Raw genomic sequence first — 43,548 nt, forward strand, 5'->3', positions numbered from 1 at the left:
GATGTAGGGGTGCGCGTTCATCTCCCTCTCCTTCACATTCCTTGCCTCACCCTCTTGACGAGAACACAGGATGCAGTGTGCTGTATACAGCATTACGCGATTCATGGGAGGAGGCAAGGCCGTGGCCACCGAAGCGATGGCCGTCGCGGGCGGGGCCGGCGCTGGTCGCATAGGGCGCAGGGACCGGCATGGCAAGGGCTGCGAGTCCGTCGGTCCCCATAAGGCGGGGCCGGGCAGGGTGGCCGACGGTGAGCGACAAGAGCGGCGGGGGCGCCCGCCGAAGTCACTGGCTGGTTGAAGTGGTGTGCGAGAGGGCTTCCCAACCCATCAAGACCGAACATGGAGTTTGACCATGATCGTCAGCACGCTCAGTGGCCGCAGGAAAGTCGGCCGATGCGTAGAGGATGGTGCCAGGCGGATGGCGGGCAGGCGGATGGCGGGCAGGAGGGCGGCCGTCCGGGGCGGTGCCATCGTGATCGCGGCCGTCCTGCTCGGCGGGTGCGCCGGGCTCGATGGCGGCTCGGGCAGCGGCGGAGACTCCGGTTACGGACTCGTCGGCGATGGGGAGTTCACGTTCGCCCTGAGCGGGCAGCTCGCCCCGTTCAGTTTCTACGAGAACGGCAAGCTCACCGGGTTCGACGTCGCCATCGGAACGGAGGTGGCGAAACGGCTCAAGCTCACGCCCAAGCCGTCCACCGGAGCGTTCAACAGCCTCCTCGCGGGTCTCCAGGCGGGCCGCTACGACGCGATCGTCGGCTCGATGACCAACACACCGGAGCGCGCGAAGGTGGTGGACTTCTCCTCCGACTACTACAAGTCCGGCGCGTTCCTGTGGGTGAAGTCGGGCTCCACCGCACGATCCATCGACGACCTGCGCGGAGCCGTGGTCGGGGTCCCACTGGGCAGCACCTTCGAAGCCGCGATGAAGAAGAGGTCCAATGTCGAGAAGGTGAAGACGTATGAGAGTGACGTCGACGCCCTCAAGGACGTTCCCACCGGACGCGCCGACGCCGCGATCGTCGACAAGCTCGTCGGTGCCTACGCCGCCAAGAAGGGCGGCATGCAGGTCAAGCCGGTGGGGCCCGCGCTGCTGGACAACTCGGCGGCCATCCCGGTCCGCAAGAAGCACCGCAGGCTGCTGACGGCCGTCAACAAGGCGCTCACCGACATGAAGGCCGACGGCACCTACACCAGAATCTTCCAGCAGTGGTTCGGCATCTCCCCCACCCAACCGTGAGAGCCGCCCTTCATGCATTGGCTCTCCGATTTCATCCAGACGGCGCCTACCTTCCTGCAGGCGCTGTGGCTCACGCTGCAGCTGGCGCTGTGGTCGATCGTGCTCGCCGCCGTACTCGGCGCCGCCCTGGCCTACTGCCGGCTGAGTCGGCTGAGGACAGTGCGAGCAGCGGCGACCGGCTACATCGCCCTCATCCGGGGGACGCCTCTGGTCACCCAGCTGTTCATCATCTACTTCGGCCTGGCCTCGGTCCTGACCATCGAGGCGTTCTGGGCCGGTGTGATAGGGCTGACGGCCCACAACGCGGCCTACGTGGCAGAGATCTACCGGTCCGGGATCCAGGCGGTGCCCACCGGGCAGGTCGAGGCGGGCCGCTCACTGGGCATGGGCTCCTGGAAGACGATGCGCCTGGTGGTCGCGCCGCAGGCACTGCGCACCGTCCTGCCCTCGCTGGGCAACCAGTTCATCATCGCGGTGAAGGACACCTCCGTCGCGGCGTTCATCACCGTCGCCGAACTGTTCCGGACCGCGCAGATCGTGGCCGCGGAGAAGTTCCGGCCGCTGGAGTTCTTCGTGATAGTCGGGATCTACTACCTCGCCATCGTCCTGCTGTTGTCGGGAGGCGTCCGAATGTTGGAACGGCGCTTGGGAAGGTACGGCGTCTGATGCTGGTCCAGATCCGCGGGGCGACCAAGGCCTTCGGGCCGCTCGCGGTGTTCCAGGACGTCGACCTGGATGTGCGCCAGAGCGAAGTGGTCGTGCTCATCGGGCCGTCCGGGGCGGGTAAGAGCACCTTGTTGCGCTGTGTGAACGGTCTGGAACGGCTCGATGCGGGGACCATCGACATCGGCGGCGAACGGCTCTCCTACCAGCCGGGCCCGCTCAACCGCATCCGCCGCAATGTCGGGATGGTCTTCCAGAACTTCAACCTCTTCCCCCACATGACGGTGCTCGGCAACGTCATGTGCGCGCCGGTCAAGGTGGCGGGAGGGCAGCGCGACAAAGTCCGGGAGGAGGCTCGTCAACTGCTGGACAAGGTCGGCCTCTCCGACAAGTGCGACGCCTTCCCGTCCAGCTTGTCGGGAGGGCAGCGGCAGCGGGTCGCGATCGCCCGCGCGCTCGCGATGCGCCCCCGGCTCATGCTGTTCGACGAGCCGACCTCCGCGCTCGACCCCGAACTCGTCGGTGAGGTCCTGGAGGTCATGCGGACGCTGGCAGCCGAGGGCATGACCATGCTCGTCGTCACCCACGAGATGCAGTTCGCCCGCAAGGTCGCCGACCGCGTGGTCCTGGTCGCCGACGGCGGGATCATCGAGCAGGGCAGGCCGCAGGCCGTCCTGGACGAACCGGCCACGCCGCGGGCACGGGCCTTTCTGCGCGCAGTACTCGAACGCTGAACAAAGGGGGACGCGAATGTCACGTGTGCTGTACTGGGGCGGCATCGTCCACTCACCGGTGGACGATGCTGCAACGGCGCTGTTGCTACAGGGCGACACCATCGTCTGGGTCGGCCGCGACCAGGACCCCGAGGCCGATGGTCACGGGGCCGACCAGGTCGTGGACCTGGCCGGCGCGCTGGTCACCCCCGCCTTCGTCGACACCCATGTCCATGTCACCGCGACCGGGGTGGCGCTGGACGGACTGGACCTCACCGGCTGCCCGTCCTTAGGGGAAGCGCTGCGGCGGCTCGCCGAGCATGCCGCCGCACGCCCGGGCGAGATCCTGATCGGTCATGGCTGGGACGAGACCCGCTGGCCAGAGCGCCGGCCCCCCACCACCGCTGAACTCGACGCCGCCGCCCGCGGAGCGGCCTGTTACCTGTCCAGGACCGACGCCCACTCCGCGGTCGTGTCCACGGCACTGCTGGCAGCCGTCCCGCAGGCCCGCACGCACACCGGCTTCGAACCGGAAGAGCCGGTGAGGCTGGACGCGCACCACATCATCCGCCGGTACGCCTTTGACAGCCTCACCGCACAGCAGCGCCGCCGCGTCCAGCGCCGAACGCTGCGGGAGGCGGCCCGGCGCGGCATCGGCTGCCTGCACGAGAACGCCGCACCGGGGCTGTCCAGCGAGGACGACCTTTCGGCGCTCCTTGAACTGGCCCGCAGCGAGCCCCTACCGGAGGTGATCGGTTACTGGGGCGAGATCGGCGCCACCGCACTCGCCCGCCGGCACGGCCTGGCCGGCCTGGCCGGCGACCTCCTGGCCGACGGCTCGATCGGATCGCACACCGCCTGCCTGACCAGCCCCTACACCGACGAACCCGCAAACACCGGCCACGGTTACCGAACCGTCGCAGAGGTAACCGAGCATGTCCTGGACTGCACCGGCCAGGGCCTCCAAGCCGGGTTCCACGCCATCGGCGACGGTGCGCTGCGGACCGTCCTGCGCGGCTTCGAAGTCGCGGCGACCCTCATCGGGGCTGAACGCATCAGGGCTGCCCGCCACCGGCTGGAGCACGTCGAAATGCTCGACGCCGACATGATCGCGGTCATGGCCAGACTGGGGATCACGGCCAGCGTCCAACCGATCGCCGACGCCCTCTGGGGTGGGACCGGCGGCATGTACGCAAACCGGCTCGGCGGAGCCAGGGCAAGGTCGATGAATCCGTTCCGGGCACTCCTTGACGCGGGAGTACCGCTCGCACTCAGCTCGGACTCACCCATCATGCCGATGGGCCCCTGGCAGGCCATACGCGCGGCCGTCAACCATCACAACCCCGAGCAAAGGATCACAGTAGCCGAAGCAGTTCGTGCCCACACCATCGGCGGGTGGCGGGCGGCCGGCCGCGATGGCGGATCCCTGGCGCCAGGGAAACCGGGCTCACTCGCGATCTGGAACTGCACGGCATTGGATCCCGACACCCGTCTTCCCGCCATGGCCGCCGAAACCGAAGATCCCACCTGCCTAAGGACCATCCTTGAAGGGCGCACCATCTACATGCTGTGAACCCCCACCGCCACAGCGGTCCAAGATGAGCGGTGACGTCGCCGGCGGAACTGCAGGCGGCCGGCGTTGAAGACGTCGCCTAACACGATGGCCCCCGGACCCCGGGGCGCCTGGCGCTCAGGATCGGTTAGTGGGCCATCCTATACTTCGCCCCAAGCCAGCGAGCTTATCTTCCAGCCCTCGGGCGTGCGGATGAATTGAGTCGTCTTACGACCAAAACCCTCAAACCACTCACCGTTTAGGTAACCTGACTTGCCGTACTCGCTGAAGCGATGGGCGATCGCACCGAATATTTCTGTGCGCTCCGCAACTTCCCATTCCGAGAACTCAGTCAGCGTCCCATCGGTGAGCATTTCATTCCTGGGCACGATAAACGCATCCAGGTCGTAGATGACAGTCTCGCCTCCGACGTTCTTGATAATCATCCCCTGTGAAATGAACACTTCGCGGACAACGTCGAGGTTCGGCAGGATGCCGTCGACGTTGGTGAACGCACCAAAGAGCATGCGCATCAGCCGGTCGATCTCAGCCTTGGCTTCGACCTCCATGGAACCTCTCCTACTGCGTAACAACCGTTGCGAGAATGCAGCTCGTCTACATGCCGAATCGCGAGCCCCTAAAGAATAGTGGCGCGGGCTCGACACAGTCCACAGCGAAGCAACTCTGCGACAAGGGCGCGATCGGCGGCCGCGGGGGCGAGCATGGAGTCGTGCACCACGTCCGCTCTCGGCAGGTTCGGCCGTGTTCAGATAGGTGGCGGTCACGCGGAGTTGGACGCTGGTGGCGGTCGCCACACGTGCGGCGTGCGGAGCCGCTTCCCAACCTGGCGTGGCGCCGCCGGCGCTTGTGATGGTAGGTGAGGGCGAGGAAAGGTGCCTGGAGTACTAGGCATCAGCATGCTTCATTCGCGCCTTCGTGGCGTGAGGCGAATTATTTCAGCGTGGACGCCGATCTTCACGTAAGTACCGGGGGAGCAATCCATCGCCTCAAAGTCGACCAGAACCTCACCGCGAGCGGCAACATCGTGATCCGCGACCCGCGGAGCCGGGCCAAGAGCGATCACGCGCTCTGCGCATGGGGTTTCGGGGGCCTGACGGTCAAGGGCAACTGGGTGCGGGGCTGGCCCCAGACCGCCGCCGGCGGGCTGAAGGTACGCAACGGCACGGCCGTGCTGCTCTACACCTACGCCGCGACGAACGTTCCCGAGATGTTCCAGGACGTCGTGGTCTGCGGCAACGTCTACGACATCCGCAACTTCTCCGCCGGAGCCGACCACAGCGGCATCCAGTACTGGCGCGACTTCGCGGGCACGGGCGTGGAACAGTCGATCGTCGTCTTCGACAACCGCTTCGTCGATCCCGCCGCCGGGCAGCCGGGCCGACCCGGCATCTCCCAGTCCGCCGGCGACCCGGACGCCTTCGGTGTCCACGACAACACCTATTCCGACGGATCCCCGGTGCCGGTCGTCGGAATGCGCCCTGCCATGCCCACCGCCCAGCGGCAAGCCCGTTGCTCCGTAGTCACCGCCCCAGTAATGCAGGTGCCCGAATACTCAGGTTGACACCGCGGCCCTCGTCGGTGGGAAGCAATCGCGTTTGTCGATGGACGACGTCCTCGGAGGTCGAGGCCACCGGCCTCGACCTCCGTTTGGGTTCAGGACTCCAGCCAGCGGAGGGATTGGCGGGTGAAGACGATGCCGCCGGTGTCGGCTATCTCGTAGAGGGTGGCTGTGGTGCCGTCGGGTAGGACGGCCATGGTCGAGTAGCCGGCGGTGCCGGGTTTGATGAGGGCTTCGTGAGGCCAACTCGCGCCGTCGTCGCGGCTCACGCGGATGGTGAGGCCGGTGCGGGACGTGGCCGCGTTGTTGCTGTGCAGGGCGATGTCCGTCAGGGACGGGGCGCCGGCGGTGGGGCTCAGGTAGGAGATCTCGTCGCCGTTGCAGCCCGGGTCGATCAGACCGCTGTTCCAGGCGGCGCCGAAGGGGGCGGTGACGTCGGGGGCGGTGGAGTACCAGCGGTCGCCGCCGGCGTTGGAGCGCATGTTCTGCGCCACGCGGCCGGTGGAGCGCTGGACGGCCTTGCTCTCGTTGACGCCTGAGCCCGCGGTCGTGCCGTTGTGCCAGGACGTTCCGTGGTCGTCGGAGTAGATGTCGGCCGCATGGTCGCCGGAGGCGTCGCGGTAGACGATCGGCTGGACCAGGCGACCGGAGGCCAGTTGGATCCCGTGGCCAGAGGAGGCGAACATGCCTGCCCAGTCCACCTTGCGGACCTGGGGGTTCAGGTCGACGGGGGTGCTCCAGGTGGCGCCGTCGTCGGTCGAGGTGACGTAGCGGATGTGGGTGTTGGTGGTCGCGGTCGCCGATGTGTCGCCGGGAGTGGAGCCGGAGTAGCCGACGCCGGGTTTGGGGGCGTAGGTGAAGAAGCAGAAGATCTGGCCGGTGGTCCGGTCGACGAGCAGGCTCGGGTCGCCGTACCCCTCGGAGGCCGTGGGCGCCTTGGCGATGATCTTCGGGTGGAAGAACGTCGCGCCGCCGTCGGTGCTGCGGGTCATGGCGAGCTGGATGTTGTTGGTGCCGCCGCCGAGGTCGTAGCTCCCGTCCACGCGGGCGTCCATGACGGCGACCACGGTGCCGTGGTTGCTCACGGCGAGGGCAGGGATGCGAACGGACTTGGCCGCCTTGTCCAAGCCGTCGATCACGGTGGACGTGGTCAGGACGGTCTGGGCGTTCATGCCGGGCGTACCGGAGCCGAGACCGCACCCGGAGGTGCCTGACAGGGTGTCGCTCCAGGTGCCCGAGGAGATCCGGAAGGTGTAGGGGGTCCTGTCGGGGACCGTCCAGAAGAGGTCGTTGTTGCCCGCGCCCGCAGGGACGGTGACGGTCCAACTGGAGCGTCCGGGCCAGGTGACGGTGAACGCGCGGTCGGCCGGGGATCTGTTGGCCAGGATGAGCCGAAGGCGGTGGGGTGCGCCGCAGTCCATGGCGGTGCGCGCGCTGAGCGCGTTGGTGCAGTCGAGTGTGCCGCTGTTCGTCTGGTCGAGGCCCTCAGGCGTCGTCGTGTGGAAGGTGTAGGCGGTTCCGGACGGCCTGGTGAAGTGGAAGTTGGCGCTGTCGCCGGCGGCGACCCGGGCCGTCCAGGTGCCGGTGCCCGGCCAGGTCAGGGTGAAGGTGGTGGGGCTGGACGTCCGGTTGACGACCGTTTCCTGGATGCGACTGGACGTGCAGTCCTGCGTGACGAGGGCGGCTTGGCCGGCGGCGGCTTGGCCGGCGGCGTGCGAGGGGGCGGCGGGCATCAGGGCCAGGAGGGTGATGGCGGCGACCGTGGCGGCGCGTGGGGACGCGTGCATGGCTTGTACCTCGGACGTAGGATGTAGGATGTCCGACGAAGGTAGACGTGGTGCGAGGGGCCGTCAACCCCCACCGATCAGTCTCCGCGCGCCTGCGCCAGGCGTTCCCGGATGCCGCGGAAGTGCGCGGCCATCGCGGTGGCGGCGGCCCGGCGGTCGCCGGCGCGCAGTGCCTCGTAGATGTCGCGGTGCCGCTGGGCGACGTCGGACGCCTCCTGCCGCACGGGCGCGAGGTCATGCTGGAGCGTCCGGTAGACGTCCCAAAACGCGCCGAGCAACTGGTTCACGATGGGGTTGGCGAGCGGGCGGTAGAGCAGCTCGTGGAACATGCGGTCGGTCTCCGGCGTGACCTGCCCGGCGGCCGCCTCGGCGTCCATTCGGCGCATGACCTCGTCCAGCTCGGCGTTGCCGGCGGCCAGGCCGCGGTCGATCACCTGCTCCACCAGGCCGCGTTCGAGCACCTCGCGGACGTCGACCAGGTGCGCCAGATCGTCGCGCCCCTGCCGCTTGGAGATGCGGGCGTGGAAGGTCAGCTCGTCGACGAGCGCGTCGAGCGACATGCTCCCGACGTACATGCCGAAGCCGTGCCTGATCTCCACGATGCCGACGGCCTGGAGCGCCTTCAGCGCCTCGCGCAGCGAGTTGCGGCTGACGTCGAGCTCCTCGACCAGGTCGAACTCGGTGGGCATCGGATCGCCGACCGCCAGTCCGCGCTCCAGGATCAGCTGCTTGATCCGCTGCTGAACCTCCTCGGTCCGGCTGCTCCGGCCGCGCGTCGCACGTCCCCGCGTCCGCGCTGCGGTCATCGGCCCACGCTCCCCATCCCGTCGATTCGTCCGCGACTCGGCACTTGACCTCGCCGGTACCGGGGCCTACCGTACACCGACGAACGACGTTGGATGTCCTACCTCCCCCACGACCTGCGCCGACTACCCTGCAACCCCACCCTCACCCGGGAGACGACGTGACCGACCTGCGCCCCGGCGGCGACACGAGCCGCCGCGACTTCCTCCGCTACACCGGACTGCTCGGCGCGGCGGCGACGATCAGCGCGGGCCTGACCGCGTGCGGCGGGCCCTCCTCGACCGGCTCCGGCGGATCCGGCGGCGCCAAGGACACCATCCAGGCCGCCCTCGCCTACGCCCTGTCCGGCGGCTTCGACCCGATGACGGCCTCCAGCGCCGTCGCGGTCGCGGCCAACCTGCATGTGCTGGAGCCGCTGGTCGACCTCGACCCGGTTACCCGGCGGCCCTTCAACGCGCTCGCGAAGGCCGCCCCCGCCAAGGTGGACGACACCACCTACCGGGTGGCGCTCCGCGACGGCGCGAAGTTCCACGACGGCTCCGCGGTCACCGCCGACGACGTCGTCTTCAGCTTCGAGCGCGTCCTCGACCCGAAGAACGCCTCGCTGTTCGTCCAGTTCCTGCCCTTCCTCGCTGCGGTGAAGAAGGTCGACGCGAGAACGGTCGACTTCAAGCTCAAGTATCCTTTCGCGCTCTTCGCCGAGCGACTGTCCGTCGTCAGGATCGTCCCGAAGAAGATCGTCCAGGCGGACCAGAAGAAGTTCGACGCGCTGCCGGCCGGCTCCGGGCCGTTCAGGCTGACCGCCGCCAACGCCGGCGACGGACTGTCGTTCGCCAAGGCCGGCACCTACAACGGCCCGCGGCCCGCGAAGGTCGCGAAGATGAGATGGCTCCTGCTCGCCGACCCCTCCGCCCGCGTCACCGCGCTCCAGTCAGGACGCGTCCAGGCGATCGAGGCGGTGCCGTACCTGAACGCGAGCGCCCTGTCGAAGTCGGCGGCCGTCCAGTCGGTGCAGAGCTTCGGCCTGCTGTTCCTGATGTTCAACTGCAAGGTCGAGCCGTTCGACGACGTGCGCGTTCGGCAGGCGCTGCACTACGCGCTGGACACCGAAAAGCTGATCAGGACGGCGCTGCTGGGCAATGCCGTCGGCGCGACGAGCTTCCTGCCCGCCGGGCACCCCGAGTACGTCAAGGCGTCCACGGTGTACGGCTACGACCCCGGCAGGGCGAAGAAGCTGCTGACCGAGGCCGGGGTCGACGGCCTGCGGGTCGAACTCGTCACCACTGACACCGACTTCGTCAAGGACTGCGCGCCGCTGATCAAGCAGAGCTGGGACGCGGTCGGCGTCTCCACCACGCTCAATGTGGGCCAGTCCGGCGGGCAGTACGCCAACCGCGTCGACAACGGCCAGTACCAGGTCATGGCCGCCCCCGGCGACCCGTCGGTGTTCGGCAACGACACCGACCTGCTCATGCGCTGGTTCTACGTCGGCACCTGGCCCGAGCACCGCAGCTTCAACTCCGGCACCGCCGAGGCCAAGAAGGTCGTCTCCCTGCTGGACGAGGCGGCCAGGGCGGAGGACGCGGCCGCGCGGAAGGAGCTGTGGCGGCAGGCGATCGACGTCGTCGCCGAGCAGGCCGCGCTGTACCCGATCTTCCACCGCAAGCTGGGCACCGGCTGGAAGCGCGAGGCGTTGCCCGGGTTCCGGCCGATGTCGACGACCGGCCTGTCGTTCCTGGACGTCGGCCGCGGCTGACACCGCCCGGCAGAACGGACGCCACCCATGGCAACGATCCTGCGCATGACGGCCGGACGACTGCTGACCCTCGTGCCGATGGTGCTGGGCATCACGCTGTTCGTCTTCGTCGTGCTGCGCTTCTCCCCCAACGACCCCGCCTACAACGCCCTCGGCGAGGGGGCGACGCCCGAGGCGCGGCACGCCTACGCGGCCGCGCACGGGCTCACCGACCCGCTGCCCGTCCGCTACGCGCGGTTCCTGGGCGACCTGCTGCGCGGCGACCTCGGAGTGACGGCGCCGCCGAGCCGGTCGGTCACCGACGCGATCGGCACGGCGTTCCCGCTGACGCTCCAACTCACCCTGCTGGCGGTGCTGGCCGGGGTGGTGTTCGCGCTGGCCCTCGGCGTGACAGCGGCGCTGTTCCGGGACCGCTGGCCCGACCAGGCCATCCGGGTGGTGTCGATGACGGGCGTCGCGATGCCCTCGTTCTGGCTCGGCATCCTGCTGATCCAGTGGTTCGCGCTGCGGCTCGGCTGGTTCCCGACCGGCGGGTACGTCAACCCGGCCGACTCACTTGGTGGATGGCTGCGCAGCCTGGCGCTGCCCGCGCTCGCCGTCGGGTTCCCGGTCGGGTCGCTGCTCGCCCGCGTCGTGCGCACCGCGATGGTCGAGGAACTCGACCGCGACTACGTCCGGACCGCCGTCGGCGGCGGCCTTCCGCGCGTGGTCGTGGTGGGGCGCAACGTGCTGCGCAATGCCCTGATCACTCCGCTGACCGTCCTCGGACTGCAGATCGGCTACCTGCTGAGCGGCGCGGTCGTGGTGGAGGCGATCTTCGGGCTGCCCGGCCTCGGCACCCTCATCATGCAGGGCGTCACGGCGGGCGACCCCGCCCTCGTGCAGGGCGTCGTGCTGTCCATCGCGCTGACGTTCCTCATCGTCAACCTGCTCGTGGACGTGCTCTACCTGTTCGCCAACCCCCGGCTGAAGGGAGCGACGCGATGACCGCGCTGAAGGCAGCCGGAGGCGCGCTCGGCCGGCTGCGGCCGGCCTCCCGCGCCGCGCTCGTGCTGCTGCTGCTGATCGTGCTGGCCGCGCTCGCCGCGCCGCTGGTCGCGCGGCACGGCCCGCTGACCACCGGGATCGCCGGCCAGGGCCCGTCGGGCGCGCACTGGTTCGGCACCGACCGGGTCGGCCGGGACGTCTTCGCCCGAGTCCTGTACGGGGCGCGCTGGTCCCTCGCTATCGGGCTCGGCGCCACGGCGCTGGCGCTCGCGGCCGGGGGGCTGCTCGGTGCCCTGGCCGCCACCGCGCACCGCGTCGTCGACGAGATCGTGATGCGCTGCCTGGACGTGGTCATGGCGTTCCCCGCGGTCGCGCTCGCGGCCGTGCTCGTCACCGTTTTCGGCACGAGCCTTCCCGTGCTGACCTGCACGATCGCGTTCCTGTACGTCCCGCAGATCGCGCGTGTGGTGCGCGCCAACGTGCTCTCCCAGTACGGCGAGGACTACGTCGCGGCGGAACGCGTCATCGGCGCGGGACGCGTCCACATCCTGCGCCGCCATGTCGCGGTCAACTGCGCGGCGCCGATCCTGGTGTTCTGCACGATCGTCGTGGCCAACGCCATCGTGTTCGAGGCGAGCCTGTCGTTCATCGGCGCGGGCGTGCAGGACCCGAACCCCTCGTGGGGCAGCGTCATCGCCTACGGCAAGTCCCTGGTGCTCGCGGGCGGCTGGTGGGCGACGTTCTTCCCCGGCCTGTTCATCCTGGTCACGGTGCTCGTGCTGAACACTCTTTCCGAAGGGGTGTCCGACGCCTGGGCCGCGCCGGCGGGCCGGGCGTCCGACACCGAGGCGGACGCGGCGGGTGATCGCCCGGCGGCCGTGCGGGCGCCCGTCCGGAGCGAGGCCGCGGACGCGGGGCTGGTGGAGGCCGGCCGGCGCCTCGCAGGGCGCGCCCGTCCCGTCCCGGACGGCGAGCCGCTGCTGCGCGTCGATGACCTCACCATCGGGTTCCCCGACCGCTACGGCGACATCGGCGTGGTCGACCGGGTCTCACTGGAGGTCCGTCCCGGCGAGGTGGTCGGGCTCGTCGGCGAGAGCGGCTGCGGCAAGAGCCTCACCAGCCTGGCGATCATGGGGCTGGAGCCGCGCGGCGCGCGGATCGGCGGCAGGCTGCTGTTCGACGGCCGGGACCTTCGCGCCATGCCCGCGCGCGAGCGGCGCGGGCTGCTCGGCCACGACATGGCGATGATCTACCAGGACGCGCTGTCGTCGCTGAACCCGGCGATGACGGTCCGCGCCCAGCTGCGCCAGCTGACCCGGCGCGGCGGCACCCGGTCCCCCGCCGAGCTGCTCGACCTCGTCGGCCTGGACCCGGAGCGGACGCTGCGCAGCTACCCGCACGAGCTGTCCGGCGGGCAACGGCAGCGGGTGCTGATCGCGATGGCCCTGTCGCGCGACCCGCGGCTCGTCGTCGCGGACGAGCCGACCACCGCGCTGGACGTCACCGTGCAGGCGGCGGTCATGCGGCTGCTGCTGCGGCTGCGCGCCGAGCTCGGGTTCGCGCTGATCCTCGTCTCGCACGACCTCGCGCTGGTCGCCGACGTCGCCGACCGGGTGGTCGTGATGTACGGCGGGCAGGTCGCCGAGACCGGTGTCACCGCGAAGGTCGTCGCCTCGCCCCGGCACCACTACGCCCGCGGGCTGCTCGGCGCCGTCCTGTCGCTGGAATCCGCCCGGGACCGCCCGCAGCAGATCCCCGGCGTCGTCCCGGCGCCGTCACGGTTCCCGGCGGGCTGCCGGTTCACCGGCCGCTGTCCCGCGGCGACCGAGCTGTGCGCGGCGACCCGCCCGGAGCCGTCCGGCGAACCCGGACGGCACGCGTTCGCCTGCCACCACCCGGCCGGCGAGCCCGCCGAACCGTCCGACCAGGTCCCGACCAAGGCGGGAGACGCACGATGACCACCCCTGTCGTGGAACTGCGCGACGTCCACGTGCGGCTGCCGCTGCGCGGCGGCAACCCGTTCCGCCGCGACGTCGTGCACGCGCTGACCGGCGCCGACCTCACCGTCGGGCGCGGCGAGACCGTGGGCATCGTCGGCGAGTCCGGCTGCGGCAAGTCCACGCTCGCCAAGGTGCTGGTCGGGCTGGTCCGTCCGGCCTCGGGCACGGTCCGGTTCCAGGGCGACGACCTCGGCGCGCTGCGCCGCCGCGAACGCGCCGCGCTGATCGGCGCCTCGGTCGGGATGGTGTTCCAGGACCCCGCCACCGCCCTCAACCGGCGGCTGCCCGTCCGGACGATCCTGCGCGACCCGCTGGACGTGCACCGACGAGGCGCCCCGGCGGAGCGGGACGAACGCGTCCGCGAGCTGATGTCCCTGGTCGGGCTGCCGCCGCACCTCGCCCCGGCGCTGCCCGGGCAGCTGTCGGGCGGGCAGCGGCAGCGCGTCGCGATCGCCCGCGCCCTGGCGCTGGAACCGGCGCTGCTGGTCGCCGACGAGCCCACCTCCGCCCTCGACGTGTCGGTGCGGGCGCAGATCCTCAACCTGCTGCTCGATCTGAAGGACCGGCTCGGGCTGGCGATGGTGTTCGTCTCGCACGACATCCAGACCGTCCGCCGCATGTCCGACCGCGTGGTCACCATGTATCTCGGCCGGATCGTCGAGGAGGCGCCGGCCGCCGTGGTCGCCCGCGGCCAGACGTGCCACCCGTACACGCGGGCGCTGATGTCGGCGACGCCCAGCCTGCTCGACCCGATGGAGCCGATCCGCCTGGACGGCCCCGTGCCCTCGGCCGTGCATCCGCCGAGCGGATGCCCGTTCCGCACCCGCTGCTGGCGCGCCACCGAGGAGTGCGGCGCGGCCATGCCGGGGTTCACGGCGGCGGCCGAGCCCGCTCATCGGTACCGGTGCCTGCATCCCGTGACCGACCCGTCCCATCTCGCATTGTCCACCGTTTCCCAGGAGATTCCGTGACCGTCGCTCCCACCGGCTCCCGCTCCGCGGACGGGCCGGCCGCTCCCGTGCTGGGCGGCGTCGTCCCGCCCGTCTGCACGCCGCTGACCCCCGAGATGGAGGTGGACGCCCCGTCCCTCGAACGGCTCGTCGACCACCTCGTCGGCGCCGGCGTGGACGGGCTGTTCGTGCTCGGCTCGACGAGCGAGGTGGCGTTCCTGCCCGACGCGCACCGGCGCACCGTCCTGGAGACCGTCGTCAAGCACGTCGCGGGACAGGTCCCGGTGCTCGGCGGCGCGATCGACATGACCACGCTGCGGGTGATCGAGCACGCCCGGGTCGCCGCGGGCGCCGGCTGCGACGGCATCGTCGTGACCGCGCCGTTCTACACCCGCACGCACCCTGCCGAGGTCGAGGCCCACCTGCGCCAGGTGGCCGCGGCGGCGCCGGTGCCCGTGTTCGCCTACGACCTGCCGGTCTCGGTGCATTCGAAACTGGACGCCGCGATGCTGCTGCGCCTCGCGGCCGAGGGGGTCGTCGCCGGGGTGAAGGACTCCAGCGGCGACGAGGGAGGCCTGCGCGCCCTGCTGCTCGCGCTGCGGGACGAGGGCACGAGCGGGTTCAGCGTCCTGACCGGCTCCGAGCTGACGGTGGACTCGGCACTCGCCATGGGTGTGCACGGGGTCGTGCCGGGCCTCGGCAACGTCGATCCTGAGGGGTACGTCCGGCTCTACCGGCACTGCCGCGCCGGACGGTGGGCCGAGGCCCGCGCCGAGCAGGAGCGGCTGCTGCGCCTGTTCGGCATCGTCGACGCGGGCGCGCCGGCCCGGATGGGACGCGGCTCGTCCGCCCTCGGCTCGTTCAAGGCGGCCCTGCACCTGCGCGGGATCATCGACTGCCCGGTCACGGCCCCGCCGCAGATCCCGCTCGACGCGGCGGAGACCGAGCGGGTCCGGCGCGGGCTCGCCGCGGCCGGGCTGCTGTGACCGTGCCCGGCGCGGGGGCGTGCGCAGCCCTCGACATCGGCGGCACCAAGATCGCGGCGGCGCTGGTGGACGAGGGTGGAACGGTCCTGCAGCGTGCCCGCGTTCCCACGCCCGGCGGGGGCGGGGACGCCGTGCTCGCGGCGGCTGCCGAGCTCCTGGACGGCTTCGCCGGTGTTCCCGTCCGAGCCCTCGGCGTCGGCGCGCCGGGCGTGGTGGACCCGGCGACCGGCACGGTCGTCGCGGCCACCGACATCCTGCCCGGATGGGCGGGCACGCGCGTCCGGGAGATCCTTGCCGAGCGCACGGGCCTGCCCGTCACGGTTGTCAACGACGTCCGCGCCATGGCCTGCGGCGAAGCGAAGGCGGGGGCCGCCGCGGGCCACCACCGGGTCCTGCACGTCTCGGTGGGGACGGGTGTCGGGGGCGCGCTGACCGTCGCCGGGGCCCTCGAACAGGGCGCGCACGGCACCGCCGGGGAGATCGCGCACCTGCTCGTCCCGGAACGGGGGCCGGTGCCGTGCGGCTGCGGCAGGCGCGACCATCTGGAGGCCGTGGCGTCCGGCCCGGTCATCGCCGCCACCGGCGACGCGCCCCGCGCGGGCACACTGCTTGGCCGCGCGCTCGCCGGGCTGCTCGCCGTCCTGGACCCCGACGCCGTCGTGATCGGCGGCGGCGTCGCGCAGATCGGCGCCCCGTTCCTGGACGCCATCGTCGCCGCGTTCCGCGCGGAGGCGCTGCCGCCGCTGCGCGCGACGCCGATCGTCCCCGCCCGCCTCGGCACCGACGCCCCGCTGGTGGGCGCGGCGCTGCTCGCGATGACTGCCACCGCACCCCGAGGGAGCCGCCGATGACCCCCGAGACCTTCGCCGCCGCCGTCGCCGGCCGGCTGATCGTGTCCTGCCAGGCCGGGGAGGGCCATCCGCTGCGCGACACCGCCGCCCTGACCCGGATGGCGCGGGCCGCCGCCGCGGGCGGCGCCGCCGCGATCCGCTGCGGTGGGGTCGGCGGCGTGCCCGACGTGGCCGCCGTCGCCGCCGCGGTGGACGTCCCGGTCATCGGCCTGACCAAGAACGGGACCGCCGGCGTCTTCATCACCCCCACGGTCGAGGCGGCCCGCGCGGTCACCGCCGCAGGCGCGCACGTCGTGGCCGCCGACGCCACGTTCCGCCCGCGCCCCGACGGCCGCGCCCTCGCCGCGTCCATCCAGGCCGTGCACGAGGCGGGGGCGCTGTTCCTGGCGGACGTGTCCACCCTCGACGAGGGCGTCGCCGCCGCCGAGGCCGGGGCCGACGCCGTCGCCACCACGCTCTCCGGCTACACCCGTCCCCGCCCACCCCCCGACGGCCCAGACCTCGGACTCATCAGCGGGCTTCGGGACGCACTGCCGGACGCGCTGATCGTCGCCGAGGGCCGGTACCACACGCCGGAGTCGGCGGCGGCGGCGCTCGGCGCGGGCGCGACCTGCGTCGTCGTCGGCACCGCCATCACCGACCCTCGGTGGATCACGTCCAGGTTCGCCGCCGTGCTCGCGCCGTCCTGACCGGCTGTGAGAACGGCCCGCAGGCCGGCGGACTGGCGGAAGGCCCCGGCCCGCGCTGCCGAAACGCCGCCGAGCCCGAAGGCCGTGGTTCAGCGGCTGCCACCGGCGGTGGACCATCGGAGCCCTGGCGACGCGCAGGGCGGCGGCGTATGCGTCCGCCCTCGTCGCGCAGCACGTCGAACCCCACAGTGGATCTCTGCGCGCCCCGATCCCGCGGGCGCCGCTCCTGCGGGACCTTGATCGACTGGTCTTCCGTGCCACTCGGTCGACAAGTCCTCCTCGCCCACGCTCTAGCTTCGATCTTTCGTGAGGTCGGTGGGGTCGCTCCGCGGACCCGGCGACTTCACGAAAGATCGAGGTTGACCCGGCGGGCTATTCATTTGGGATCCTCAGTTGCCTGAACGACGTTCCAAGTTGAAGGCGCTCGCGACTTGTCGACGGCGAGTACGGGTCAGGTGCGTGCTCGGCGCAGGTCTGCTCGCCGGCGGATCGGGCTGAGCGTGGCGGGCGGCGAAGGCTTGGGGATGCGGAGTCGGCGAGTCGGGCGCCCTTGCGTTTGCATCCGCCGCCCGGCCTCCAGTTCGGTTCTCAAGCGGTCGAGATGAACGAGGAGCTCACCATGGAGCGGCCAATCGGGGCTGTCGGCCCACAACAACTCACCCAGTTTCACGCGCTCTTCGTGCGCGGCGCCCAGGTGATGGGCGAGCGGGTCCCCGAGGTCGGTCGTTCCTGTGGCGAACTGCTGGCGGCGCATTCGCCCGTAGGTGCTCATCGCCGAAGCCAGATGTCCTAGGGCCGTGGCAAGCCGGCTGCGAGCGTCGCTCTTGGACAGAGGGTCCTCGCGCTCCTGCTCAGGCTCGTTGGCGTGGTCGGCGAGGCAGCGGGCAAGGCCGCGGATGGTGATCCCGCAGTGCTCCAAAGCGGCCAGGGTCTCCCGTAGCGCCACCATTGCTCGAAACATTCCGACCCCCTGAGGATTGAGTCGGATGCTCTCCTCGGCCTGTGCGAGTTCGCCGTCGACGCGTTGGACATCCCGGCTGAGGGAGCGGGCCTGGGAGAGCAATTCGCCGAACGCGCGCGGCTCGGGGAGCTTTTCCACCGCGTCGGCGATGTCGTGGAGGTGGCGGGCCATGGTGCCGCTAAGGCCCTCTAGAGCCTCCTCTGCCGCTTGGATCCTGACGGGGGAGGTCAGGATTCCGGCGACCAGGCCGGTGAGCGCGCCGACGAGGGTTTCCACGATCCGCCCCGTGGCCGCAGCATCGGTCTCGATGGACAGGATGAGCATGGCGCTGATCGGCACCTCGAGGATGTAGTTGCCGAGCCGCATCACGAATCCGCAGATCAGCGCGGCGGTGATGGCCAGGCCCAGGCTCCACCAACTGAATCCCACCAGACTCGACAGAAGTGCCGCGACTATCACACCGACCACGACGCTGACGACACGCTGCCAGACATGGCGAATGGTCTGGAACAGTGTGATCTGGACGACGAGGATTGCCGTCAGAGGGGCGAGTACGGGCCTTGGGTTAGGGTCGGGCAACCACGACGCGAACTCGAACGCAAGGACCGCGGTCACGGCGAGGCGAGCGATCACGAAGGCCGTGGGCTGCGTTTGCAGCCGCCTCAGGCCCACTCGCGCCGGCGTGACGGCGCCGTGCGCCACCGCACGTATTCGCTGGTCACTGCTCATCTCATGCCCCCACAGCCGTTTATCGGTTCAGGCGCACGAATGCAAGGCGGACGGCCATCGCCCCTTCCCCCACCGCCGAAGCGACCCGCTTGATCGAACCGCTCCGCACGTCACCGACGGCCAACACGCCGGGCAGGTTGGTCTCCAACGGCAGGGCTTCAGGACCGCCGGTGCGCACGTATCCCTTGTCATCGAGTTCGACCGTGTCCGCCAACCAGTCGACACAGGGGACGGCTCCGATGAAGACGAACAACGCGCGCACCTCGAATCGGCGGGTTTCACCGGTCCGGTTGTTCTCCGCGACAGCCTCCTCCAGAAAATCGTGTCCGTGCACTTCACGGATCTCCGTGTGCAGGAACACCTCTATTTCGGGGGAGTGTTCGATCCGATCGACGAGGTAGCGCGACATGTTCTCGCCGAGCTCCGCACCCCGGACGAAGAGCAGGACGTGTGCGGCGTGCCGAGCCAGGAATACGGCTGCCTGACCCGCCGAGTTGCCGCCGCCGACGATGGCCACCGGCACGTGCCGACATTGCAGCGCCTCAACCTGGGTCGCCGCGTAGTACACCCCGGCGCCGTCGAAGTCTTCCAGGTGCGGTACGTCCAACCGGCGATAGCGGGCGCCGGTCGCGATGACGACCGTGCGGCCGGAAAGTTCGCCGCCTCCGCCGAGGTCGACGGTGTACCGGTCGTTGCGTGCCCGTAGTCCCGTGGCGTCACCGGGCACCTGGATCTTCGCCCCGAATTTCCCGGCCTGGATGACCGCACGTTCGGCCAACTCCGCGCCCGAGATGCCGGCGGGGAAACCGAGGTAATTCTCGATCTTGGATGACGTCCCGGCCTGCCCTCCGGTGGCGATGGCATCGACGACCATCGTGTCCAAGCCCTCTGAGGAGCCGTACACGGCCGCGGCCAGCCCGGCCGGGCCCGCGCCGATGACGAGAAGGTCGTGTGCCGAGGAGTCCGGTGCCGGTGGCGGCAGCCCAAGAAGCCGGGGGAGTTCGTCGTCCCCCGGGTTGCGCAGCACCCGCTCACCGTCCAGGATCACGACGGGTGTCTCCGACACTGGGATGCTGAGCCCCCTGAGCAGCGTTTCGGCGTCCTCGTCGTCCTCGACGTCGATCCATCGGTGCGGCAGTCGGTTGCGCACGGCGAAGTCGCGCAGTCGCCGGCAGCGGGCAGAGAACCGCGAGCCGATGATCCGCAGCCCGGCGCCCTGCGCGATGAGCATCGAACGGCGGATGAGGAAGGCGCGCAGGACGAGATCGCCGAACCAGGGTTCCTGGCCGGCCAGCTCGCGCAGCCGCCGGGGCGGCACCGCGATCACCTCACCCGGCTCGGCGACGCGGGCTGTGAGGAACGTGGGCTGACCTGTCAGCAGGCCCAGTTCGCCGAGGAAGCGTCCCGGACCGTGCACCCTGATGACTTCGCCCTTGTCCAACATCGCCACCGTCCCGGCCAGGATCAGGAAGAAGCCGTAGTCCCGGTCCCCTTCCGAGAAGAGGACATCGCCGCGGCGAGTCGGGCGTTGTTCGCCGTATGCCGCGACCAGCCCGATCTGCTCGCGGTCGAGCCGGGGGTAGGCGCCGTTCAGATCAGGTGTCTCTTCCAAGGGTTTCCTCCACCCACGTCCGGAGCGGACCAGCGGGCATGGCGCCCGCTCTCTGGTCGATCACCTTCCCGTCACGCATCAGCAGCAGCGTGGGAACGGCACGTACGGCGAAGCGCTCCTGTATCTTTGGCGCCCGGTCAATGTCGATCTTCACGAGTTTCAGCCGCCCGGCCAGTTCGTGGGCGAGGCGCTCCAGTACCGGGCTGACCGTGCGGCATGGCGCGCACCAGGTGGCCCAGAGATCGATGATGACCGGCACCGAGGAGCGCTCGGCGACCTCGGCGAAGTCTTCGTCTCCGGCCTCCGCGATCCACGGGAGCGGCCTGCGGCAGTTCCCGCAGACAGGACCGCCGTCAGCGGCCGCCGGCACGCGGTTCTTCTTCCCGCAGTGCTCACAACGGACGATCACCGGCTCCTCCAGCGTGGTGGGCGAAGAGTCCTTTAGGGGTCAGCCCTTGACCTCGACGTGGCGGTCCTTCTCGGTCGTGGCCTTGGGGACCGTCACGGTCAGCACGCCGTCGGCGAGGTTCGCGTCGACGCGTTCGGCGTCGATGTCACCGGGCAGGTATACGCGGTACTCGAACCGGCCTGTGCGCCGCTGCTTGCGGTGCCGCAGTCCACGGCTCTCCCGCTCCTTGACCTCCCCGGTGATGGTCAGCTCCCGGTCGTGCAGCGACACGTCGACCTCGTTCTTCTTCAGGCCGGGAAGTTCGGCCTCGATCACGTAGGCGTCGTCGGTCTCGCCAACGTCGGCCGCGGGCACCCAGGGCATCTCCGTCGGGGCACCGGCGAAAGCCGCGTTGACCAACTGCTCCATCTGCTCGTAGAGGGCGTCGAACGCCCGCGGCCTCGGTGTGAGCATCGTGTCACCGGAGCGGCGGATGCTGGGCAGTGCCATGGTTCGATCCTCTCGTGAGGTTCTCTCAATCGAGAGTTGCCTGTCCGGCCGGTAAGGCACATCCTCAGAGTTGACAGGTCTGGGCAGGGCCCGCGGTCAGCCGACTTCCCGGATGTCGGGGTCCTCTAGATCGAGCCATCGGTCCACGGCCCGCAGGCCCTCGGCGCTGATCTTGCCTTTGGAGTAGAGCCGGCGCAGCTTCTCTCGCTGCGTCCGTACCAACTCGCGGCGGAGGCCGAGGGAGTCGGTGACCTCCTCGTCGAGGTCCTCGCCGAACTCGGCGCGAATCCGGTCCAGGAGATCCTCGTACAGCTGGCGGAAGGTCCTGCCGGTGCGACCATCGACCTCGCCGTTCTCGATGAGCTCGTCGAGCCGGGCCAGGGCGGCTTCCACCACTGCCTTCTTCGCCTCCTGGTACTCGATCCGGACGCGGTCGGACTCGGCCAGGCCCAGTCGTCTCAGCAGGCCGGGCAGCGTGGTCGCACACCCGATCAGGGTGATGAACACGACGGCGCCGGTCACGAAGAGCCTCTCACCGCGTCGTTCCGGCGGCAGGCCCGGTGCGGACACCGGCAGGGACAGCACGATCGCCAGCGAGATCGCGCCTCGCATGCCGCTCCAGCCGATGGCGAGCCGGTCGCGCCAGGGCAGATGATCGAAGGTGATGTGCCGGCCGGGCAGATACCGGGAGAGCGGGAAGACGAGCTGCGTCCAGGCCAGCCGCAGAGCCACGATGACAGCCGTGACCGCGACCGCGCCGAGAATCGCCGACGGCCACGCCGCACCGGTCAACTCGCGCACGATGACGCGTATCTCGAGGCCGAGCAAAACGAACAGTGCCGACTCGAGGAGGAAGACCAGCACCCGCCAGAACAGATGGCCGGGCAGCCGGGACGCCGGTTGGAGCACGCCCTCTCCGCGCGTGCCAAGGTAGAAGCCCGCGCAGACGGTGGCGAGTACCCCGGAGAAGCCGAGCCTGTCGGCCGGGACGAACGCGAGGTACGGCGTCAGCAGGGACACGATGATCTGGCTGCCGGGATCGCGGATCCGGCGGCGCAGGCGGGACGCTATGAACCCCACTGCCAGGCCGTACGCCACGCCGCCGGCGACCACCCCGGCCAGGCGCGCGATGCCGTGGCCGACGGTGAAGGGCGTCGTCAGCGACTCGACGGCCAGCACGAAGGCGGTGAGCGCGACGGCGTCATTGATGAGGTTCTCACCTTCGATGATGGTCACGATCCGAACCGGCGCGTTCAGCCGCTTCATGATCGAGATTGCGGCGACGGGGTCGGTGGGGGCCACGGCCGCACCGAGGGCTATGGCCGCCGCCCAGCCCAGGTCGGGCAGGACCCACCGCAGGACCGCGGCGACCGTGAAGGTGGTCACCGTCGTCAAGCCGATCGCCAGTGCCGTGATCGGCACGGCCTCCGCCTTCGCCTCGCGCGGGGCGCTGAAGAACGCCGCGTAGTAGACCAACGGGGGGAGGAAGCCGAGCAGCACCACTTCCGGCGGCAGCTCGATCTCGGGCATGCCGGGCAAGAACGCGATCGCCGCGCCGAGCACGACGAGCAGGATCGCGTCGGGCATCCCTATACGCGCGGAGAGGGCCCGGGAGAGCAGTACCACGACCGCGGTGGCCAGGACGACGATGAACACGGATTCCGGGCCCATGATCGCGGCCTTCCCCCACAGGGCCCGGCCAGCCGAAGATGCGGGTAGGGAAATGTACAAGAGGGACTGATCTGCCGACGATCACTGCCGTCAGCGCTCAGCGGCGGCTGCTACCCGGCCGGAGGATGCAAGACGCCCGGCGGCACGCGAAGGGTGGTGGGCGTGACAGAGGAACCACTGCTCGACTCGAAGCTGGAGCCGCCCGACCCTCCATCAGGGCTGGTGGAGCGACCAGGTCTCAGCCGTGCCCTCGACGCTGGGCGGCAGCGTCCGATAACCCTGGTCAACGCCCCACCCGGCTGGGGGAAGTCCGTATTGCTGAGCTGGTGGACGAGGGCGACGGAATTCCGCGTCGGCTGGGTCGGCATCGAGGACGGGGACGATCCCCGGTTCTGGTCCTATCTGCGGGCCGCGCTGAACTCCGCGGGAGGTTTCGCAGGTGACGCCCTGCCGTCGCCGGACGAGGCGCCCCAGGAGGTGTTCTTGGCCCGGCTGGCGGCCATGCTGGCCGATCTGCGCGAACCGGTGGGCATCGTCCTCGACGATTTCCATCGAATACGGGACCCGCGCATCCTGAAGGGCCTGGAGTATCTTGTCCGGCACGCCGGGCGGGCACTACGGATGGTCATCGTGACGCGCGGCGGTCCGGGACCTGCACTGGCACGGCTGCGGCTCGCCGATGCGGTCACCGTGGTGGAGGGCGCGGATCTGTCCTTCAACATGGCGGAGACTGTCGAACTGCTGGCCGCGCTCGGCCTGGAATTGCCCGACCGGTACACACGCATGCTGCTCCGGCGAACAGCGGGGTGGCCAGCGGGCCTGAGGCTGGCGGGCCTGTCCATGCGAGGACACTGCGATCCGCTGCGTTTCGTCGAGGAGCTCACCGGCAACCACGAGAGCATCGCGGGTTATTTCACATCAGAAGTGTTGGACGGGCTCGGCGGCGGGCACCGGGAGGTCCTGCTGTGCGGCTGTGTACTGGATGAGCTGACCGGCAGCCTGGTGGACGCCCTCACCGGCCGGTCGGACGGTGAAAGGATCCTCGCCGAACTGTGGGAGGCGGGCGTTTTCCTCGACCCGGTCGGCGACGGGCACTCCGCGTACCGCTGTCACCGTCTTTTCCGTGAGTTCCTCCGCCGTGAGCTGGTCAGGCGGGCACCGCTACGAGTTCCCGAGCTGCATCGGCGCGCGGCCACCTGGTACGCCGCACGAGGCTCGTCCTCGGAAGCGCTACAGCATGCCCTCCTGTCCTCGGACTGGCGTATGGCCACGGATCTGGTGACCGACTACTGGCCCGATCTCGTGCTCTCTGGTCCGGACCCGCCGCTCTGGGTACCCGGCCCCGCGCCACCCGAAGCAGCCCTTCGCGATAACCCGGATCTTGCACTGGCCTGTGCACTGAACCAGCAGATTCTCGGCGATCGGCGAGGAACCGACCGTTATCTGCGGCTCACCGGCGATGACAGGGTCGCGGCGATCCACCTGGCACGGTCGGTGGCGGCGGGGGACGTCGCTACGGCCTCCTCCCAGGCGTCACGGCTCCTCACCCACCGGGAAGACAACGAAGGCGCCCGTAGCGTCGCCCTTTCCGCACTCGGCACGGCCCGGCTGGCGACCGGCGACCTGTCCGTAGCGGAACGGGCACTGGACGGCGGGCTGGTCGCGGCTGAGCGGGTGGGCCTGGGACGGGTCCGGGCAGCGTGCCTGAGCAGGCTCGCCGTGGTCCGTGCACTGCTCGGCGATCTCCATCTCGCGAAGCGGACGGCTCAGGATTCGCTCGGCTCCACGACGACGTCCGTGGCCTGCGGATATGCCCATCTGGCGCTAGCGATCACGCACCATGAATGGGGCGAGGGGGACGAGGCGGCACGGTACCTGGATCTCGCAGAGGGTTCCGGTGACCGGCTCCTCGCAGCGCTGATCAGCGTTGTCCGGCTGTGGTCGCTACAGGACGGCGAATCCCGCTCCAGAGCGGATGAGGCACTGCGCGAGACCCACCACGAACTCACCGGCTGGGCCGTACCGAGATACATCGCCCACCGGTTCACCGCCGCCGAGGCGGGACTTCGAGCGAGCTTCGGGGACACCCGTACGGCCTTCCGGCTACTTGCCGACCAGGCTGAGGCCTCGGGCGGCTCGGCGACGCTGACGGTCGCGCTCGCACGCACACAACTGAGGGACGGCAATCTGGACGCGGCGATAAGGACGGCCGCCGGCGCGCCGAACGGGGAACTGGGGCTCGCGCTGGAAGCGGGCCTTCTGGAAGCCTTGGCCGCCGACCGTCTCGGCCATGGCCGACACGCTTCCATGAGCCTGGAGAAGGCCCTGCAACTCGCCGATCATGAACGCTTCCGGGGTGTGTTCATCCGCGAGGGCCCGGCGGCGCGGCGGCTTCTGAGCGCCCACCTGGACTCCGGGACGGCATACTGGCCGTTGGTCATGGACATCATCGAGTGCGCTACCGAGCGGCCGGACCGCCCCGCCGCGCCGCTGACCGAGCGGGAACTGACGGTGCTGCGGTATCTCCAGAGCGTTCTGACGACCGAGGAGATCGCGGCCGAGTTGCACGTCTCGGTCAACACCGTGAAGACGCACATGCGCCACATCTACCGGAAGCTCACCGCCTCCCGGCGCCGGGAGGCGGTGCGCAAGGCGCGGGACGCTCAGCTTCTCTGAGCGCTGCTGTCGTGACGGCTGCGGTGACGGTTCCGGAAGGCTCGGAACAGGCGAAGCGGGAACAGCCCGATCAGCGGAGCGCGCCTGCCGAGATCCTCGCGATCCTCCCGGTCGAAGGCACGAGCGTAACGGGCGGCGTCCCCGGCGGTCTCGTACTCCTTGGCCCCTCCGGCCCCGCATTTGCGGTCGCAGCTCCACACCAGCGTGTTCCCTTCACTGGTGAACCGCGGACGATGGCCGAGAAGACGGCAGGCGAGCGTCACTCCTCATCCCTCCTGGAGTCTCCGGGGCCGTACCTGCTGCGGGTCAGCCGCAGTAGGCGCCCCTCCTTGGTCGCCTCTTCCAGGGCCTGCCTGAACCGGCCGGGGCCCCAGCTTCGGGCCCTGACCCGCTTCGCCAGGTCGCGCCGCTCCACAGGCCCCGCCCCGGTCGCGTGGACTAGATCATCGATCTCACGGTCGAGTTCGCGTTCGGAGACCGCCGTCGACCGGCTTGGCGTGCCCGCGGTTCCCATCATTCCCGGCGAGTAGGTCTGCGAGCCCCCAGGCCCGGGACGGAAGCGCTGCGGCCTCGCCATCTCCCGCTTGCGGCGCCGGGCGGCGCGCTCCCGGACGCGGCGATCGCGTTCGTCAGACCGGCGCCTGTCCTCGGCCGGCAGTTCCCGCTCCAGTGCGGCCCGCCGGAGGCCCTCCTGCTCCTGCGGCGTGGAGGCCTCGGCCTCCTCCGCGGTAAGCGGACGGGCGATGTTCTCCAGCGACTGCTGTTCGGCGCGGACACCGAAGATCAGCTCCGCGAACCCGCCCAGCATCATCGCCCCGCACCCGATGAAGAACCCGACGGCGACCAGGTCCAGCCGGCCGCTGCCGATGAACTGGCCGAAGAGCGCCGGGCCGGTGATCCCGCCGACGGCGGTGCCGACCGCGAAGAAGAGGGCGATGGCGAGTGCACGGGTCTCCATCGGGAAGATCTCGCTGACCGTCAGGTAGGCGGAACTGGCCCCGGCCGACGCGACGAAGAAGCTCAGCGCTACCAGGACGATGAACGTCGTCGAGGTCAGCAGGCCGGCCATGAGCAGAGCCGCGGTCGCCGCGATCAGGGCCGCGGAGCCGAAGTAGGTGCCGGCGATCATCGGCTTGCGGCCGACGGTGTCGAAGAGGCGTCCGAGCAGTAGCGGCCCCATCAGGTTCCCGAGCGCGAACGCGGCCAGGAAGTAGGGCACCGTGCCGGACGCGACGTCGAAGAAGTCGCTGAGGATCGTGCCCAAGTCGAACGTGACGGCGTTGTACATGAACGCCTGCCCGACGAACAGCGACAGCCCGAGAACGGTGCGGTTGGGATAGCGCTTGGCCGTCACGCGGGCGATCTCGCGGAAGCTGATCGACCTGCGCTGCCGCACGGTGATGCTCTGGGCCGGAGGGGGCAGCGGCTCCCCCGTCTCGGACTGAACCTCCCGCTCGATCCGGTCAACGATGCGTTCCGCCTCCTCGGCACGGCCATGGATGAACAGCCAGCGGGGGCTCTCCGGAACGTTCCGGCGCACCACCATGATCCCCAGCCCGAGGGCCCCGCCGATGGCGAAGGCCAGCCGCCAGCCGAGATCCGCCGACAGCAGGGCATCGTTGAGGAGAAGCACGCTGCCAAGACTTCCAAGGGCCGCGCCCAGCCAGTAACTGCCGTTGATGGCAAGGTCCACACGGCCGCGGTTGCGGGCAGGGATCAGCTCGTCGATGGCCGAGTTGATGGCCGCGTACTCACCGCCGATGCCGGCCCCCGTGAGGAAACGGAACAGGAACAGGTACCACGCCTCGGTAGCGAACGCGGTCGCCACGGTCGCGACCACGTACAACCCCAGTGTGATCATGAACAGTTTCTTGCGCCCGAAGCGGTCGGTGAGCTGACCGAAGAGAAGCGCGCCCAGGCAGGCGCCGGCAACGTAGAACGCCGCGGCCGTGCCGATGTCGCCGCTGGCGACGTCGATGCCGCTGCCCGGCTCGGTCATCCGGGCAGCGATCGAACCCACGATCGTGACCTCCAGCCCGTCCAGGATCCAGACGGTGCCGAGGCCGATCACGATCCTCCAGTGGAACCGCGTCCAGGCAAGGCGGTCCAGCCGAGCGGGAATCTGGGTCTGAATCGTGCCGCCTTCACCGGCATTCGTCATCCCTTACCCCCTTGAAAGCAGGTCACTGTCATCGACCAGCGTCTGAGTGAGGGGGTGAGCAGACGTCACCCGCACAGGGTGAAACGGACTCGGTTCCGGCATCCCCCTCACCGGGTGACGCGTTCTCACCCGGTCTCGCACGACGCTGTGGCAGGTAACGGTTCTCCTCATCTGGAAGGCGGGCTCGAATGAGCGCTACCGGGTTCTCGACCTTGGACAAGACCGTCCACAAGACGAACCAAATATTGAAGGAGATCGAGCATGCCCAAGGGTGGTCGAAGGACCGACGAAACTGGTCCTACGATGCGTTGCGCGCCGTCCTGCACGCTCTGCGCGACCGGCTGCCCGTGGACGAGTGTGCACATCTTTCCGCACAGCTGCCCCTGCTGGTCCGTGGCGTGTACTACGAGGGCTGGGACCCCAGCCGAGTACCGGTCAAGATGGACAAGAAGGATTTTCTCCAACATGTCCGGCGCGGCTTCCCATACGAGGTCGAGGGCGGTACGGAGCGGCTGGTGTCCACCGTCCTGGACGCCTTGCGGCGCTACGTCGCAGAAGGGGAGTGGGAGGACATCAAGTCCAGCATTTCCCAGGACCTGCGCCCGCTCATTCCGGTCTAGAGTGTCGCTGGGCGGGGGATGACTCGGCCTCCGTGCCGTCGGGGTTCTCTCCGGACTGCGCGCCTGGAAGGTCGTCGGAATGTTCGAGGACCTGCCGCGCCAGTTCGACGCGCGAACGGACGTCGAGTTTGCGGAAGATCTGCCGCAGGTGGAACGCGACGGTGTGGACGCTGACGAACAACTGATCGGCGATGCGCTGGTTGGTGAGCCCTTGGGCGACGAGCCCGGAGATCCGCTCCTCGGCCCCGGTAAGGCTGCCCCAGCCGGCCGCGGGCCGCTCGCGGCGGTTCCAGTGCCGTCGGCGCTCCCCCATCCCCCGCAGGCGCCCCCGGAGCCGGGCGGCGTCGCGCTCAGCACCGGCCGCCGCGTAACAGGACAGAGCCTCGTCAAAGAACTGGATTTTCTGGCCGCGTGCGCCGTTCCCCCCGTCCAGCAGCATGCCGAGGTCTTCGTAGGCGGAGGCGGACGCCCAGTGGTCGGCGTGCTCCGCAGCGGCGTGTCGGAGGAGGTCAGAATCGCCGTGCAGCAGCCCGCGGGCGTGCTCGGCGGCGGCGGCCAGACTGGGCAGCCCCGGGTTCATGTCGGCGAGCCGGTCGGCCGCCGCAACGACCTTCTCGGCCGATCCGGGCTCACCCGCCGCGACCGCCGTTCGGACCAGCCAGGCCGCCGCGGTCGGATCGCAGATCAGTACCCGACTGTGCTTTGTCAGGTCGTCGAGGAGTCCGCTCAATGCGGGCAAGGCGGCCCGCGGCCCGTCACAGGCCTCGGTGACCTGCGCCCGGATCAGTTCGCTTCGGGTCAGGTCGAAGGGAGGGGATGCCGGGCCGCCCGCGTCCTCGCCGCCGAGGCCGTGCTTCGTGGCGGTCTCGAGATCGCCGGAGCGCAGGGCCGCGATGGCCAGCGTCGCCCGGGCACAGGCGCCCAGCAGGTGCGCCCCGACCGCGTCGGCCGCTTCCAGAGCCGCCCTCGCCCCGCGGATCGCCTCCTCTGGCCGCCCCTCAGCGAGGTCGATGCGTGATCGCACGATCCCCGGTCCGGCCGCCCAGCCGTCCCGTCCGATCCCCTCGGCCCCGCCGGTCCCCAGCACCATCGTCCGGCGCGCCTCGTCCATGAGCCTGACGTCCACCAGGAACGAGGCCAGTATCAGACCTGGGTGGAGCCGGCACTCATGCACGCCGTCGTTGAACGCCTGCCGCACACCTGTCCGCGTGAGGTCGAGCGCGCCGGTCAGATCGCCCTCGTCCCAGTCGTTCAGGGCGAGGACGATGAGCGCACCGGTCACCAGGCCACGGCCGGGCACGTCGGCCGCCTTGATGATCGCTCTGGCCCGGTCCAGCACGCTTCCGCCCTCCTGCAGCCCGGCCTCGGCCTGCATGAGGGCGAGTTCGGCGCGGTCGCGCACCTCCTCCGTCAGATCAGGCATGTCCAGCACGGCCTTGGCCGTGTCCGACGCCCTGACGGCCTGCCCCATCGGCACCAGGATGAAGGACAGTGCGGTCAGCAGTTCGGCGGTGGACGGGCCGGACGCGCATTGGTCGAGCGCGGCCTCCGCGAGCTCCGCGGCCCCCGTCAGGTCACCGGCGGCGACCAGCGTCCGCATCGCCGTCATCGTGCGCGCGAACCGCAGCGGATCGGCGGGCTCGGTGAGGTCGAGCGCCCGATGGGTCAGCTCGGCGGCGACCGCCGGGTAGGTGTCGAGCATCTGCGAGCTTGCCCGGTCCAGGCTCTGGAGGACCTCCGGGACGCCTGAGACCGCCCCCGCCATGAGGTGGGCCGCCGCAGCCTTCACCCTGCCACCGTGCTCCAGCAGGGTCCTTCCGATCTGCACGTGCAGGGCCTGCCGGACCGGACCGGGGATATCCGTGATCACCGATTCGCGCACCACGTCGTGCTGGAACACCAGAGCCTCTTCACGCGCTGCCAGCAACCCGGTCGCCAGTATCGCCTCCAGTGACGGCAGTAGTTCGGAGGGGGTGATGCCAAGCAGGTCGGCGGCGACCAGGGGGTGGAACGCGGGCCCCAGCATCGCCGCGATCTCAAGGAGCCGCCGGGCCGCCGGATCCAGTTCTTCCAGGCGACCCGCGACGACGATACGGGCCCGCTCCGGCAACCGCGAGGTGATGAGGTGAGCGTGGCCCCGGGAGATCGCTACCCCGCCCTCGTCGAGCAGTCCGTTCATCAGCTCGAGAAGCAGCAGCGGATTGCCACCCGCCCCGTCTGCGAGCACGCGCAGGTCGGAATCAGGGCACGCTCCCAAAGTCGCGGTGACCAACTCGGAGACGGCCTCACCCGACAGCGGACTGAGCTGGAGCAGGACGGCGCCGCCCGCCTGCAACCGGAGGAACAGCCGATCGAGCTCGGCGCCACCGGAGCCGGTGCGGCGTGCGAGGATCCAGCACACGGGAGACGATGCGAGTCGAATCGGGAGCGTCTCCAGGGCGAGGAGCGTCGCGGGATCGGCCCATTCGAGATCGTCCAGCAGGATCAGCAACGAGGTGGAGCGGGCCCGCCGTTCCAGCGTGGCCCGCAGCCGTTCAGCCGACCGGTCCTGTCCACCGGCCGGCGGCGAGGGTGGGCCCGGCTCGTCCAGTACCGACAGCAACAGCTCCAGGTCAACGGGCCGCCGCAGTTCGGGGGCCGTATCCGAGACCACCACCGAGAAACCCTCGTCAGCGGCCATGCGCGCGGCCTCCTCGAGCAAGCGGGTCCGCCCGATGCCCGGCTCCCCCTCGACGAGCATGACCCTCGGGCCGTCGACGCCCGTCAGCAACTCGTCGATGCCCGCCTGTTCCCGTTGGCGACCGAAGGTCGCGCCCCGCGTCGGCGGCCTGCCGTCCATGCAGGCAACGTGCCCACGATTGCGTGGGCTACGCGAGTGTCGACGCGCCGCTGGCCCATCCTTGGGCAGGTCAGGTCAACCTTGAACAAAGGCGGATCATCTGCGGGTCATCTGCCGCGAACCGGTCAAAGCGGCAGTCCTGCTCACAGGAGCAGGTCGAACATGCGCTGGACCCGCTCCCACTGCGTGGTCTGTGGGTTGCGCCGGTCCGGGAACACGATCCGGAAGGCCTGCGCCAGCGCGTAGGAAAGGCCGCCCGCGATCTCGGGAAGCTTCTCGTCGGTGACATCGCGGACCGCGATGTCCAGCGGCGGCCGCCTCGCCAGCAGCTCCAGGATCGGCTCGACCTCGATCTCCTCGTCCAACCGGCGGAACCGGTGGATGCTCTCCTGCAGACCCTTCGTGATCGGGAGGTCGAACGGCTCGATGATGTCGCGCCCGTTCGCCTTCGCCCTGGCCTGTCCGATGAGGAGCAGGTCGTACAGCTTGGCGTCAAGGAACTCGTGGTAGCGCCGCAGATCGTTCTTATCGACGTCCAACCCGGCGGCAGCCCTGAAGAAGCGCTCGAACCTGCTGATTCCCATCACGGGCATGGATCCACCTCCCTGTCATCTCCTGCCGAAGGAGAAGAAGAACCTCCCTGCAGCCTCCCCGCCCCAGGGCGACCGTCGCATCGTCAGATCTTGTAGGTCCGGCTCAACGCGACCAGGCCGCCCGCCGACGCCGGTCGGCGGTTAGACCTGCGTGCCGCCTGCCCGGCTGCCTTCCGCTCACGGCGAGTGCCCCGACGCGCCGTGGTGAGCGCCGAACTCAGACCTACACGGTCGGTGGATGTGCTGGGCCCACTGATGGCGCAGCGTGAAGACGAAGGCATTGCCATCTCCGGCAACGAAGCACGCCATCTCACTGGAATGTGCGGTGAGGACCATCGGAGGGAACCTGATGGGTAGAGCAGTCGGCATAGACCTCGGCACCACCAACTCGGTCATTGCGGTGACGGAGGGCGGGGAACCCCGGGTCCTCCCGAACGCGGAAGGGGCACGGACGACTCCGTCCGTGGTGGCCTTCACCGAACAGGGCGAGAGGCTGGTCGGGCAGTTGGCCCGGCGGCAGGCGATCATGAACCCCAAGGGCACCATCACCTCGGCGAAGCGCTTCATCGGACGACGCTACGAAGAGATCGAGACCGAGAAGGACGCGGTCTCCTCCGACGTGGTCGCAGGGCCTGACGGGTCTGCGCGCTTCGACGTGCACGGCAAGCAGTACGCGCCGGAGGAGATCTCGGCGCTGGTTCTGCGCAAGCTGGCGGACGACGCCGGAAAGTCGCTCGGCGAAAAGGTCACCGAAGCCGTCATCACAGTGCCCGCCTACTTCAATGACGCCCAGCGGCAGGCCACGAGCGACGCGGGGAAGATCGCCGGGCTGGAAGTCCTGCGCATCATCAACGAGCCCACGGCGGCGGCACTGGCCTACGGCCTCGACAAGAAGGCCGACGAGACCGTTCTGGTGTTCGACCTGGGCGGCGGCACGTTCGACGTCAGCCTGCTGAACATCGGCGACGACGTGGTGGAGGTCCGCGCGACCTCCGGTGACGGCCATCTCGGCGGCGACGACTTCGACCGCCGGATCGTCGATCATCTCGCCGATGAGTTCCAGCGGGAGAACGGGATCGACCTCCGAGCGGACCCTCAGGCCCTGCAGCGGCTGTTCGAGGCCGCCGAGAAGGCCAAGGTCGAACTGTCCACGGTGACCCAGACACAGATCAGCCTGCCGTTCATCACGGCCGACGCCAGTGGCCCGAAACACCTCAACACTTCGCTCATGCGCTCCGCGTTCGAGCAGATCACAGCAGACCTGATCGAGCGCTGCGTCGGCCCGGTGGAACGGGCGATGAGCGATGCCAAGGTCACCGCCGATGACATCGACGAGGTCATCATGGTCGGCGGGTCCACCCGAATCCCCGCCGTGCAGAACCTCGTCCGCAGGCTGACCGGCGGCCAGGACCCCAACATGTCGGTCAACCCCGACGAGGTCGTGGCACTGGGCGCCGCGATCCAGGCCGGCGTCCTCAAGGGCGAGGTCAAGGACGTCCTGCTGCTCGACGTCACGCCCCTCTCGCTCGGCGTGGAGACCATGGGCGGGGTGATGACCAAGATCATCGAGCGCAACACGACCATCCCCGCCCGCCGCACCGAGACGTTCAGCACCGCCGAGGACAACCAGAACGCGGTCGACATCGTGGTCCTGCAGGGCGAACGGGAACGGGCCGCCGACAACCGGGTGCTCGGTCGCTTCCGGCTCGAGAACATCCGCCCCGCGCCGCGCGGCGAACCGCAGATCGAGGTGACGTTCGACATCGACGCCAACGGCATCCTCAACGTCTCCGCACGCGACCAGGACACCGGCGCCGAGCAGCGCATCACCATCAGCCAGAGCTCGAACCTCGACGAGAGCGAGGTCGAGCGCATGATCGCCGATGCGGAGCAGAACCGGCAGGAGGACGCCCGGCTGCGCGCGCAGGTCGACGCGCGCAACGAGCTGGACTCGGCCATCTACCAGGTCGAACACCGGCTTGGTGAACTCGGTGACACGGTGCCCGTGCATGAGAAGGCGCGGACCGAGGGGCTGATCGAGGACGCCCGGCAGGCCATCAAGGAGGAGGCGCCGCTGGACCGGCTGCGCACGCTCACCTCCGAACTCCAGCAGATCCTGCACGGCTTGGGAACGACCACCCGAGCGGGCGCGGGCGAGCGTCCCGCTGGGGCCACGACGGAAGGCTCGGATGACGATGTCATCGACGCCGAATTCACGACGGACTGAGCAGACCGGGCAGTCGGCCGACCAGGACCGGTCACTCGAGCAGCCCGAGCGCGCCGGGCAGGGGCCCGAGCCGGAGAAGCCCGCCGAGTCGGCCGGCCGGGATTCCGGCGAGGTCGAACGGCTCAGGGCGCGGGTCGAGGAACTTGAGGACCTGTGGCGGCGCGCACTCGCCGATCTCGACAACCTGCGCAAGCGTATGACCCGCGAACTGGAGACGCAGCGCCGTGCCCAGCGGGCGGAGGTCACCGCGGCGTGGCTGCCGGTTCTCGACGACCTCGAACGCGCACTCCAGCACGCAGAGTCCGACCCGGCGAGCGTCGTCGAAGGCGTTCGCAGCGTCCGGGACCGGGCCGTGGCCACATTGCGCGACCTCGGCTATCCGCGCCGCGATGACCTGGGGGTCCCGTTCGACCCGGCCCGGCACTCGGCGGTCGCCGTGCGCACCGACCCCGACACTCCACCCGGCACAGTGGTCGAGGTGCACCAGCCGGGCTACGGCGACGACGAGAACCAGTTGCGTCCGGCGCTGGTGTCGGTGTCCGCCAGGGCCGGTGAGTGATGGCCGTCCAAGATCCTTACGAGGTGCTCGGGGTCTCCCGGGACGCCGGCCAGGACGAGATTCAGCGGGCCTACCGCAAGCTCGCCCGCGCCCATCACCCCGACATCAACAAGGACCCCGGAGCCGAGGAGAAGTTCAAGGACGTCTCCGAGGCCTACGCCATCCTGTCCGATCCGGATCAGCGCCGCCGCTACGACGCCTTCGGGTCCGACTTCCGCCGGGTTCCGGAGGACGTCGACCCGGACATGTGGGCACGCTCTCGTGCCGGTGCCGCCGCCGGTGCCGGCCGCGGCGGGCCCTACGCCACCACGGGCGGCGTCCACCCCGGCGGGTTCGGCGAGGACATCGATCTGGAGGATCTGTTCGGCGGGATCTTCGGTGGTGGCCGACGGAGCGGCGGCCGCTGGTCCACCTGGTCGCCTGCGCACGGCGCCGACCAGGAGGCCGAGATCGAGATCAGCGTCGAGGAGGCATACCGGGGGACCAGACGCACCATCACCCTCGATCGTCCGGAGGGCCGTCAGAACCTCGACGTCACCGTTCCCGCGGGTGTGACCGACGGCCAGCGCATCCGGTTGGCCGGGCAGGGCGGTAGCGGCGAAACCGCTGGGGACCTCTACTTGGTGGTGCGGATCGCCCCACATCACCGCTACCGCGTCGAAGGCCGCGACGTGTACACCGACCTGCCGCTCGCTCCGTGGGAGGCCGCCCTCGGCACGACGGTGGGCCTGCAGACCCCCGGCGGCGAGGCCAAGGTGAAGGTGCCCCCCGGCACGTCCAGTGGGCGGCGGCTCAGGCTGCGCGGCCGCGGGCTGCCCAATCCCCGCGGCACCCCGGGCGACCTGTTCGCCGAGGTCCGGATCGTAGTGCCGCCCGAGCCATCCGAAACGGAACGCCGGCTGTTCGAGGAGCTCGCCTCGGAGTCGCCGTTCGACCCGAGGAGGTCGTGATGGAACATCTGCTGCCCGGCACGGTCTACGCCATCATGCCGACCCGTCCCCGGCGGATGGACCTCGACGCCTTCGCCGAGGCCGCCGGAATCCATCCCGAGCTGGCACGCCGGCTGGTGCGTCTCGGGCTGCTCGACCCCGAGCGGGACCGCTCCGGCCGGCTCTGGTTCCCGCCCGCGCAAGTCGCCGCATACGCACGCCTCGAACGCCTGCGGACGGGACTCTGCCTCAACTACGCCGCGCTGGGACTCGTGGTCGAACTGCTCGACCGCATTGCCGATCTCGAGCGGGAACCGCGCATCCGACACCACACCGGAGGCCGAAAGTGGACCCCAATCGCCTGACCCAGAAATCCCAGGAGGCCTTGCACGACGCCCAGACCAAGGCCTTGCGTTTCGGTCACGTCGAAGTGGACGGCGAGCACCTGCTGCTCGCCCTGCTCGACCAGGCCGACGGGCTCGTCCCGCGGCTGCTCACCGAGGCGAAGGCCGATCCGGCACGGTTGCGCGAGGCGCTGGAGGCCGAGCTGGGACACCGCCCGAGCGTGAGCGGTCCCGGCACCGAGCCCGGCAAGGTCCTGGTGACCCAGAGGCTCTCCCGCCTGCTCGACACCGCCCAGCAGCAGGCCGAACGGCTGAAGGACGAGTATGTCTCCGTGGAGCACCTGGTCATCGCACTGCTGGAGGAGGGCTCGGCGACGGCGGCGGGACGGCTGCTGGGCCGTCAGGGCATCACCAGGGATTCCTTCCTGGAAGCCCTCACCCGGATCCGCGGCAACCAGAGGGTGACGTCCGCGATGCCCGAGGTCGCCTACGAGGCGCTGGAGAAGTACGGCCGTGACCTGGTGGCCGATGCTGCGGCAGGCAAACTCGACCCCGTTATCGGCCGGGACACCGAGATCCGCCGTGTCGTCCAGATCCTGTCCCGCAAGACCAAGAACAACCCCGTGCTGATCGGCGACCCCGGCGTCGGCAAGACCGCCATCGTCGAAGGGCTCGCCCTGCGCATCACCAACGGCGACGTCCCCGAGGGCCTCCGCGACAAGACGATCTTCAATCTGGACGTCGGCTCGCTCGTCGCGGGCGCCAAGTACCGGGGCGAGTTCGAGGAACGCCTCACCGCCGTGCTCAACGAGGTCAAGGCGGCCGAGGGCCGGATTCTCCTGTTCGTCGACGAGCTGCACAACGTCGTCGGCGCGGGCGCCACCGAGGGGGCGATGGACGCCGGCAACATGCTGAAGCCCATGCTCGCCCGCGGCGAACTTCACATGATCGGCGCGACGACCGTGGAGGAGTACCGCAAGCACATCGAGAAGGACGCGGCTCTGGAGCGGCGCTTCCAGCCCGTCCTGGTCGACGAGCCCACCGTGGAGGACACCGTCTCCATCCTGCGCGGTCTGCGCGAACGTCTCGAGGTCTTCCACGGCGTGAAGATCCAGGACGCCGCCCTCGTCGCCGCCGTGACGCTCAGCCACCGCTACATCTCCGACCGGTTCCTCCCGGACAAGGCCATCGACCTGGTCGACGAGGCGTGCGCCATGCTGCGCACCGAGATCGACTCCCTGCCGGCGCCGCTGGACGAACTCACCCGGCGCGTCATGCGGCTGGAGATCGAGGAGGCCGCACTGTCCAAGGAGGGGGACGCGGCGAGCAAGGACCGCCTGGAGAAGCTACGGAAGGAACTGACCGAGCTGCGCGCCGAGGCCGGCTCCATGCGCGCCCAGTGGGAGGCCGAGCGCCAGGCGCTCCGCAAGGTGCAGGCGCTGCGTCAGGAGATCGAACAGCTGGGGCAGGAGGCCGCTCGCGCCGAGCGCGACTACGACCTCAACCGTGCTGCGGAGCTGCGGCACGGCCGGCTGCCGGAGCTGGAGCGGCGGCTGCGCGCCGAGGAGGAGAGGTTGGCCGGCAAGCAGAACGGCGGCCGGCTGCTGCGCGAGGTCGTGACCGAGGAGGAGATCGCGGCGATCGTGTCCCGCTGGACGGGCATCCCGGTGAGCCGCCTGCAGGAGGGCGAGCGGGACAAGCTGCTCAAGCTCGACAAGGTTCTGCACGAGCGCGTGGTCGGACAGGACGAGGCCGTCCAGTTGGTGTCCGACGCCATCATCCGCGCCCGCTCGGGCATCAAGGACCCGCGCCGCCCCATCGGCTCATTCGTCTTCCTCGGCCCCACCGGCGTCGGCAAGACCGAACTGGCCCGCACCCTCGCCGCGGCCCTGTTCGACACCGAGGAGAACACGGTCCGCATCGACATGAGCGAATACCAGGAGCGCCACACCGTCAGCCGGCTGGTGGGCGCACCCCCGGGCTACGTGGGATACGAGGAGGGCGGCCAGCTCACCGAGGCCGTCCGGCGCAAGCCCTACTCGGTCGTGCTGTTCGACGAGATCGAGAAAGCACACGGCGACGTCTTCAACACGCTGCTCCAGGTGCTCGACGACGGCCGCCTCACCGATGCGCAAGGCCGCACCGTCGACTTCCGCAACACCGTGATCATCATGACGTCCAACATCGGGTCGGAGCATCTGCTGCAGGGCGTTACCCCAGAGGGTGATATCGAGCCGGACGCCCGCGATCGGGTCATGGGCGAGTTGCGCCGCCATTTCCGTCCGGAGTTCCTCAACCGGGTCGACGACATCGTCCTGTTCAAGCCGCTGACGCTGCCGCAGATCGAGCAGGTGGTCGACCTGATGTTCAACGACCTTCGCGCCCGGCTGGCCGACCGGCGGATGCACCTGGCGATCGACGAGGACGCCCGGCGGCTGATCGCCGAGCAGGGCTTCGACCCGGTTTACGGCGCCCGCCCGCTCCGCCGCTTCATCGCCCGCGAGGTCGAGACGCGACTCGGCCGCGCGCTCATCGCAGGGGACGTCCGGGACGGCGCGACCATCCACATCACCGTCGCGAACGACGAGCTGGACGTCCGCTACGAGAACCCGGTGTGACGGACCAGGTGCGCCGGCCTACTCGCGTCGGACTTCGCCCGGTTCCTTGTCCGTGCGGACACCACGCCAGCTCGGGTGCCGCAGTCGGTCATCGCCGGTCCACTCGGTGAAGGCGACCTCACCGACCAGTTCCGGCCGCACCCAGCGGGCGTCCCGCGCATGCTGAGGGGGCACGTCGGGAACCGGCGGGTCGTCCTGCCGCAACGGCGTGAGACGCTCGGCGAGGTCCTCCAGGCTCGCCTCGGTGAAGCCTGTACCGACATGACCGGCGTATCTCAGCCGCCCCCGCTCGTCGTTGACGGCCAGCAGGAGCGCGCCGATCCGGTCGGCGCGGCGGCCCGCTCCCGGCTTCCAGCCGACAACGACGACCTCCTGGGTCCGGAAGTTCTTCGTCTTGGTCCAGTCCCGATGCCGTTGCCCTGGTCGGTAGGGGGAATCGAGGCGCTTGGAGACCACGCCCTCCATGCCGAGACGGGACGACTCCGCGAAGACGTTCGCGACGTCGTCGTGGGAAGTGGTCGTCTTCCAGCGCGGCCCGTCCAGTCCGAGCCCGTGGAGAACCCGGCGCCTCTCGGCATAGGGCAGGGCGATCTGCGACTTGTCGCCGCGGTGCAGCACATCGAAGATCACATAAGAGACGGGGTCGGACTGGGCCAGGGCCTGGATGCGGTGTGGTCGACGAAGGTGCATGCGTGGGCCGAGCGCCTTGAACGAGGGCCTGCCGTCCGGTCCGAACGCCACGATCTCCCCGTCCAGCACCACCGGCACCTCGACCGCGGCGGCGAGCGGGGCGAGTTCGGGCCAGGCGACGGTGATGTCCTTGTCGTTGCGTGACACCAGCTGCAAACCTCCGTCGCGTATGTAGGCGACGGCGCGGACTCCGTCCCACTTCAACTCGGCCGCCCAGCCTTCCATGGTCGGCAACTCCCCCAGCACGGCCAACATCGGCGGATACACCGGCAGGTTCCCCATGACCACGACCTACCGCCCGGCGGGCTGCAGGATGCCAGGCGCCTGCAATGATCGGGCAAATTCCGCTTCTACCGACTCGCACATTTCGACATACCTCTTGGCGGCACCACCATCGCAGGGGGCATGGACACGCGACGCGCGATTCACATGCCAGATCATGAGGTGTTGTGCTTCCTCTGCTGTTCCAGGCGGCTGCGTTGACGGACCTCGTACGCGGAGTCACGCACGGCCGACTCGTCCTCCAACCCCGACCCGAGCGCGCCACCGGCCGTGCCCATGGAAGTGGTGAGCCAGGCCATCGTCAGATAGAAGCCCCACTCCGCCCCGTGGCCGAGGCTGGACCTCAGCGCGTCACTGGTCAGCACCACGGGCACCAGCACGATCGTCAGCACGAAAACGGCCGCATAAAGGCACAGCACACCGATCAGCAACGTAGCCAGAGTGACGGCGTTGTACAGCTTGGCCCGCTGGCGATTGATGACGCCGTCCGGGCGTTCCCACAATTGGTGGTCAATGATGAGCCACGCCAGCACCGCCGCGACCGCCAGCACCGCCAGGACTGCCTGCCGGATCGGACCCAGCGCATCGGCGATCTTCCAGACGGTGGCGTTGACCACCGCGAACGCCGCAGTCGCCAACACCCCGGCCAACGCCTTGGACAAGCCGGTGAACAGCCGCCAGGGACGGTTCGCTCGGATCATGCCGGACAGCAGCCGGAGATGGCCCAGCAGTCCCGGCGTCACGAACCGCTGCTCAGGCCGATGTTCGGGATCGGCCCGGCGGACGGTGTACTCCCGTGCGAAACTCGGCGGCGTCCCGTCGTAAACCAGCTTGACCAGATCCACCACACCGCGGCCAGCCCGGCTCGGCCGCTGGGACCAGCCAAGTGCGGGAAGCGACAACAAGGCGATCCTCTCGGCCCTGCTCACTTCCGCCAGGATCGGCTGAGTTCCCAGACGACGTGGCAGATCGGTCACGAACACGGCGACGTCGTAAGCTCCACTGGGGAACTGGCCGACCAAGACGTCCGCCAGGTTCTCCGCTTCCACCTGCTCGTCGGCCGTCAGGGCCCCCGGCCCGGCGTCGACTTCCCACTCCACCGGTATCGCCGTGCGCTTACGCATGTCGTCAGGAAGCGTCTCGGCAATCCGACGTACGATCTCCAACGGCAGCCCAGGATCGGCACGCAACACCACGCGCACCGCGTTGTGGTCGGCCAACCCACCGCTCCCCCCGACACGAGCAATTCAGGGCCCTACCCGGAAGAGGTAACTGAAACCTCGCACGTGACTGCTGAGCTCCCCTCCGAGTGGACCGACACCCGGCGGGGGCAACGCCCACCCCCCGCTTCGGCCGAGCATGAGCAGTAGCTTCTTCATCCCTGCCCGATGCTGGCGACCAGGTTGATGGCGACCGCCAATATCCCGGTGCCGAAGGCATACGCCAGCAGTGCATGCCCCAGGGCGGTTCGGCGGATCCGGGTGTCGGCGGGTTCGCTGTTGGAGACCGCAAACGACATTCCGAGAGTGAAGGCCATCCAGGCGAAATCGCTATACGAGGGAGGCGTGTCCTGCTTGAAATCGATGCCTCCGTCGGCGTCCTCGTAATAGAGGCGGGCGTATCGGAACGCGAACACGGTGTTCACCAGCGCCCAGGACAGGACAACAGCGCTGACGGCGAGAATGACTGCGGTGACCGAGAGCGCGTCCCGACGACCCGCGTAGCGGATCTGGGTGTCGGCCACGATGACCAAGCTCGCCACCGAGGCCAGGAGCACCACCGCGTCGGTCGAGCGGGCGTCGCCTTCCGCCTCGGCCAGCACTTTGGTGTCGCCCGGCCCCTGCGGCCAGCTGAGCCACCACACCCATGTCAAGACCGTGCCGGTGGCCAGGATCCACCCGACCAGCAAGCTCACGTCCGCGACCCCGAGCACGGCGACCGCGGCGCCGCCGATGACGCCCGCTCCCAGCGACAGCACAAGCCTGCGGGCCGACAAGAACCGCTCGGGAGGCCCGTTCTCGTTCTCCTCAACGGATGGGTCGAGATCGTCGCCCACCTCGCCTCCAAACGATCAAAAGTCCCGAGGTTGCGAGTGCCGGCTTGGTGACGTCAGCCGGTTCGCGCGAGGTACCGGCGCATCATCTGGACTGACATCGTGCCCTCCCCGACGGTTGAAGCGACCATCTTCACCGCCCGCTCCGGACATCACTGACCGTGAACACTTCACTCCAGCTCGTCTCCAGCGGTGTGCCCGGCGCCACCCGCACGAACCGTGCTCGCCCAACCCCAGGTGTTTGGCAAACCATCCGGTATGCGGCCCAGCGCCGACGAACACGGCCATCCCGCGCCGGCACAGCAACTCGCGCCGCAGCGTTTGATGGAACCGCTTGATCTTCCGGCGATCAGGTCGGTGCGGGCCTGGTCGCGTTCACCGCGCAGCTGCTCGCGCGTTCTCGTTCCTCGTCCGCGCGGCCGCAGACCGCCTCGGTCTCTTGCTGAGCGCGTGCCAGCCGTCCGGTGAGCTCGACGATGATCCCTTCCTGTATCTGGCCTGGGTCGACGCGGATCCCCAGGTCAGTACTCTCCTGGCACCAGCTCTTGACATCTTCGGCCCCTCTGCTGCAATCATTCTCTGACAACGGTTTCAGTGATGCGGGTAACAGACAGGAGTCGATGTGGCAACCATCCACGACGTGGCGGCGCGGGCCGGTGTCTCCCCCGCCACCGTCTCGCGGTTCCTGCGGGGACAGCGGGTCAGGTCGGCGGAGGCCATCCGGGCCGCCGTGGATGAGCTGGGCTTCGCGCCGAACATCGCGGCGCAGTCGCTGAAGTCGGGACGCACCCGCACCATCGGCGTCGTCGTCCCCGACATCACCAACCCGTACTTCGCCGCCGTCGTGAAGGGCATGGAGTCGGTCAGCCGCGACCGCGGCTACCGGCTGCTGCTCGCCAACAGCGACGAGAGCGGCGCCCGCGAGGCCGACCTGCTCGCCGATATGGCACGCCAGGTGGACGGCATCATCCTCGCCCCCGCGACCGAACACGAGCGGACCCCGCTGCAACTGCGCGACAGCGGCCTGCCGGTCGTGTTCATCGACCGGGACCTCGCCGACGGTGAGAGCTTCGACGCCGTGCTCGTCGACAACCACGCCGGTGGACGGCAGGCCGCCGAGCACCTCCTGGCCCTCGGCCACGACCGCATCGCGATGATCAGCGGCGGCCAGGCGGCGACCCCCGGCCGCTACCGGCGGGAAGGCTTCCTGCAGGCGGTGTCGGCCGCCGGCGTCGAGATACCGCCGGAGTTCGACCTCATCGGCGACTTCCGCGAGGAGCGCGCCTACCAGCTCGCCCTGTCGCTGCTGTCGCTCGCCGAGCCGCCGACCGCGATCTTCACCGCGAACAACCTCACGACGCTCGGCGCGCTCAAGGCGTTGCACGACATGCGGGTGGACGTCCCCGGGCAGATCAGCCTCATCGGATTCGACGACCTCGACACCGGGCCTTTGCTGCGGCCCCCGCTGACCGTTGTCGACCGTCCGATGATCGAGCAGGGCGTCCTGGCCATGCGGCTGCTCCTGCACCGCTTCGATGACAGCCAGACCCGCGATCTCCCCCGGCGCATCGTCTTGGACACAAAGATCGTCGAACGCGCCTCGACCGCCGCGCCCCGCACCTCCAGAAAGGCAGGCGAGAACCGATGACCGTAACCGAGCGTGCCTTCCTGCACGGCCTTCCCGGGGTGGACCGGGTGGGTGTCGAGGAGCGGGCGGCGCGGTTGGCCGCTCGGTCGGTCAAGGCGTCGGCGAAGGCCGAGGCGATCGATCTGGCGATTTCGATGGTGGATCTGACCACGCTGGAGGGTGCGGACACGGCGGGGAAGGTGCGGGCGTTGTGCGCCAAGGCGGCGCAGCCCGATCCGTCGGATGTTTCGGTGCCGAGGGTGGCGGCGGTGTGTGTGTACCCCGACATGGTGGAGGTCGCGGTGCGTGCCCTGTCGGGGACGGGGGTCGGTGTTGCGAGTGTGGCGACGGCTTTTCCGTCCGGGCGGGCGCCGATGGAGGCCAAGCTGGCCGATACGCGGGCGGCGGTGGCGGCGGGTGCGGCCGAGATCGACATGGTGATCGATCGGGGTGCGTTCCTGGCCGGTGACTACGCCAGGGTGCATGAGGAGATCGTCGCGGTCAGGGAGGCGTGCGGGTCGGCGCACCTGAAGGTGATCTTGGAGACCGGTGAGTTGGCCACCTACGACAATGTGCGGCGGGCCTCCTGGCTGGCGATGCGGGCGGGGGCTGACTTCATCAAGACCTCGACGGGGAAGGTGGCGCCGGCGGCGACGCTGCCGGTGACGCTGGTGATGTTGGAGGCCGTCCGCGACTACCGGGCGGCCACGGGGCGGCAGGTGGGCGTCAAACCCGCGGGCGGGATCCGCACCGCCAAGGACGCGATCAAGTACCTGGTGCTGGTGAAGGAGACCGCGGGCGCCGACTGGCTGACGCCCGAGTGGTTCCGGCTCGGGGCGTCCTCGGTGCTGAACGATCTGCTGATGCAGCGCCGCAAGCTGGCCACCGGGGTGTATTCCGGTCCC

At 69.7% G+C, this 43,548-nt stretch carries 35 protein-coding genes; 21 read left to right on the plus strand and 14 right to left on the minus strand.

The annotated features are described in order from the left end of the window. The first annotated feature begins 418 nt into the window (after positions 1 to 418). The 4 genes from AB0H37_RS40790 to AB0H37_RS40805 are packed head-to-tail and all read left to right on the plus strand — an operon-like array spanning position 419 to position 4,186. Positions 419 to 1,237: a transporter substrate-binding domain-containing protein gene (locus tag AB0H37_RS40790; RefSeq protein WP_329092111.1), complete on the plus strand. Its 819-nt coding sequence runs from the start codon at positions 419 to 421 to the stop codon at positions 1,235 to 1,237. 12 nt (positions 1,238 to 1,249) lie between these two features. Further along, positions 1,250 to 1,903 (plus strand): amino acid ABC transporter permease, encoded by a 654-nt coding sequence (locus AB0H37_RS40795; RefSeq protein WP_179848023.1) that lies wholly within the window; start codon positions 1,250 to 1,252, stop codon positions 1,901 to 1,903. Next, on the plus strand, positions 1,903 to 2,634 hold the full coding sequence (locus tag AB0H37_RS40800) for an amino acid ABC transporter ATP-binding protein (RefSeq protein WP_329092116.1): 732 nt from the start codon (positions 1,903 to 1,905) through the stop codon (positions 2,632 to 2,634). Before AB0H37_RS40795 ends, AB0H37_RS40800 begins: the two co-directional genes overlap by 1 nt. Before the next feature lie 25 nt (positions 2,635 to 2,659). Further along, entirely contained in the window at positions 2,660 to 4,186 is a 1,527-nt protein-coding gene (locus tag AB0H37_RS40805) for an amidohydrolase (protein ID WP_360618007.1), read from the plus strand. Positions 4,187 to 4,326: 140 nt separating this feature from the next. Here AB0H37_RS40805 and AB0H37_RS40810 read toward each other — a convergent pair whose 3' ends face one another. Next, positions 4,327 to 4,734 carry a DUF4440 domain-containing protein gene (locus AB0H37_RS40810; RefSeq protein ID WP_360618009.1) on the minus strand — a complete coding sequence of 136 codons (408 nt, stop codon included), beginning with the start codon at positions 4,732 to 4,734 and terminating at the stop codon, positions 4,327 to 4,329. Between the two features lie 392 nt (positions 4,735 to 5,126). Here AB0H37_RS40810 and AB0H37_RS40815 point away from each other — a divergent pair, with 392 nt between their 5' ends. After that, positions 5,127 to 5,747 (plus strand): hypothetical protein, encoded by a 621-nt coding sequence (locus AB0H37_RS40815; RefSeq protein WP_360618011.1) that lies wholly within the window; start codon positions 5,127 to 5,129, stop codon positions 5,745 to 5,747. A gap of 92 nt (positions 5,748 to 5,839) precedes the next feature. Here AB0H37_RS40815 and AB0H37_RS40820 read toward each other — a convergent pair whose 3' ends face one another. Both AB0H37_RS40820 and AB0H37_RS40825 read right to left on the minus strand, forming a co-directional pair. After that, entirely contained in the window at positions 5,840 to 7,531 is a 1,692-nt protein-coding gene (locus tag AB0H37_RS40820; protein ID WP_360618012.1) for a sialidase family protein, read from the minus strand. 77 nt (positions 7,532 to 7,608) lie between these two features. Continuing rightward, complete coding sequence (locus tag AB0H37_RS40825; RefSeq protein WP_329092125.1) at positions 7,609 to 8,337, minus strand: FCD domain-containing protein; 729 nt, start codon at positions 8,335 to 8,337, stop codon at positions 7,609 to 7,611. Between the two features lie 158 nt (positions 8,338 to 8,495). Here AB0H37_RS40825 and AB0H37_RS40830 point away from each other — a divergent pair, with 158 nt between their 5' ends. From AB0H37_RS40830 to AB0H37_RS40860, 7 genes are read left to right on the plus strand one after another with little or no spacing between them, the layout of a single operon-like run. Then, a complete protein-coding gene (locus AB0H37_RS40830; protein WP_360618013.1) occupies positions 8,496 to 10,091 on the plus strand; it encodes an ABC transporter substrate-binding protein in 1,596 nt (531 codons plus the stop codon). Between the two features lie 27 nt (positions 10,092 to 10,118). Beyond that, a complete protein-coding gene (locus AB0H37_RS40835; RefSeq protein ID WP_360618014.1) occupies positions 10,119 to 11,078 on the plus strand; it encodes an ABC transporter permease in 960 nt (319 codons plus the stop codon). Next, the gene (locus tag AB0H37_RS40840) at positions 11,075 to 13,036 is read left to right on the plus strand and encodes a dipeptide/oligopeptide/nickel ABC transporter permease/ATP-binding protein (protein ID WP_360618016.1); all 1,962 of its coding nucleotides are present in this window, start codon (positions 11,075 to 11,077) and stop codon (positions 13,034 to 13,036) included. The genes AB0H37_RS40835 and AB0H37_RS40840 overlap by 4 nt, the downstream gene beginning before the upstream one ends. Further along, on the plus strand, positions 13,033 to 14,049 hold the full coding sequence (locus AB0H37_RS40845; protein WP_360618018.1) for an ABC transporter ATP-binding protein: 1,017 nt from the start codon (positions 13,033 to 13,035) through the stop codon (positions 14,047 to 14,049). The genes AB0H37_RS40840 and AB0H37_RS40845 overlap by 4 nt, the downstream gene beginning before the upstream one ends. After that, positions 14,046 to 15,014 carry a dihydrodipicolinate synthase family protein gene (locus AB0H37_RS40850; protein ID WP_360618019.1) on the plus strand — a complete coding sequence of 323 codons (969 nt, stop codon included), beginning with the start codon at positions 14,046 to 14,048 and terminating at the stop codon, positions 15,012 to 15,014. The genes AB0H37_RS40845 and AB0H37_RS40850 overlap by 4 nt, the downstream gene beginning before the upstream one ends. Positions 15,015 to 15,016: 2 nt before the next feature. Further along, positions 15,017 to 15,865, plus strand: a complete 849-nt coding sequence (locus tag AB0H37_RS40855; RefSeq protein WP_360618021.1) for an ROK family protein — start codon at positions 15,017 to 15,019, stop codon at positions 15,863 to 15,865. After that, positions 15,862 to 16,554 carry a putative N-acetylmannosamine-6-phosphate 2-epimerase gene (locus tag AB0H37_RS40860; RefSeq protein ID WP_360618022.1) on the plus strand — a complete coding sequence of 231 codons (693 nt, stop codon included), beginning with the start codon at positions 15,862 to 15,864 and terminating at the stop codon, positions 16,552 to 16,554. The genes AB0H37_RS40855 and AB0H37_RS40860 overlap by 4 nt, the downstream gene beginning before the upstream one ends. Before the next feature lie 451 nt (positions 16,555 to 17,005). Here AB0H37_RS40860 and AB0H37_RS40865 read toward each other — a convergent pair whose 3' ends face one another. From AB0H37_RS40865 to AB0H37_RS40885, 5 genes are all read right to left on the minus strand, one after another. Then, positions 17,006 to 18,244, minus strand: coding sequence for an FUSC family protein (locus AB0H37_RS40865; protein ID WP_360618024.1), 1,239 nt, complete (start codon positions 18,242 to 18,244; stop codon positions 17,006 to 17,008). A gap of 19 nt (positions 18,245 to 18,263) precedes the next feature. Continuing rightward, entirely contained in the window at positions 18,264 to 19,856 is a 1,593-nt protein-coding gene (locus AB0H37_RS40870) for an FAD-dependent oxidoreductase (protein ID WP_329092143.1), read from the minus strand. Beyond that, positions 19,840 to 20,226, minus strand: a complete 387-nt coding sequence (gene trxA / locus AB0H37_RS40875) for a thioredoxin (protein ID WP_329092146.1) — start codon at positions 20,224 to 20,226, stop codon at positions 19,840 to 19,842. The genes AB0H37_RS40870 and trxA overlap by 17 nt, the downstream gene beginning before the upstream one ends. 78 nt (positions 20,227 to 20,304) lie before the next feature. After that, on the minus strand, positions 20,305 to 20,754 hold the full coding sequence (locus AB0H37_RS40880) for an Hsp20/alpha crystallin family protein (protein ID WP_329092148.1): 450 nt from the start codon (positions 20,752 to 20,754) through the stop codon (positions 20,305 to 20,307). Positions 20,755 to 20,850: 96 nt separating this feature from the next. Then, positions 20,851 to 22,425 (minus strand): Na+/H+ antiporter, encoded by a 1,575-nt coding sequence (locus AB0H37_RS40885; protein WP_360618026.1) that lies wholly within the window; start codon positions 22,423 to 22,425, stop codon positions 20,851 to 20,853. A 162-nt stretch (positions 22,426 to 22,587) separates the two neighbouring features. On the opposite strand from AB0H37_RS40885, the gene AB0H37_RS40890 reads away from it, so the two are divergent. Beyond that, on the plus strand, positions 22,588 to 25,101 hold the full coding sequence (locus AB0H37_RS40890; RefSeq protein WP_360618027.1) for a LuxR C-terminal-related transcriptional regulator: 2,514 nt from the start codon (positions 22,588 to 22,590) through the stop codon (positions 25,099 to 25,101). A gap of 259 nt (positions 25,102 to 25,360) precedes the next feature. Here AB0H37_RS40890 and AB0H37_RS40895 read toward each other — a convergent pair whose 3' ends face one another. Continuing rightward, positions 25,361 to 27,262, minus strand: coding sequence for an MFS transporter (locus AB0H37_RS40895; RefSeq protein WP_360618029.1), 1,902 nt, complete (start codon positions 27,260 to 27,262; stop codon positions 25,361 to 25,363). A 212-nt stretch (positions 27,263 to 27,474) separates the two neighbouring features. On the opposite strand from AB0H37_RS40895, the gene AB0H37_RS40900 reads away from it, so the two are divergent. Then, complete coding sequence (locus tag AB0H37_RS40900; protein WP_329092156.1) at positions 27,475 to 27,882, plus strand: DUF2267 domain-containing protein; 408 nt, start codon at positions 27,475 to 27,477, stop codon at positions 27,880 to 27,882. Here the strand turns inward: AB0H37_RS40900 and AB0H37_RS40905 are convergent. Both AB0H37_RS40905 and AB0H37_RS40910 read right to left on the minus strand, forming a co-directional pair. Further along, positions 27,869 to 30,721 (minus strand): AAA family ATPase, encoded by a 2,853-nt coding sequence (locus AB0H37_RS40905; protein WP_360618030.1) that lies wholly within the window; start codon positions 30,719 to 30,721, stop codon positions 27,869 to 27,871. The two genes, AB0H37_RS40900 and AB0H37_RS40905, sit on opposite strands and share 14 nt — an antisense overlap. A gap of 143 nt (positions 30,722 to 30,864) precedes the next feature. Continuing rightward, on the minus strand, positions 30,865 to 31,314 hold the full coding sequence (locus tag AB0H37_RS40910) for a DUF1931 family protein (RefSeq protein ID WP_329092159.1): 450 nt from the start codon (positions 31,312 to 31,314) through the stop codon (positions 30,865 to 30,867). A gap of 349 nt (positions 31,315 to 31,663) precedes the next feature. On the opposite strand from AB0H37_RS40910, the gene dnaK reads away from it, so the two are divergent. Genes dnaK through clpB form a run of 5 tightly spaced genes read left to right on the plus strand, consistent with a single transcriptional unit; the run spans position 31,664 to position 37,991 of the window. Further along, positions 31,664 to 33,541, plus strand: a complete 1,878-nt coding sequence (gene dnaK, locus AB0H37_RS40915; RefSeq protein WP_360618031.1) for a molecular chaperone DnaK — start codon at positions 31,664 to 31,666, stop codon at positions 33,539 to 33,541. Further along, positions 33,504 to 34,100, plus strand: a complete 597-nt coding sequence (locus AB0H37_RS40920; protein WP_360618033.1) for a nucleotide exchange factor GrpE — start codon at positions 33,504 to 33,506, stop codon at positions 34,098 to 34,100. The genes dnaK and AB0H37_RS40920 overlap by 38 nt, the downstream gene beginning before the upstream one ends. 23 nt (positions 34,101 to 34,123) lie before the next feature. Further along, the gene (locus AB0H37_RS40925; RefSeq protein ID WP_360618035.1) at positions 34,124 to 35,050 is read left to right on the plus strand and encodes a DnaJ C-terminal domain-containing protein; all 927 of its coding nucleotides are present in this window, start codon (positions 34,124 to 34,126) and stop codon (positions 35,048 to 35,050) included. Then, complete coding sequence (locus AB0H37_RS40930) at positions 35,050 to 35,394, plus strand: chaperone modulator CbpM (RefSeq protein ID WP_329092167.1); 345 nt, start codon at positions 35,050 to 35,052, stop codon at positions 35,392 to 35,394. The genes AB0H37_RS40925 and AB0H37_RS40930 overlap by 1 nt, the downstream gene beginning before the upstream one ends. Continuing rightward, entirely contained in the window at positions 35,376 to 37,991 is a 2,616-nt protein-coding gene (gene clpB, locus AB0H37_RS40935; RefSeq protein WP_360618037.1) for an ATP-dependent chaperone ClpB, read from the plus strand. Before AB0H37_RS40930 ends, clpB begins: the two co-directional genes overlap by 19 nt. 18 nt (positions 37,992 to 38,009) lie before the next feature. Here clpB and ligD read toward each other — a convergent pair whose 3' ends face one another. The 3 genes from ligD to AB0H37_RS40950 all read right to left on the minus strand — a co-directional run bounded on the left by ligD (position 38,010) and on the right by AB0H37_RS40950 (position 41,019). After that, complete coding sequence (ligD, locus tag AB0H37_RS40940) at positions 38,010 to 38,963, minus strand: non-homologous end-joining DNA ligase (RefSeq protein WP_360618038.1); 954 nt, start codon at positions 38,961 to 38,963, stop codon at positions 38,010 to 38,012. 155 nt (positions 38,964 to 39,118) lie between these two features. After that, complete coding sequence (locus tag AB0H37_RS40945; protein ID WP_360618039.1) at positions 39,119 to 40,183, minus strand: hypothetical protein; 1,065 nt, start codon at positions 40,181 to 40,183, stop codon at positions 39,119 to 39,121. A 155-nt stretch (positions 40,184 to 40,338) separates the two neighbouring features. Next, positions 40,339 to 41,019 carry a DUF1345 domain-containing protein gene (locus tag AB0H37_RS40950; protein ID WP_360618041.1) on the minus strand — a complete coding sequence of 227 codons (681 nt, stop codon included), beginning with the start codon at positions 41,017 to 41,019 and terminating at the stop codon, positions 40,339 to 40,341. 619 nt (positions 41,020 to 41,638) lie between these two features. Between AB0H37_RS40950 and AB0H37_RS40955 the strand changes: the two genes are divergently transcribed. After that, a complete protein-coding gene (locus tag AB0H37_RS40955; RefSeq protein WP_329092178.1) occupies positions 41,639 to 42,664 on the plus strand; it encodes a LacI family DNA-binding transcriptional regulator in 1,026 nt (341 codons plus the stop codon). Beyond that, a partial coding sequence (gene deoC, locus AB0H37_RS40960) for a deoxyribose-phosphate aldolase (protein WP_360618042.1) occupies positions 42,661 to 43,548 on the plus strand: 888 nt, incomplete at its 3' end. The genes AB0H37_RS40955 and deoC, both read left to right, overlap by 4 nt.

Source organism: Actinomadura sp. NPDC023710, assembly GCF_040639875.1.
GTDB classification, from domain to species: domain Bacteria; phylum Actinomycetota; class Actinomycetes; order Streptosporangiales; family Streptosporangiaceae; genus Spirillospora; species Spirillospora citrea.

Bases quoted from the DNA above. Each gene is read 5' to 3' on its own strand.
- AB0H37_RS40790 (WP_329092111.1), top strand. From the start codon at position 419: ATGGCGGGCAGGCGGATGGCGGGCAGGAGGGCGGCCGTCCGGGGCGGT.
- AB0H37_RS40795 (WP_179848023.1), top strand. From the start codon at position 1,250: ATGCATTGGCTCTCCGATTTCATCCAGACGGCGCCTACCTTCCTGCAG.
- AB0H37_RS40800 (WP_329092116.1), top strand. From the start codon at position 1,903: ATGCTGGTCCAGATCCGCGGGGCGACCAAGGCCTTCGGGCCGCTCGCG.
- AB0H37_RS40810 (WP_360618009.1), bottom strand. From the start codon at position 4,734: ATGGAGGTCGAAGCCAAGGCTGAGATCGACCGGCTGATGCGCATGCTC.
- AB0H37_RS40820 (WP_360618012.1), bottom strand. From the start codon at position 7,531: ATGCACGCGTCCCCACGCGCCGCCACGGTCGCCGCCATCACCCTCCTG.
- AB0H37_RS40825 (WP_329092125.1), bottom strand. From the start codon at position 8,337: ATGACCGCAGCGCGGACGCGGGGACGTGCGACGCGCGGCCGGAGCAGC.
- AB0H37_RS40835 (WP_360618014.1), top strand. From the start codon at position 10,119: ATGGCAACGATCCTGCGCATGACGGCCGGACGACTGCTGACCCTCGTG.
- AB0H37_RS40840 (WP_360618016.1), top strand. From the start codon at position 11,075: ATGACCGCGCTGAAGGCAGCCGGAGGCGCGCTCGGCCGGCTGCGGCCG.
- AB0H37_RS40845 (WP_360618018.1), top strand. From the start codon at position 13,033: ATGACCACCCCTGTCGTGGAACTGCGCGACGTCCACGTGCGGCTGCCG.
- AB0H37_RS40860 (WP_360618022.1), top strand. From the start codon at position 15,862: ATGACCCCCGAGACCTTCGCCGCCGCCGTCGCCGGCCGGCTGATCGTG.
- AB0H37_RS40865 (WP_360618024.1), bottom strand. From the start codon at position 18,244: ATGAGCAGTGACCAGCGAATACGTGCGGTGGCGCACGGCGCCGTCACG.
- AB0H37_RS40880 (WP_329092148.1), bottom strand. From the start codon at position 20,754: ATGGCACTGCCCAGCATCCGCCGCTCCGGTGACACGATGCTCACACCG.
- AB0H37_RS40885 (WP_360618026.1), bottom strand. From the start codon at position 22,425: ATGGGCCCGGAATCCGTGTTCATCGTCGTCCTGGCCACCGCGGTCGTG.
- AB0H37_RS40895 (WP_360618029.1), bottom strand. From the start codon at position 27,262: ATGACGAATGCCGGTGAAGGCGGCACGATTCAGACCCAGATTCCCGCT.
- AB0H37_RS40905 (WP_360618030.1), bottom strand. From the start codon at position 30,721: ATGGACGGCAGGCCGCCGACGCGGGGCGCGACCTTCGGTCGCCAACGG.
- AB0H37_RS40910 (WP_329092159.1), bottom strand. From the start codon at position 31,314: ATGCCCGTGATGGGAATCAGCAGGTTCGAGCGCTTCTTCAGGGCTGCC.
- dnaK (WP_360618031.1), top strand. From the start codon at position 31,664: ATGGGTAGAGCAGTCGGCATAGACCTCGGCACCACCAACTCGGTCATT.
- AB0H37_RS40920 (WP_360618033.1), top strand. From the start codon at position 33,504: ATGACGATGTCATCGACGCCGAATTCACGACGGACTGAGCAGACCGGG.
- AB0H37_RS40930 (WP_329092167.1), top strand. From the start codon at position 35,050: ATGGAACATCTGCTGCCCGGCACGGTCTACGCCATCATGCCGACCCGT.
- ligD (WP_360618038.1), bottom strand. From the start codon at position 38,963: ATGGGGAACCTGCCGGTGTATCCGCCGATGTTGGCCGTGCTGGGGGAG.